Source organism: Marinobacter sp. (assembly GCF_040904845.1).
Classification (GTDB): Bacteria; Pseudomonadota; Gammaproteobacteria; order Pseudomonadales; family Oleiphilaceae; genus Marinobacter.
On record NZ_JBBDSR010000039.1, the window covers coordinates 1 to 43,178 of the forward strand.

Below are 43,178 nucleotides of genomic sequence, written 5' to 3' on the forward strand. Positions count from 1 at the left end.
CTGGGCGTCGCCGTCTACGCCCACGTCTTTGCGCATGATGTCTTGAATGGATTTGATGGTAGTGCCGATTGCCATAATCTTGGGTGTCCTGGGCTTTAAGAGAGGGTTTTCAGCGATGAATCAGGTGATTCAGATTGAAAGTTTGAGAGTGCGCCAGTTTACGAGGTTTGCCGGTAAAGCGCGTCCTCAAGATCCTTCACGGCTTCGGTGTAGCCGGGTTTTCCGCCAAATGCCTGGAGCAACTCCATTGGGGCTCCAATTTGGCTGAAGGGCGCGAGGGTCAGCACCTTAACATCCTCGATGGTTTCGATGCCGGAGTCCGTGTATTTGTCCAGCAGGGCATCCAGAACCTGGCGGCTGGCACCTTCATATTTGCTGAAGTAGTTGTTCTTGCGTACCTGGGCCGCGCGCTCTTTTCGACTGAGAGGGGGCTGGTCGTAAACGATATGGCAGATGACGTCGAAGGGGTCGGCTTCCGCTCCCAGCTTTTTGCTGACTTCCTTGATGAGGTCTTCCCAAAAAATTCCGCTTTCGCCTAACTCGTCGATAATGGCCTGTTTGCGGTCAGTCTCGTTCCAGCGGCGCAGGAACTCATCCAGAGACGCGAATTGCTCCTTCACCTTTTTACGGGTGTAGTCCTTGAGGCTTTCGGTGATGAGCTTGCCGTCGGCACCAAGGTACTGAACGCGCTCTGCGATGACGGTTACTTCTACATCGCCGACAACGTACTTGGTTCTGCCTCCACCCTTTCTGCCCCCTTCGCCGGGGCCACCGGTATTCCAGTCAGGGTCGTCGGTTTCCCATTTCTCTCCGGGTTCAAATTCGTACCCCTCTGGTTGCTCACTGCACCCGTGTTCCGGGCCGTCAGTGTCCGTTTCATCCAGTTCATCATCGGGGTTGATAGGGTCGTCGCCTTTAGGCTGGTAGACCTTTACCGGGTCGCCATCGAATTTAGGATCGGCGAACAGTTCCGTGGCTTTCTTAAAATCTAGAATGGTGAACCAGTGCTTGTTGTAATCGTCATTGATACGCGTTCCACGGCCGATAATCTGCTTGAACTCGGTCATGGACTGGATGCGCTGGTCGAGCACGATGAGCTTGCAGGTCTGGGCATCCACGCCGGTGGTCATCAGTTTGCTGGTGGTGGCAATCACCGGATAGCGTTCTTCCGGGTTGATGAAGTTGTCTAACTCGGCTTTGCCCTCTTTCTCGTCGCCGGTAATGCGCATCACGTATTTGCGGTTTTCCTGCACCCGCTTCGGGTTCAGATTCACTAGGGCCTGGCGCATGCGTTCGGCGTGGTCGATGTCTTCGCAGAACACGATGGTCTTCTGAAACGGGTCGCTGTTCTCTAGAAACTCTGTGACTTTGGCGGCGACGACTTCCGTGCGTTTTTCCAGTACCAAAGTGCGGTCGAAGTCTTTCTGGTTGTAAATGCGGTCGTCAATCAGTTCACCGTGCTTGTCGGTCTGGCCCTTGTCCGGGCGCCAACCTTGCAGGTCTCGGTCCAGGTCCACACGGACCACTTTGTAGGGGGCGAGAAAGCCGTCTTCGATGCCTTGCTTCAGGGAGTAGGTGTAAACGGGCTCGCCGAAGTAGTCGATGTTGGAGACTTCTTTGGTTTCCTTTGGCGTCGCCGTCAGGCCCACGTGAGTGGCGGCTGAGAAGTATTCCAGGATGGATCGCCACGCTGAGTCTACGGCTGCGCTGCCACGGTGGCACTCGTCTATCACAATCAGGTCAAAGAAGTCGGGGGAGAACTGTTTGTAGATGTTCTGTTCTTCTTCGTTGCCGGTGACGGCCTGGTATAGGGAAAGATAAATCTCGTAGGACTTGTCCACTGTTCGGTTACTGACCTTCGTCATGGCCTGACCGAAGGGCTTGAAGTCGTTGTTCTTGGTCTGGTCTACGAGGATATTGCGGTCGGCCAGAAACAGGATGCGTTTCTTCTGCTTGGCTTTCCACAGCCGCCAGATAATCTGAAAGGCGGTGAAGGTTTTGCCGGTGCCTGTTGCCATGACGAGAAGAATGCGGTTCTGGCCACGTGCTATGGCTTCTACTGTGCGATTGATGGCGACCGTCTGGTAATAGCGAGGTGTGCGGCCGCTGCCATCGTCGTAGTAGGGTTGTTCCACAGTTTGGCGCGCTTCCGGCGGGCTCAAGCCTTTGTATTGGCAGTAGAGATCCCAGAGGTATTCCGGCGAAGGGAACTCCTCTAGCGTGAGGCTGGTCTCCGTGGCTCCGCTCAGACCGGTGCGATCGTGGAACAAAAAGCCGTCACCGTTGCTGCTGAATACGAAGGGGGCGTCAAGAGCATCGCTGTAAGAAAGGGCTTGCTGCATGCCAGCACCAAGGCTGTGGTTGTTGTCCTTGGCTTCAATAATGGCGATTGGCATGTTCTTCTTGTAGCTGAGAACGTAGTCTGCCCGACGGCGCTTACCCCGGGTGTGGAGGCGGCCCCGCACGATGATGCGACCGGCGGTGAAAGACACCTCTTCACGTACTTGTCTGTGAATATCCCAGCCCGCCTGTTCCAGGGCCGGGTTGATAAATTTTGTGCAGACGTCCCGCTCTGTGAGCGTTTTCTTGTCCATGCGCTCGCCGCCGTTACTTCAATTTTGCAACTTTATGAGTTGGAATGGTTTTGTGGATTCAGGGTAGCTGAAATTGTCTGGTTGCAGAAGGTTTGCCCGGCAGGGGCCGTTTTTGGATTGGTGTTGGCGTGGTAGTGGTACCCCCGGCAGGACTCGAACCTGCTACCTTCCCCTTAGGAGGGGGACGCTCTATCCAGATGAGCTACGGAGGCTGATCGTCAGAAGGGCGGTATGATAGCGGGCTCGGTGATGTGTCTCAAGGGTTGTACGGTTTTAGGAGGCGACTATGGTAGATGTTCGATTGAAGCGTGCTTACGATAAGGCGGACCGAGTGTGGCTACGAGGCAATTACCAACCTGAGTCGAAACCGGGGATACCATAGGATTTGAAGACGGCTATAGAGAACCCGTGCCAGCCACTGCAGCTGAGCTTGATTGTGCCGGTGTGGCAAGAGGCTGCGACCATAGGCACCACCCTGGCGCATCTGCAGCCGCTCAGGGACGCGGGCCATGAGGTGATCGTGGTGGACGGTGGCAGTGATGACGGCACGGTCGGGCTGGCGAAAGGTGGCTGTGACCGGGTTATTCACTCCGGCCGTGGCCGGGCCCTGCAGATGAATGCAGGCGCTCAGGTGGCCAGCGGCAATGTCCTGCTGTTTTTACACGCCGATACGCGGCTGCCGGCTTCCGCCCTGGGGGCGCTGGTGCAATTCCAGGCCAGCCGCCAGGCCTGGGGGCGGTTTGATGTGCGGCTGAGTGGCCGGCGCTCGCTGTTCCGGGTGATTGCCTGGTTCATGAATCGGCGCTCACGGTTGACGGGCATTGCCACCGGTGATCAGGCGATGTTTGTTCGCCGGTTGGTGTTTGAGGCACTGCGGGGTTTTGAGCCTGTGCCTTTGATGGAAGACGTTGAATTCTCGTCCCGCCTGAAGCTGGTGTCTCGTCCGTTCTGCATTGCTGATCCTGTGGTGACCAACAGTCGGCGCTGGGAACAGCAGGGCGCCTGGCGTACTATTCTGCTGATGTGGCGGCTGCGCTGGCGTTATTGGCGCGGCGAGTCGCCGGAATCTCTTGTGACCGCTTACCGATCGGATGTTCGTAATGGCCGAAAGTCCTAACAGCCCTGACGTTTCTGCGCTGATTATGCAATTCTCAAAATGGCCCGAGGAGGGCAGGGTGAAAACCCGGTTGATGCCTGAATTGGGCGCTCGGGGGGCGATGGAAGCCCATATCCGCCTGAGTCTTCAGGTATTGGACAATCTGCTCGCCAGCGGTTTTCCGGTACAACTCTGGTGGGACCGGGCGCTGGAACCCGTACCGGAAGCGGCGGCGCGTATTGTGTCTCAGCTCCTGGCTGCCGGCGTTATGACAGGCATCCAGCAGGGGGAAACCCTGGGGCAGCGAATGGAGGCGGCGCTGGACGAGGCGCTACAAAGCTACGATAAAGCAGTGGTGGTGGGCAGTGACTGCCCGTCGGTCGATCCGGAGTATGTGAGGCAGGCGGTGGCCGCGCTGGATACCAGTGATGTGGTGCTTGGGCCATCCAATGACGGTGGTTATGTGCTTATCGGAGCGCGCAGAACGCTGCCCGGCATGCTGAACAACGTGGACTGGGGCACGGAACGTGTCCTGCACCAGACCTGTCATCGCCTTGCCGGGCACGGGCTGTCGGTCACCCAGTTGGAGCCTCGCTGGGATGTGGACGAACCGGCTGACTGGCAGCGGTTTCTTCATCAGGCGAATCGGTGATGACCCGCAACGCACGCTGCCGCTCCAGGACGGCGCTGCGATAGATCTCCACAAGTTGCGCCCGGGTGACGCCTTTCACGGCGTCAACCATCCGTTCACGCGAGTCAAACCCGGTGGCCTCCCGGTCGATTTCACGCCAGAACCGTTCGGAGACTTCGCCGAGTTTCCGGTCCTGCTCCAGCAATTTGCTGATCACCGCCTGTTTTTCTCGCTCCAGCTCGTCGTCGCTGAGACTGCCAAGATGCTCTTCGAAGGTGTCTGAGAATTCCTCAACCGCCTGGTTTATCTCGTCCGCGGATGCCTCCGGTGACTGTACAACCAGGCCCAGGGCCGGCGTTTCCAGCATCTCGAAGGGTGTGGCATACACGATGTAGCCGAGTTGACGGTTGGTGCGGAGTTCTTCGTAGAATGGGCTGCTGATGATCTGGCCCAGTAACCGGAATGCGGCCCGCTCGGGAAAGCTGGTGTTTTCGCCCTGCAGGTAGAGGGTGTAGCCGGTGTCCGGATGGTTTACCGCCATGGGTACAATGGTTTCGCCATCGTTCAGGGATTTGACGGTGCTCCGGGGCACCTCGGTAATCTCGGCACCTTGTAGCACCACCGCGCGGATCTGCTGGGCGATGTTCAGCGCCGCCGCCTCACTCAGGTTGCCATGGGCCAGCATGACCGGGTCGGTTTGTGAAAACAGTTCTTCCGCGAACCGCTGCAGTTCGTCGAGGGTCACTTCCCTGGCGGCTTTCAGTCGCTGGTCGGCATCCCACGCGCCCTCTATCAGAGTGGTCTGGACTTTTTCTGACGTTTGCTGGACGGGGCGTTCCTTGGCTTTGTTCTGCAGGCTGTCGATCATCCGTTGGCGTGCGATATCGAACCGCTTCCGGGTCAGGTCCGGGTCGGAAACCTGACTGAGGATGCGGGTCATCAGCCGGTGCTGTTTATCGCTGTAGCCGCCGACGCGAATGGTAATGCCCCGTAGGTGGGAATAAACGCTGTAGTCGAGCCCGGCCAGTTGCGCCGGGTAGGCCCAGGCGTTCAGGTTGGTGTTGACGGCGTCCACAAGCAGCTCGGTCAGCACTTTGCCCCGGGCCGAGGCCTGGGCGAGCGGTGTTCGTACACTGACATATACATTGGCTTTTGGCGTGCCGAACTGGGTATCTCTGGCGTACCAGATCGGCAGCCCGCCTTGATCGCCCAGCAGTATGGGTTTATCCATGGTGTGGCCGTCAACCATGCCGAGATTTTCCGGCACGAACGGGTTGGGTTCCGGCAACCGTAGCTGGCCAGCCAGACCATCCACCTTGCGTGCGGACAGGTCAGATGTCTCCAGCGGTTTGAGCTCCCAGGCGGCCTGGTACCATTGTGTCAGGCTCGGGGTTTCGATCTCCGGCTGGGGGGCGACCACGGTGACCAGCAGGTTGTCCGGCGTTAGTCGCGACAGAATGTCTTTATAGTGGGCCGGCTCGTAGTCTTCCAGCATCCAGGGAGCCTGAAGTATGTCCGCTGGTTCGTAGTGGCGAAGTTGGTTGGAAAGCCGCATCACCTCATGCACGGGCTCCCTGCGTTCGCGGAAGCGAAAATCCATCTGTGCGAGGTTTTTCATTTCGGTAAAACGTTCTTTGGAGATGCCGTTGTCCCGGATTTTATCGATGTAGGTGAAGACCAGCGCGAGAATATCGCCCCGGCGCTCCAATCCTTCCGGCGTCAATGACATCGACAGTTCCAGACTGGCTTCGGTGCCGGTGTCCATGCCACTGCCTGCGGACAGGCTTTCCACCAGCCCAGCCTGTTTCAACACTTCGTACAGGCTGCCTGGCCCTTCGTGGCCCAGCAGGTTGGCAATGTAGCTGGCGGGTTTGCTGCGGTAGTTTGCCCGTTGAGACGGTATGGGGAAACTCATGGTCAGGCTGCGGATATCCTTGAGGGCGTCCACGGTGACCTTGGCGGGTAGGGTTTCCGGGCTGATCAGCGGTTCAGAATGCACTTTCGGTTCAAGGTCGCGGTCTTCTATGGCGTCAAAACGGCCGCGAACCATGCGCTCGAGTGCGTCCAGTGACTGAGGGCCGTAGACCGAAAGGCTCATCAGGTCTGATGAATAATGGTCTTCCCAGAAGTTGATCAGGTCATGCCGTAGCGGGCGCTCGTCGGTGTTTTCCAGCGTGGTGAGGTTGCCGACGGCAAACTGATGAAAGGCATGATCTGGGTTGCTGATGGCCTTTTTGACCGAGTAGACCCTGCGGCCGTCTTCTTTTTGCTTGGCGCTGAATTCGGAGTGCACGGCGCGGCGCTCCCGGTCGACCAGGTCGGGGGTGAACAGCGGCGCGGAAAACTGTTGCGCAAAGCGATCCAGGGCGTCATCAAGATGGTCAGCCTGAATGTCGAAAAAGTAGTTGGTGTCCTGAAAGGCGGTGAACGCGTTGTGACTGCCGCCGTGGCTTTTGATGAATTGCTGGTATTCGCCGGGGTCCGGGTATTGCTCGGTACCCAGAAACAGCATGTGTTCGAGAAAATGTGAAAGCCCTTCCCGGTTTGCGGGGTCGTCGCCGCTGCCTACCGCAACGTTCATGGACGCCGCCGCTTTGTCTGATCCAGGCGATGAAACCAGCAACACCCGCAAGCCGTTGTCCAGGTCGAGATACCGGTAGCTGTTTTTATCGTTGGGGCTTTTAACCGGCTCTGTGGCGGCCTGTGCGGTGCTCCCCACTAGCAGGAAAAGGAACAGGGCCAGAGAGCGAATCAACCCCTGGGACCGAATACCGGAACGGATGGTGCCTGATTGCATGCTGTCGATCACTCCAAAGATCAGTGGATCATTGCGTTTCGTGTGCTTGCGGGTTGCTGGTCCAGAGTTTTACGGGCGAGGGAGGCTGATGTCTCTGCATCCAGTTGCCCGCTGGCAATCTTTTCGAGGACGGTTCCCATCACGGTGACCGACTGGCGATAGTCCGCGAACTCAGCCTGGAACGCATCGTCGATGGCCTGGTACACCGCCTGGATTTTGTCCTCCCGGGAGCCCGAATCATCGGCGGTGTCGTTAATGGCTTTCAGGCAGGCGCGGGCGATGGCGATGTAGCGGTCAGCGTTGGCGTCGTCTTTTTTCATGAACGAATGTCCCGGGTGAAATGAATGGGTGGCATGGTAGAGAACTGAGGGCGAATTATGTCATTGCTATAGGGTGGTTTCATTTCTTTCTGGTAATAAAGCCAATTTCCGGGCAGTGGCCTAAGCTTGTGCTAGGCTCAAAATCAATGTGTCGGCGTGATCGATGGGTTCTGGATTATCGGCCCGCGTCACACGGCGAATCTAGAGTAAATGCTCTATTAAAAACAAAGACTTAAAGAGTAAATGCTCTAAAAAAGTTCGATACATGAAGGTTGCAATTAAGTACAATGCCGGCGTTTCCGAACAAGTATAAGACTTTAGTCGTACTCGGCTTCGGGCGTTAGGGACAGACAACAATTAAGCAACAGGCAAGGTGGACTACCAATGAACTACTTTCTGACGGGTGGTACCGGTTTTATCGGCCGATTTCTCGTGGAGAAACTCCTCGCACGCGGCGGCACGGTGCATGTGCTGGTGCGCGAGCAATCCCAGGATAAGCTGGAGGCGTTGAGAGAGCGCTGGGGTGCTGACGAATCACGGGTTAAAGCGGTGATTGGCGACCTGACCAGCCCCAACCTGGGCATCGACGCTAAAACCATGAAGGCCCTGAAAGGCAATATTGATCATTTTTTCCATCTGGCCGCTGTGTACGATATGGGGGCCGATGAGGCTGCCCAGCAGGCGACCAATATTGACGGCACCCGCAGTGCCGTCAACGCCGCGGAAGCGATGAGCGCCGTCTGTTTCCACCACGTATCCTCTATTGCGGCGGCCGGACTGTTCAAGGGTACCTTCCGCGAGGACATGTTCGAGGAAGCGGAAAAGTTGGACCATCCCTACCTGCTGACCAAGCACGAATCCGAAAAAGTGGTTCGGGAAAGCTGCAAGGTTCCGTTTCGCATCTACCGCCCGGGGATGGTGATTGGCCATTCCAAAACCGGTGAAATGGATAAGGTCGACGGCCCCTACTATTTCTTCAAGATGATTCAGAAAATTCGCCAGGCGTTGCCCCAGTGGGTGCCGACCATTGGTATCGAGGGTGGCCGCCTGAATGTGGTGCCGGTGGATTTCGTGGTCAATGCCATGGACCACATTGCTCATCTGGAGGGTGAAGACGGCAACTGCTTCCACCTGGTGGATTCCGATCCCTACAAAGTCGGTGAAATTCTCAATATCTTCTGTGAGGCCGGCCATGCGCCCCGTATGGGTATGCGCATTGATTCCCGCATGTTCGGGTTTGTGCCGCCGTTCATTCGCCAGAGCCTGAAGAATCTGCCGCCGGTGAAGCGCCTGACCAAAGCGCTGCTGGACGATATGGGCATCCCACCGTCGGTGCTGTCGTTTATCAATTACCCGACGCGTTTCGATGCGAGGGAAACCGAGCGCGTGCTGAAAGGTACGGATATTGCGGTGCCGCGCCTGGATAGCTATGCCACGGTGATCTGGGATTTCTGGGAGCGTAACCTGGACCCCGACCTGTTCAAGGACCGCACCCTGCGTGGCACGGTTGAGGGCAAGGTGTGTGTGATCACTGGGGGCACTTCCGGCATCGGTCTGGCAACGGCAGAGAAGCTGGCGGATGCAGGGGCCATTCTGGTGATCGGCGCGCGCAAGAAAGAGCGCCTGATGGAAGTTGCTGCCGAACTGGAAGCCCGGGGTGGCAGCGTGCACGCCTATCAGTGCGATTTTGCCGATATGGACGATTGCGACCGGTTCGTGAAAACCGTACTGGACAACCACGGCCACGTAGACGTTCTGGTCAATAACGCCGGCCGCTCCATTCGCCGCTCGCTGGCGCTGTCGTTCGACCGCTTCCACGATTTCGAGCGCACCATGCAGCTGAACTATTTTGGCTCGGTTCGCCTGATCATGGGCTTTGCCCCGACCATGCTGGAGCGCCATCGCGGCCATGTGGTGAACATTTCTTCCATTGGGGTGCTGACCAACGCACCGCGTTTCTCAGCGTATGTGGCGTCCAAGTCGGCGCTTGATGCGTTCAGCCGATGCGCGGCGGCGGAGTGGTCGGATCGTAACGTGACCTTCACCACCATCAATATGCCGCTGGTGAAGACGCCGATGATTGCGCCTACTAAAATCTACGATTCCGTGCCGACACTGTCGCCGGATGAGGCGGCGGAAATGGTGGCTGATGCCATTGTGTATCGTCCCAAGCGCATCGCTACGCGTCTGGGTATCTTCGCCCAGGTGCTTCAGGCACTGGCACCGAAGGCCGGTGAAATCATCATGAACACCGGCTACCGGATGTTCCCGGATTCGCCGTCAGCGGCGGGTAGCAAATCCGGCGAGAGGCCGAAAGTGTCGTCCGAGCAGGTGGCCTTTGCGGCGATCATGCGGGGTATTTACTGGTAAGTTTGTTCTGCAGTGATGTACAAAAAACGCCTCCCTCGGGAGGCGTTTTTTATGGTCAGTCGTTGTTAGGGTCGCTGACCAGAGGCGGCGGGAAGCCGCCCAGTTCTTTCCAACGGTTGACGATGCCACAGAACAGATCGGCGGTTTTCTCAGCGTCGTACGCGGCTGAGTGCGCTTCTTTGTTGTTGAAGGGAATGCCCGCCAGTTTGCAGGCCTGCGCCAATACGGTGTGACCGTAAGCCAGGCCCGCCAGAGTGGCGGTGTCGAAGGTGGAAAACGGGTGAAACGGGTTGCGCTTGATGTCCGAGCGCAGGGCAGCGGCGAACACAAAGTTGTGGTCGAAAGTGGCATTGTGGCCGACCAGTACCGCCCGTTTGCAGTCGTGGGCTTTGACCGACTTGCGGATCGGGGTAAAAATCTCGCTCAGCCCCTCGCGCTCCGGCACCGCCTCACGGTCGAGGCTCCAGGGATCAATGCCGGTGAAGTCGAGTGCTGACTGCTCCAGATTGGCACCCTCGAACGGGTCGATCTGCTGCACGTGGGTCTCAGTGCGACGCAGCCAGCCGTCCTCGTCGATGGTCAGTAGCACCGCAGCCACTTCCAGCAAGGCATCTTTTTCCGGATTGAAACCACCGGTTTCCACATCGACTACCACAGGCAGAAACCCGCGAAATCGACGGGCCATGGGGTGCAGTTCTCTGTTGTCGTCAGTCACTCAAACTCCTCGGGGTCGGGCCAGGGTATAGTTTACCTGATTCAGGCACTCGCCAGTTGCCAGTTCACGGTTTCGCCGGCGCGTAGCGGAACAATGGTGCCGTCGGCCAGCGGAAGCTCCGCCGGCATGGTCCATGGCTCGCGGATCAGGGTAATGGTGTCCGTGTTGCGGGGCAGGCCGTAGAAGTCCGCCCCGTGGAAGCTGGCGAACGCTTCAAGCTTGTCCAGTGCGCCAAGCTCTTCGAAAATATCGGCGTAATGGCCGATGGCACCGAACGCCGAGTAGCAACCGGCGCAGCCGCACGCGGCTTCTTTTTTGTCCCGGGCGTGGGGTGCGGAATCGGTACCCAGGAAAAAGCGCCTGTCACCGCTGACCACGGCCTCCTGCAGCGCCAACTGGTGACGGTTGCGCTTGAGGATCGGCAGGCAATACAGGTGTGGTCGGATACCACCCACCAGCATGTGGTTACGGTTGTACATCAGGTGCTGGGGGGTCAGGGTCGCGGCCAGATTGCCGCCATCATGGGCGCGGACAAACTCTGCGGAATCGGCGGTGGTGATGTGTTCCAGGACCACTTTCAGTGCAGGGAACGCCTCCAGAGTGGGTGCCAGTACCCGTTCCAGGAATACTTTTTCGCGGTCGAAGATGTCGATGTCGGCGTCGGTTACTTCGCCGTGGACCAGCAGCAGCATGCCACTCTCAGCCATGGCTTCGAGCACGGGATAGATGTTGCGGATGTCCGTTACCCCGGAGGCGGAATTGGTTGTCGCGCCCGCAGGGTACAGCTTGGCCGCCACTACGCCATCGGCTTTCGCTTCGTGGATGTCCGCTGCGGTGGTGGATTCGGTCAGATACAGCGTCATCAGTGGTTCGAATGCCAGGCCGCCGGCCGCCTTCACAATGCGCTGGCGATAGCCGCGGGCATCGGCTGCGTTAATCACCGGCGGTGCCAGGTTGGGCATGATGATGGCACGGCCAAAACAACGGGCAGTGGTGGGCACCACGTCATCAAGCACGGCACCGTCCCGTACATGCAGGTGCCAGTCGTCGGGGCGGGTGATGGTAAGCGTGTCGGTCATTCGCGGTATTCCGGGCAGTCTGGGGCCAGTCAGGCGCTGAAAAAAGGTGGCGGTATTATACCAGATGCTGTTTATGAATGTTTCTGGCCGGGGCTAAAGAAAGCTGAGGTACCGCCGTTAACCGGTCAGTAACCCAGATACTGACGGATAAATGGTATGGCCAAAAAATCAGCCTTGTCCCCGCGCGCAGCGGCCCCGTTCGGCCTGTTGCTGCTGGCTGCCAGCGGTTTCGCCCAGTCCTCCAGTTTTGGTGCCGGTATTGAAAACAGCCAGTGGTACGTGTCTGAGTCGGTTTTTGAATGCGCGCTGATCCACAACGTGCCGGGGTATGGCCGTGCTATTTTCCGCCATAAGGCAGGCGAGCAGTTGTCTTTCATTCTTGAATCCGACACCGCTTTGATGCGGCCAGGCCGGGGCAGTGTTGTGGTGGAAGCACCGCCGTGGCGGCCCGGCGCGGCTCCGCGAAAAGTGGGTACGGTGGAGGTTGGCGAAGGCCGACGGCCGGTGGCTATGGGTTCTGCGCAGGCCATGAAGATTGCCCAGGGCCTGCTGGACGGGATGATGCCGACAGTCACCCGGGAATCTTGGTACGACCGCCGCCCCGTGCGGGTTCGGGTGTCCAACATCAATTTTACCAGGCAGTTCGATAGCTATCGGCTGTGTACCGCCAGCCTGTTGCCGGTTAACTACGATCAGATCAAGCGCTCGCGCGTGCCTTTCCGCTCCGGTAGCACCAGCCTTTCGGGCGCTGACAGGGTCATGTTGGATAAAATCGTGACCTACGTGCAGGCGGATTCCACCATCGAACGTATTTTCGTGGACGGTCATACCGACCGGGCCGGCAGTCGTATTGAAAACCGCGCGCTGTCAGAGGAACGGGCAAATGCCGTGGCAGAGTACCTGGCCGATCAGGGGGTGCCTCAGGACTTGATGACAGTTCGTGCGCATGCGGACCAGTATCCAGTTTCCAACCGCCCCGCTGATAATCGCCGTACCACTATCCGGTTACAGCGAGAAGGAGAGCTACCGGACTTGCAGCAGGCCAATGGCTACAAAGCCGACTTTTCCGGTTAGCGAACGCCGCTTAGCACCTCCAGGTGGGTGTTGACGCTTTCTGCCAGCGCCCGCAGGTGGTAACCCCCCTCGAGTGTTGAGATGACCCGGTCGTTGGCATGATCACGGGCAACGCTGGCGATCATCTCTGTTAGCCAGCGGTAGTCCTCCATCTCGAGATTCAACTCCGCCATCGGGTCCAGCCGATGACCGTCAAAACCGGCTGAAATCAGCACCACCTGCGGCCGGAAATCCTGCAGTTTCTTTAGCCAACCCGCTTCCACGGCTTTGCGATAAGCCAGCGCCGAGCAGTTGGATTCGATCGGAATATTAACGATGTTCTCCGGTTGGCGATGCACATGGGAGTGTGGGTAAAACGGGTGCTGGAAACTGGAACACATCAATACGCGTTCGTCACCCCCGACGATGTCCGCTGTACCGTTGCCCTGATGGACATCAAAGTCGATGATGGCGACCCGTTCCAGGTGATGGAAATTCAATGCCCGCATCGCCGCCAGAGCGATGTTGTTGTAAAAGCAGAACCCCATGGACTTGCTGCGCTCGGCGTGGTGGCCCGGAGGGCGAGCGCACACGAAGGCATTGGTAACCTGGCTGCTGAGCACCATATCAACGGCTTCTATATTGCCACCGGCGGCCAGCCGAGCGGCGCGCAGGGTGTCCGGCATCATCGCGGTATCCGGGTCAGTGAATACGCGGCCACGGGTTGGCTGCATCAAATCCAGCTGGTGCAGGTATTTCTCCGGGTGCACCGTCAGCAACTGGTCCCGGGTGATTTCGCCCGGCCGGACCCAATCCAGTGCGTCCCCAACGCCGGTATCCGCCAGGTGACTGACGATGGCGGCGATGCGCTCCGGCGATTCCGGGTGCTCCGGCCCCATGTTGTGTTTCAGGCAGTCATCATGAGAAAAAAAAGCTGTGGTCATACAAATCCTGACTACGGTCGTTCCGCTTGCGCGGGTTCTGCGTGGGCTCTGCTTGTATTTTCATCAATGTTATCAGGGATACTACGTGGGTGCCGTGTTTCTTTGGTCTTATGGTGGCGATAGGCATTTTACATCACTGGCCAAGCGCCTAAGATAGAAACATTCCCGTCGGCGACTGAAATAAACAAGGAGCTTTCGCTTGAGCACCCGGTATCTGGAAAGCCTGTTCAATCCATCCTCTATCGTGGTGGTCGGTGCCTCGGAACGCGCGGACAACCTGGGTGGCATGGTGCTTCGTAATCTGCTGGGCGGCGGTTATCCGGGGCGGCTTCTGGTCATCAACCAGAACGATTATGACAACGTGCACGGCGTGGCCTGCGTTCGCAAAGTGTCGAGAATGGAGTTCAGCCCGGATCTGGCGATTATCTGTACGCCACCGGATACCGTGCCCAAGATGATACGCCGCCTGGGCGAAGCCGGTGTGCGCACAGCCATTGTGATGACCGGTGGCATGTCACGCTCCCACAGCAAAACCGGCCAGCCGCTGATGTACTCGGTTCGGGACGCGGCGCGGGAAACCGGCATTCGGGTGCTGGGCCCGAACACCATTGGCCTGATGGTTCCCGCCAGAAGCCTGAACGCCACATACGCCCACATGGGTGCGATTCCCGGCAAGGTGGCCTTTATTGGCCAGTCCGGCACCATTGCCAGTTCGGTGATTGACTGGGCGTTTGCACGGGGCGTGGGTTTCTCGTATTTCCTGACGCTGGGTGACGGCATGGACATCGATCATGATGACCTGATCGATTATCTGGCCCAGGATAGCCAGACCCGGGCGATTCTCCTGCACATTGAGAACGTTCCGAACCCCCGGCGCTTTATGTCTGCCGTGCGGGTGGCGTCGCGCACCAAACCTGTGATCGCCGTAAAGAGCGGCCGGGTACCTGAATCAGAATGGTTCGCCCACGAATTGCCCGCCGGGCTAAAGCGTAGTGACCCGATCTATGACGCGATGCTTCAGCGTGCCGGCGTATTGCGGGTGGACGGGCTGGGCCAGATGTTCGATGCACTGGAGACCCTGACCCGCATGCGGCCATTGCGCCGCGAAACCCTGGCGATCATGGCCAACGGGGTTGGCCCCGGGGTGCTGGCGGTGGATCGGCTGGCGGATCTGGGCGGCGAACTGGCCCCGCTGTCGGACCACACCATTGAAGCCCTGGCGGAACACCTGCCGCATTACTGGACCCGTAAAAACCCCATTGACCTTAACTACGATGCCTCGCCAGAGCTGTACGCCGAGGCCATCAAAATTCTGGCCCGTGACCCGGAGGTGGCGAACGTACTGGTGATGTACGCGCCAAGCCTGACCGAGGACAGCCTGCAGATTGCCGATTCGGTGATCCAGGCGTCCAAGGGCACGCGCTTGAATGTCTTTACCTGCTGGTTAGGGCAGAGCACGGTGATGGACGCTCGCGAGGAATTCTATAGGGCCGGCCTGCCATCCTTCTTCAGCCCTGAGAAAGCGGTGATGGCGTTCATGCAGCACGTTCGCCATCAGCGTGTTCAGCGGCTGCTGACGGAAACCCCGGAATCTTTCACGGACCATTTTGACGACCGCACCCACACCCGGCGGGTGGTGATGGGCGCGATGCGCAGTGGGCGCATGCACCTGTCAAACCGGGAGGCCAGGGATGTTATTCGCGATTACGGCATCAATACCATTGAGACCATTTACTGTGACGACGTGGAAGAGGTACTTGAGGCCTACTCAGTGGAGCGTCGCCCGGTGGATATCACACTGGTTCACGAGCATGCCTGCTATCCGTTCAGGGAGCTGAGCACGGGCCAGCGTCGATTCAAGGGAGCCATGCAGAAGCTCAACAGCGAGACGGCCATTATCGATTGTTGTCGGGTATTGATGGAAGAATACCAGCATCACTTTCCCGGGAGCGGATTTCTGGGATTTGCGGTGCAGCGCGCGTACCAGCATGTCGGTGGCATTGAATTCAGCGTTGGCATCACCCGGGACCGGTTGTTCGGGCCATTGGTGGTGTGTGGGGCCGCCGGAGCGGAGATCAGTGTGACTACGGACCGCCAGATTGCCCTGCCGCCGCTGAACATGGTGCTGGCGCGGGAGCTGCTGCGTCGCACCTACATGTACAAGCTGCTGAAAGAGAACAGCCTGAAACCCGAAGAGGACATCCGCGCGGTTTCCGAGACTCTGGTGACGCTGTCTCAGATCGTCATCGATATCCCGGAAATTCGCGGGCTGGAAATATCGCCGTTGCTGTTCAATGAAGAGGGTGCGGTTGCGGTCAATGTCGCGGTTGATCTGGATGACAAGCCGGGCCGGCCGATTATCCAGCCCTATCCGAAAGAGCTGGAGGAGTGGATGGTGCTGCCGAAATCCGGCCGCCGGGTGGTCTTGCGCGCAGTGCTGGCGGAAGATGAGCCCTCCCACCGTGCCTTCCATGAGCTTCAGTCACCGGAATCCATTCGCTATCGGTTCTTCCAGTATCGCAAGCACTTCTCCCGGGAAGACGTGGCGCAGATGGTGCAGATCGACTATGACCGGGAAATGGTGTTCATCGCCAATGCGCCCCGGGAAGATGGCGAGGGCGAGGAAACCCTGGGCACGGTGCGGGTGTGGACAGACGCCGACAATCTGCAGTGCGAATTCGCCGTCATGGTGCATGACAAGATGAAGGGTGAGGGTCTTGGCGTGGCGCTGATGCAGAAGATGATCGATTACTGCCGCGCGAAAGGCACGGTGGAAATGGTGGGCGATGTGTTGCCGGATAACCGGCCAATGCTGCAGTTGGCGGAACATCTGGGCTTTGAGATCAAGTACAACACCGAAGAAGAGGTGATGGACTTGCGCCTGGTGCTGAACGAGCCAGAGAAGGATTGGCAGCGGGAGCGCCTGCGCAAGGGCTCCCACTGACCCGGTTAACGATCAGGCGTCATCGATAATCGCGGAGCGGTCCTCGCCGCCGAGCGCATCCAGCAGGCCCGGAATCAGCCGTGCCAGTTCCAGTGTCATCAGCGCAAACGCCGCATCAAACCGTGCTGCGGCGTCGTCCGCGTCCACATCGTCCAGCTTTTCCTGCAGGGTCTCCCCGAATTTCAGCCGTTTGATGCCCAGCTCTTCGTCCAGCACGAACGAGAGATTGTCTTCCCAGGTCAGCGACAGTTTGGTGACCTGCATGCCGGCGTCGAGGTGATTGCGGATCTCGTCGGCTTTCAGGTCCAGCCCTTTGCAACGCACTACGCCGCCGTCCTCTGACGGGTCCTTCAGCTCGCACTCGGTGCCCAGTTCAATGGTGCCGGGCAGATCAATGCTTTCGTTGAGCCAGCCGGTGAAGGTAAACGCCGGTGCCTGTTCCACCGCCGGTGGTCTGACCGGAAGCGAGCCCAGGCTTTTGCGCAGGAACGACGCCAGATCTTCCGCTTGCTTGGAGGAGCCTGCATCCACCACCAATACGCCGTCTTTCGGTGACAGGTAGGCAAAGCTCCGGCGATTCTTGGAAAATGCCTGGGGCAGCATTTCCAGCATCACCTGTTCCTTCAGCTCGTCTTTTTCCTTGCGCTGGACCTTGCGGCTCTGCTCAATTTCGATGGCTTCCGCACGCTCCTCGACAATCTCCTTGACCACCGAGCCCGGCAGAATCTTGTCTTCCTTGCGCAGGGCGATCAGGTGGTAGCCATTGGTGCTGTGCACCAGCATGTCGCTGTGTTTGCCAAGCGGCGGAACCCAGCCCTGCCGCGTGGTTTCCTGCGGACCGCAGGGTTTGAATGCGTCGCCCTGCAGTTTTTCTTCCAGAGCTTCAGCGGAAATATCGAAGGGCTTGGTAAAACGGAATACGCGGGCATTGCGAAACCACATCAGGGTCGGTCCTTGTCAGAATTTCAAATCGGGGAAGGATGATACGGCCACCGGTCAGTGGCCGTAAAGTGCCGGTGCTTGCGTCACATCGCTTATCATCAGAGCTGCATGATTTCGACCAGTACGGTTTTGATGATGAAGCCGACAACGCCGGCACCCAGCACCGTGAACAGGGCAATGGTGCCAAACCGGCCAGCCTGGGATTTCTTGGCAAGATCCCAGACGATAATGCCCATCCAGACGATCAGGCCGGTCAAAAGCACCAGCATCGCCAGTTGGGAAAATACAGCTTCGTTCATGCCACACTCCGGAGGTTTTCGAGATTACTGCTCGTCTCGCAGGAAAAGCCAGTTATCGCGGTCGGACTGCTCTTCGCAGAAGTAGTAGCCGTCCAGATTGAAGCCTTTCAGGTCATCGACCTGGGTAATGCCGTTTTCGATGGCGTAACGACACATCAGCCCCCGCGCTTTTTTGGCGTAGAAACTGATCATTTTGTACTGGCCGTTCTTCCAGTCCTTGAACTGGGGGGTGATCAGGCGGCCCGACAGTTCTTTCTTGCGCACACTCTTGAAGTACTCATTGGAGGCCAGGTTCACGAGTGCGCCATCACCGGCGTCCAGCAGCCGATTCAGTTCCTTCGTAATCCGGTCACCCCAGAAGGCGTACAGGTCCTTGCCACGGGTATTTTCAAACTTTGTGCCCATCTCCAGCCGATAAGGCTGCATCAGATCCAGTGGTTTGAGAACGCCGTAAAGGCCGGACAACATGCGCAGGTGGTTCTGCGCGAATTCGAACTCTTTTTCGCTGAAACTGCCGGCATTCAGGCCGGTGTACACATCGCCCTTGAAGGCCAGGATGGCCTGGCGGGCATTGTCCGGGGTGAATGGCGTGTGCCATTGCTGAAACCGGTCGGCGTTGAGCTGCCCCAGCTTATCGCTGATGCTCATCAGGTTGCTGATCTGGTGCGGCTCCAGCGTTTTGAGCTGATCCACCAGCTCGCAGGCATCGTCCAGAAATTCTGGCTGGCTGTAGGTCGCGGTTGCCAGCGGGCTGTCGTAGTCCAGGGTTTTGGCCGGGGAGATAACCATCAACATGTCAGGGTGTCCTCATTGCATAAAAGTGAGTAACTGATCCCGGGTAAACGGCCAGTCCAGCTCGGCTCCGGTATCGTCGCGGCGCAACACCGGGATACGCGTGCCGTAACGTTCCACCAGCGCTTCGGACTGCGCAATGTCCACCACATCCACCGGAATGGGTGCCGGCATGGGGGTATTTACGAGCAGCGTTTCTGCCAGTTCACACAAGTGGCACTGGGAAGTGGTGTAAAACAGCAGCTCCATTATTTTGGCTGGGCGTCCAGTTGCTGGCCGGTGACGCCGGCACTGTCTTTACCCATCAGGTACAGATAGGCTGGCATCAGGTCCTCCGGCGTGGGGTTGTGTTGCGGGTTTTCGGCCGGATAGGCGTGAGCGCGCATGTTGGTGCGGGTCGCGCCCGGATTCAGGCTGTTCACCCGAATGTTGTGTCGTTCGTCGTCCAGCTCTTCGGCCAACAACTGGCTCAGGCCTTCCAGGGCAAACTTGGAGACCGCATAGGCACCCCAGTAAGGTTTGGCCTTACGACCCACACCGGAGGCGGTGAAAATCACTGAGGCATCGCCGGATTTTCGCAGCAACGGAATCATCACCCGGGAGAGCAGGAAAGGGGCCGTGGCGTTGACTTGCATAACCTGATTCCAGGTTTCCGGATCGTAGAGTTCCACTGGGCTGCGGCTGCCGAGAATGGCGGCGTTGTGCAGGATGCCGTCAATATGCCCAAAGTTGTCTTCGATGGTCATGGCCAGCTCTTCGTATTCCTTGACCGCTGCACCTTCAAGATTCATTGGCACAATCGCAGGCTTGGGGTGGCCCGCCGCCTCGATTTCGTCGTACAGGGATTCCAGTTTTGACACGGTCCGGCCGAGCAGTATCACGGTCGCGCCGTGGGCCGCATAGGTTTTGGCCGCAGTGCGCCCGATGCCACTGCCGGCACCCGTCACCATGATGATGCGGTCTTTCAGCAAATCAGCCGGGGCCTGGTAGTCATGCATAGCGTGTCTCCGTGTCGCGCAGTCCGGTGAGTCCAAGGTGTTGATTCGGTTTATTGTAACAGCTTTGCCAGATCCTTAACGGTGTCTGCAATCAGGTCGGCTTGCCACAGGTCAACGGTATGGGGTTCCTCAATGTAGCCGTAACGTACGGCAATGGTCTTCATGCCAGCGTTATTGCCGGCCTCGATATCGCGCTGATGATCGCCTACGTAGATACCCGTAGCGGCTGATGCGCCGATCTGTTCACAGGCCAGGTACAGGGCTTCCGGATGGGGCTTTCGATGGGTGACGTGGTCCGGGCAGATGACCGCCGAACAGCGTTCCGCAAGGCCCAGTGCAGCCACCAGAGGCTCGGCAAAACGCACCGGCTTATTGGTGACGATGCCCCAGGGGATTTTGCGAGCTTCCAGGTTCTGAAGAATACTGTCCATGCCTTCAAACAACCGGGTTTCAACAGCAACGCCCTGTTCGTACAGATCGAGAAAGGCGGAGTGTTTTGCCAGATAATCCGGGTGCTCCGGTTCCAGATCGAACCCCAGGCGGACCATCGCTCGGGCACCGTTGGATACAGACCGGCGGATGGTGGCAGGGGCGAGCGGCTGGAGGCCATGCTGGGACCGCAGCAGGTTCAGGCAGCGGATGAAATCCGGAGCGGTGTCAATCAGCGTGCCGTCCAGATCGAACAGCACGGTTGAGGGTTGCTGAGCCATTGAAGCCATTGAAACCATTAAAGCTCAGCGCCGTCGTGGTCGTCGATGGCGTACATCATGTAGTTAACGTCCACGTCGCGGCCCAGGCGATAGGCCTTGGTGATCGGGTTGTAGGTCATCCCGGTCAGGTCACGAATGTCCAACCCGGCGTGGCGAATATGGTCCGACATTTCCGAAGGACGGATAAATTTGCGCCATTCATGGGTGCCCTTGGGCAGCAGTCCCAGAACGTATTCCGCGCCGACAATGGCAAACAGGAAGGATTTGGGATTACGGTTGATGGTGGATACAAACAGGCGGCCGCCGGGCTTGAGCAACGCAGCGCAGGCTTTGATCACCGAGGCGGGGTCGGGCACGTGCTCGAGCATTTCCAGGCAGGTGACGACGTCGTACTGGCCGGCGTGATCCGCATCGCTGGCCAGCGCTTCGACGGTGATCTGGCGATAATCGACTTTGATGCCGCTTTCCAGCCCATGCAGGCGTGCCACCGACAGCGGCGCTTCGCCCATGTCGATGCCGGTCACGTGGGCACCGCGCCGTGCCATGCCCTCAGACAGCAAACCACCGCCGCAGCCGACATCAAGCACCCGCTTGCCCGCCAGGGGCGCGCGCTCGTCGATGTAGTTCAGGCGTAACGGGTTGATGTCGTGCAGTGGCCGGAATTCACTGGTTGGGTCCCACCAGCGGCTGGCCAGCGCCTCGAACTTGGCGATTTCGTTTTGATCCACGTTTTGATCTGAATGGTGGTTGCTCATAGAATTTCTGCTCTCAGGCTCTGTGTTTGCCGATGCGCTCTGCCCAGGACTGAACCCGGAGCATCAGGTCTGGCACGTCAATTCTCGTTAATCGGCCATCCTGTATCTGAGGTACGCCGTTGATCCAGCTATGACTTACCTGCCGCCCATGGTTGCTGTAGACAAGATGCGAGGCTGGATCATACACCGGTTGCAGGAAAGGATCGCTGAGATCCACCGCGATGAGGTCCGCCAGCTTGCCGGCTTCCAGGGTGCCCAGCTCGTGATCGCGCCCGAGCGCCCGGGCTCCGTTCAGTGTTGCCATGGTAATGGCCTGATGGGCACTCAGGGCGGCGGCGTCTCCGGCGACGACCTTGGCCATCATGGCCGCCGTGCTCAGTTCGCCGAACAGGTCCAGGTCGTTGTTGCTGGCGGCACCGTCAGTGCCAATGGCCACGTTAATGCCGGCGTCGGTCAATTGTTGAACCGGGCACAGACCGCTGGCGAGTTTGAGGTTGGACTCGGGGCAGTGAATGACGTGAGCACCGGATTCGCGCAGCAGGTCTATGTCGGAGCCATCGATCTGCGTCATGTGGACACACTGGGTGTTTGCGCCAAGTGCCCCGAGCCCGGCGAGCCGCGCGGTTGGCCGCTGGCCGGACTTCTCCAGCGCCTCGGCGACTTCGAACGCGGTTTCATGCAGGTGGATCTGAAGACGTGCACCCGTATCGGCAGACAGGGCGACCGCCCGTTCCATGGGGCCGTCAGAAACCGTGTAAGGGGCGTGGGGACCGATGGCCGGCATGATGTAGTCGTTGCCTTGCCACGCGCGGATAAAGCTTTCTCCCTTATGGAGGTACTCATCCGGGCCGGAGCCCCACGGGGTTGGGAAATCCAGCAGAGGGAAGCAGATCTGGGCGCGCATGCCAGCGTCGTGGGCCACCTGCGCCGCGATTTCCGGAAAGAAATACATATCCGAGAAGGTCGTGGTGCCGGTACGTAACATTTCAGCCATGGCCAGTTGGGTGCCATCGGCGATAAAGGATTCGCTGATAAAGGCACCTTCCGCCGGCCAGATGTGGTCGTTGAGCCAGGTCATCAGTGGCAGGTCGTCCGCCAGTCCCCGAAACAGCGACATCGCAGCGTGGCCATGCATATTGATCAGCCCCGGCAGCACTACGTGGTGATTCAGATCAATGGTTTCACGGGTACGGAATCGACTGTCCGCTTCGGGCTGGGGCACCACCGCTGCAATGCGGTCTCCCTGAAGGATGACCGCGTGGTGATGCAGCACGGTATTTTCGGGTGTTACCGGAATAAGCCAGCGGGCGTTGATCCGGATATCCGCTGCCGTGATGGTGTCTGCCGTCATTGACCCTGCCTTTGGGTGAGAATGGGGCGGCTGTCGCGATAACAGCACCCGAAGAATGTAGCTTGAAAGTATAACCACCCACCGCGGCGAGAACTACCCTGGAAACGGGGCTGAGATTCTCGAGGCAACGCGGTTATACTGGGCGGCCTGAGCTGCCCAGAATGAATGACCCGGAGTTTATCAATGCCCACGCAATCCAATGTTACCACCAGACCTGCCATCGGAACGGTTGCTATGCGCTGGCACGGCGACCGTCTGGAGTTGCTGGACCAGCGCCTCTTACCCGCCGAGGAGCACTGGATCACGGCGGAGGGGGCTGGTGCTGTGGCTCAGTGTATCCGCGATATGGTGGTGCGAGGAGCTCCAGCCATTGGCATCAGTGCCGCCTACGGCGTTGCCCTGGCTGCGCGGCACGCGGGTGGGGACTGGAAAACTGAAATAGGGCAGGCCATCCGTGAGTTGGCGGCATCGCGCCCGACCGCGGTGAACCTGTTCTGGGCGCTGCAGATCATGGAAAAGGAGTTTCACAGCTGCGAATCCCTGGGCGAGGCAACCCGTCGGCTGGCAGCGACAGCGGTGCAGATTCACGAGGAAGACCTCTCCGCCAATCTGACCATGGCCGATCACGCGATTGCGTTCATAGGCGCAGAGCGTCCGATTTCTGTGCTGACTCATTGCAACACCGGTGCCTTGGCTACGGGCGGTTATGGCACGGCGTTGGGCGTCATTCGCCGTCTTCATGAACACCAATTGCTCAACCGCGTGTACGCCGATGAAACCCGCCCCTGGCTTCAGGGCAGCCGCCTGACCGCCTGGGAGCTGAGCCGCGATGGCATTCCGGTAACGCTGAATGCCGATGGCGCAGCAGCAGCGATCCTGGCTCAAGGCGATGTGAAATGGGTTGTGGTGGGTGCCGACAGGATCACCGCCAACGGAGACGTCGCAAACAAAATCGGCACCTACAGCCTGGCGGTCCTCGCGCGTTATCACCGGGTTGGCTTTATGGTGGTCGCTCCGTCCAGCACCGTCGATATGTCTCTTGCCTGTGGTGAAGACATCCCCATCGAGGAGCGTGACGGCAGTGAAGTCCGGCAGATCAGGGGCGTACCGATTGCCCCGGAGGGGGTCGAAGTATTCAATCCGGTCTTCGATGTGACGCCAGCGAGCCTGATTGACGTGATCGTGACGGAGAAGGGCGTGGTCCACAATCCGAGTGTGGCTGACATGCGGTCGCTATTCGGCTGAGCCCGGGAATGAATCACCGCGCGCTCCACCCGCAGGCCCCGTCGAGCGCCCGGCGCTTTCAGCGCGCCTGAGCGGCCAGCTGCTCGGATTTAAGTATGGATGCCATCCGACGATCCAGCTCCAGCATGTCAGCCATGATGTCGCCGCCTTCGCGGATGATGAAATCAAGCTCCTCGTCGGTAGAGTCGATATCCGCCGCCTGGACATCCTGCCAGTCATCTAGTTCTTCCAGCGTTTCGAACGGTGCTTCGCCCCGAAGCTCCCGGCGCGCGTTAGAGATGGTCAGGCGTGTGCGCTCAATCTGTGACTGGTGCTCTTTGCGCTCTTCGTGATTCAGGCTTACTGCGTCCATGTCCCGCTGATCTTTGAGGAAATCAATTTCCTGCTGCAGCAGGCGGAATTCCGGGCTGGCGTCGAAACGTTCGTCATGGCGCTGACGGAGTTCGTCAATGATCCCGCTGAAGTCGAAATAACGGGCGTGGGGAACGGCCTCGATCTGATCCCAGGGCAGGGCGTTGTCCAGGGCGTCTTCACCGATGCGGGCCTTGTCGACCCTTGATGGAATATCGATGTCTGGGATCACGCCCTTGTGCTGCGTTGAGCCGCCAGAGACGCGGTAAAACTTGGACTGGGTGATCTTGAGTTGGCCGTGATTCAATGGGCGCACGGCCTGAACAGTACCTTTGCCGAAGGTCTGTGACCCCACTACAAGGCCACGGCCGTAGTCCTGAATTGCACCGGCAAAGATTTCCGAGGCTGAAGCGCTCATGCGATTGACCAGAACAACGAGCGGGCCGTCGTAAGCGACTGAGGGGTCCTCATCATTCAGGACCTGGACATCGTTGTTGGAATTGCGGATCTGTACCGTCGGACCCTGTTCGATGAACAGCCCCACCAAATCGTTGGCTTCATGCAGTGCGCCGCCGCCATTGTTTCGCAGGTCCATGACAACGCCGTCGATGCCTTCTTCTTTCAGCTCCTCAATGAGGTTTCGCACGTCGCGGGTGGTGCTTTTGTAATTGGGGTCGCCTTCCTGCATCGCCTTGAAATCGGCATAGAACGTGGGAATGTTCACCACGCCGATGCGGTAAGACTGCTCGCCCCGCTCAAACTCGATGATGTCCTTGCTGGCGCTCTGCTCTTCCAGCTTGACCTTGTCACGCTTGATGGCGATGGTTTTGGTGACGGTTTCATCGGTGGAACTGGCTGGAATGACTTCCAGAGTGACGGTGGATTCACGCGGGCCGCGTATCAGGTCGACCACTTCGTCGAGCCGCCAGCCGATGACGTTGACCGGTTTTTCTTCATCGTCTTGGGAGACCGACACAATTCGGTCGGCCGGCCCAAGTTGACCCTGCTTTGCCGCCGGACCGCCCGGCACCAGGCGAACGACTTTGGTGTATTCGTTATCCGCCTGCAACACCGCACCGATGCCTTCCAGGGACAGGCTCATGTTGATGTTGAAGTTTTCTGACGTGCGCGGCGAGAAATAGGAAGTGTGCGGGTCCCACATGCCGGCAAAGGCGTTCATGTAGGCCTGGAATGCGTCTTCACTGCGCGCCTGATACGCGCGGTTGAGCTGGCCTTCGTAGCGCTGGCGCAGGCTATCCTCGATGGCTTCGTCATCACTGTCATTGAGACGCTGGGCCAGCACCGCATTCTTGACCCGCTTGACCCAGAGTTGGTCGAGCGCTTTGCGGTCTGGCTCCCACTCTGCTTCGGAGCGGTCCAGGCGAATGGTTTCATCGGAGTCGAACTCCAGTTTGTCGACCCCCTCATTGATGATATCCAGCGCGAAATTCAGGCGTTCGATAATGCGCTGCTGAACCACGTTGTAGATGTCAAAGCCGGGCTGAAGCTGCCCGGTTTTAAGGGCCGACCCGAGCCCCATCCGAATGGCAGAAAATTTTTGCAGGTCTTCCTGGGTCAGGTAGATGCGTTGCCCATCGAGGTAATCCAGGTAGGCATCGAATACGTCACCGGAAAGGTCATCATTAATGCCGAGGTCACGAAAATGGGTGAACTGGAGCTGCCGGGCAATAAGAATATTGGCGCGGGCCTGATCCACCGTTGGTGCCACTGGCTCGTAGCCTGCGTCGCGGTCGATAGCGGCTGGCGCTGATACGGACAGCGCCAGCAGTACGCTAAGTGCTATCCCTTTGCTCAGGGGGCCGTTGGGCAGGGTTCTGGTGATCAAACGTTCCGCGATGCTCATAGACTGTCTACCTGACGGTATGTGGCGATTGTAGGTGGTTTGGGCGCGCTAACTGCACAGTGACAAGGGTATGTGACAGATACGTCTGGCTGCAATCGCCGGATTGGCTCGTGGATTTATTGTAGGCAAGCGACCTTGTGGTTGCCATAGGCGTGACGTATCGGTTCGTGACAATCTGTCCATGATGAGGTCAGGTTCGTAACCGGGAAAGGCGGGAAAACCCCCGCAAGGCACGGTGCCCTGCGGGGTATGAAGGTTTATGCGAACGGGGTGTTACTTTCGGCCTTCTCCAGCAGCAGCGCTGGCGGTGCGAAGCGTTCACCGTATTGCTCGGCCAAGGCTTTGGCCCGCTCCGCAAATGCCCGCACGCCATACTGATTGACGAACTGCACAGCGCCGCCGGTCCACGGGGCGTATCCGATACCAAAGATGCTGCCGATGTTGGCGTCCTCCACGGTTTTCAGTACGCCTTCTTCCAGACAGCGTAGGGTTTCGATGGCCTGGATGAACAGAATGCGGTCCTTCAGATCCTGAAGTTTTACGTTCCTGGCTTTGTCGGCGTCCACATACAGAGTGTTCAGCTCGGTCCACAGGTGCTTCTTGCCGTTGGCCGGGTATTCGTAAAAACCTGCGCCTGCGGCTTTGCCCTTACGGTTGTGGGTGTCGACCATCTGATCAATGACCGCTTCTGCCGGATGGGGCTGCCAGGTGCCACCGGCCGCTTCCGTGTCTTTCCGGCTCTGCGCACGGATGTGCTGCATCAGCGTCAGGCTGACTTCATCGGAAATCGCCAGTGGTCCGACGGGCATGCCAGCCAGGATACCTGCGTTTTCAATGCTGGATGGGTGAACCCCTTCGCCGAGCATGGAGATGCCCTCGTTGACAAAGGTGCCGAACACCCGGGACGTGAAGAACCCGCGGCTGTCATTGACGACAATCGGGATCTTACCAATCTGCTGGACGTAATCGAACGCTCTTGCCAGGGTCGCATCGGACGTTTTTTCACCGATGATGATTTCCACCAACTGCATCTTGTCGACCGGCGAGAAGAAGTGCAGACCGATGAAATTATCCGGCCTGGCGGATGCCTCGGCCAACTGCGTGATGGGAATGGTGGACGTGTTGGAGGCAAAAATACCGTTGTTGACCAGTTTGGGCTCGGCTTCCTGAGTGACCTTGGCTTTCAGGTCGCTGTCTTCAAAGACGGCTTCGATCACCAGGTCGCAACCTTCCAGATCATCCGCGGAAGCGGTCGCTTTGATACGGCCCAGCACCTCGGCTTTTTGCTCTTCGGTCATGCGCTTGCGGCTGACCTTTTTGGCGAGCAGGTTTTCCGAGTAGCTTTTGCCTTTCTCCGCGTTTTCCAGGGAGACATCCTTGAGTACCACGTCAACGCCCCGGGAGGCGGTGGAATATGCGATGCCGGCACCCATCATGCCGGCACCGAGCACGCCCACTTTGCGGAAGGTTTCTTTTTCAATTCCCTCCGGGCGGCTGCCACCGGCGTTGATGGCGTTCAACTGGAACCAGAAGGTGCCGGTCATGTTCTTGGCCACCTGGCCAATGACCAGCTCGGCGAAATAACGGGTCTCTATCAGGCTGCCGTTGTCGAAATCGACCTGGGCCCCTTCCACGGCGGCGGACAGAATCCGCTCCGGAGCCGGGTAGCAGCCCTTGGTCTTCTGCCGGAGCATCGCGGGTGCGATGGCCAGTTTCTGGGCCATGGCAGGGTGATGGGGCGCGCCTCCAGGCAGCTTGAAGCCTTTCTGGTCCCACGGCTGCTGGCAGGTTGGGTTGGCGTCAATAAAGGCCCGGGCCTTGTCCATCATGTCTTCGGCGGAGGAGGCCAGATCATCGACAAGGCCAGCCTTCAGACCGGCCTTGGGGTTGACCTTCTTGCCTTCCATCAAAAACGGAAAAGCCGCTTCCAGGCCGATCATTCGTGGCAGGCGCTGTGTGCCGCCACCGCCCGGCAGCAAGCCGAGAGTGACCTCGGGAAGCCCCAGTTGAATTTTGTCGTCGTCGAGAACCACCCGGTGATGGCAGGCCAGAGCAATTTCTAGCCCGCCGCCCAGGGCAGAGCCGTTGATGGCTGCGACCACCGGCTTGCCACAGGTCTCCAGTGCCCGCATCTCGGCTTTCAGGCCGTTCACCATGTCCTCGAAGGCCTGGGCATCGTCACGGGTGACTTTGTGCAGTTCTTTCAGGTCGCCACCGGCAAAGAAGGTTTTCTTGGCGGAGGTAACGATAATGCCACGGATTTTCTCGAGGTCTTGCTTCACCCGGGCCACGGTAGCGGTCAGGCCCTCGCGGAAGTCCGCGTTCATGGTGTTGGCGGACTGGCCCGGCATATCAATGGTGAGTGTCAGAATCTGGTCTGAACCCAGGTCGTAATGGATGGCGCTCATAATTCGGTTCTCCTGTCAGAAAAAGTGGTCGGGCTCAGACGCGTTCGATGATGGTGGCAATGCCCATGCCGCCGCCCACACACAGGGTGGCAAGACCGTAGCGCAGTTCGCGGCGCTCCAGTTCGTCGAGCAGGGTGCCCAGAATCATCGCTCCGGTGGCTCCCAGCGGATGACCCATGGCGATGGCACCGCCGTTGACGTTCACTTTTTCATCCGGAACCGACAGCTCTTTCTGGAAGCGCATAACTACAGAGGCAAACGCTTCGTTCACTTCAAACAGGTCGATCTGATCGACCGTCATGCCGGCCTTTTCCAGTGCTTTGCGGGTGGCCGGAGCCGGGCCCGTCAGCATGATGGTGGGGTCGGTGCTGGTCACCGCAGTGGCCACAATGCGCGCCCTTGGCTTGAGGCCCAGGGCTTTGCCTTTGGCTTCGCTGCCGATCAGCATCGCGGTTGCGCCATCGACAATGCCAGAGGAGTTGCCGGCATGGTGGACGTGATTAATCTTTTCAACGTAATGGTATTTTTCCCGTGCTACACCATCAAAGCCCATTTCACCCATCATCTGGAAGGACGGCTTGAGCCCGGCGAGGGATTCAACGGTGGTGCTGGCGCGGACCTGTTCGTCGCGGTCCAGAATGACCACGCCGTTCTGATCGGTCACGGGAATGATGGATTTGACGAAGTGCCCCTTATCCCAGGCATCGGCCGCTTTCTGCTGGGATTTCACGGCGAAACCGTCGACATCTTCGCGGCTGAAACCTTCGAGTGTGGCGATCAGGTCGGCACCGATGCCCTGTGGCATGAAGCCGGTGTGCAGATTGGTGGCGGGATCCGTGGCCCAGGCACCGCCGTCCGAACCCATGGGCACGCGAGACATGCCTTCGACGCCGCCGGCGACGACCATGTCTTCCCAGCCTGAACGTACTTTCATGGCGGCCAGGTTGACCGCTTCCAGGCCGGATGCACAGAAGCGGTTCAGGGTAACGCCGGCCACTTTCTCATCCCAGTCCGCGGCCAGGGCGGCGGTTTTAGCAATGTCTGCCCCCTGGTCACCCACGGCCGTCACGCACCCCATCACGATGTCGTCCACTTGGGCGGTGTCCAGGCGGTTCCTCTCCTGCAGTGCGTTGAGAACGGTGGTCAGCAGCGTGATGGGTTTGACGCTGTGGAGTGAGCCATCTTTCTTGCCGCGCCCCCGGGGGGTGCGTACTGCGTCGAAGATATACGCTTCGGTGCTCATTGCTGTTCCTCTGGTGGTTATTGTGTCAGGGAGAATGTTCCATGCCATAACCATAGCGGGTTGCGAGCCCGGTGCGTAATGACGCCGGGTGCCAATCCCATTGGCGAAAGTGCTCATCCGGGTGGTTGCGGCCCTGACAAGGGCGCGTGAGGAGTCATCAGTCCAGCATGGTCTCGAGCGCCCGGTTCAGGCGCTCCGCAAGCTGGTCGTTGACCGCATCCGCTGGCTGGCGGACACACCAACTGGCGACCAGCGCTTCCAGTTGCCGGCTTTTGTTCTGGTCATCACCGTTTGTATTACCCATGCCCTGGGTCAGCCGTTGGACCTGAATTTCCATTCTGCGTCCCTGATCCGTTTCCGGTGAGGCAGTTCCGGTCAGAATCTCAGCCCGGATAACCAGTTCGTCGGCTTCCATGGCGTCGACTTCACCGGCGAGCGCCTGCCAGTTAACGGGCAGTGACGCTTGCTCCATATCGTTGGCCACCCTGGCGGTGACCAGATCTTGCCAGGCCTGAACCTGGTTACGAATTCTGAGGCCATCAATAAGCGCTGCCAGCCGGCGTTTCTCTTGAGTCAGGCGCTCCCGAACCGCCGTTGAAACGGGTTCTTTGGAGGCGGCTTGCAGCTGCGCCATGGCACCTTCGAGCGTGGTCTGATCGGCGTTCGGTTGTAGCGCTTCGCACTCGGACAAGACCGTTTCGACCCGTGCGTCGGCTTCCTGGGAAGCCTGCTGTTGCTCGATTTTATGAGCGTCGCGGCGGGCAAAAATGTCATCACAGGCTTGTCGAAACGCCTGCCACAACTTTCGGTCTTCCCGGTGACGGGTAATACCGATGTGCGTCCACTCGGTCTGCAGCGCTTTGGCCTGATCCATGGCTTCGCTCAGGGGTTCGTGGCTAACCAGTTCCCACGCACGGTCCACAATGCCCTGTTTCAGTGCCTCGTTTTTGTGACGTTCGACATTCAGTCGCTCCTCCAATTGCTTCAGCAAATCGTCAAAGCGCTTCTGAACGCCGCGGTTGTCACGAAACTCGATGGGCCAGGCGGCTTTCCACTCCTGGCGCGCTGTCTGGTGGATGCGTTCGGCGGATTTCCAGTCGATCTGTGCCCAGTCGGCGTTCTCGATAAAAACAGCCAATTCATCGCAAATGACTTTGCGGGTCTCAAGGTTGGCCTGTTTGAGGCCTGATTTGGCCGAAAAATAGGCTTTGCAAGGCTCATAGGCTTGATCGGAGGCCGCCTTGAAACGGGTCCAGAGCGTTCGGTCAGACGAGCCGCCCAGGCCACGCCATTCGTTTTGCAGCTCACGGATACGCTCGGATTTGGCTTCCGGGTCCATGGGTTGGGCGGCGAGGTATTCCATTTGTTCGCACAGCGCGATCTGCTTTGGCTCGGTGGCAAACCCCTGCCAGTCTGCCAGTTCCCGAAGTTGACCGCCGAGCAGCTGGAGGCGGGCCTGGAGCGGTTTGCCGTGCCGGTGGTTCAGCGCTTTGAACTGCTGCTGGGCCTGCTTGAACAGCTGTCGGGACTCCTTGAGCTGCTGGGCTTCAAGCGCTTCGTTCAGTTTTTCCAGGGTGCTTTGCAATGTCTCAGCGAGCTTTTTCTGTTCAGCATCGTCTTTTTTTGCGGCGGGTGCGGCTTTTGGTTCACCGGCGAGCCGGGTGAGGGCGTCGAGCGATGTTGGGCGTGACACGTCCGCTGGCCAGTCAATGATGCCGATCAGTTCTTTGGCTTGCTGCTGTCGGTCACCCGACTCATTACTACCCTGGTTCGTTTCCAGGGCGCTGATCTGTTCCCGATACTGGCCAAGGCGCTTCAATGCGGATATGTAAACCCGCAGCGGTTGCATGACGCTTTCGAAGCGCTTCTGTTCCTGCTTGTCGACTGTGGTGTCACGGGTTGCCTCCAGCCAGCGGTTCTCCTGGGTTTTCTGCATCGCGTCCAGTGAGGACAGCGACGGCAACTCGTCCGCGCTTTTAAGCCTGAGTTCATCCAGCGTGCTTTGTAATAGCTCAAGGGTTTCCGCGCGCTGCTTTTGCTGCTCTTGTTGGCGGGCCTGGTCATCGACTTTGGCCTGAAGCTGCACGACGCGCTCACGACAGCGATGTGCGGCTTCCAGAAAGGTGCTCGTCTGTTCGGTAGAAGCATCGTTTTCCACCAGAGCCCACTGTTTCATCAGGGCATCGAGACGTGCCTCGTAGAGGTTGGTGTCGTCAGTTTTGGCCTGGTCTGCCGCGTGGGTCACCAGCACCTGAATACGTTCCCGGGTACGCAGCGCTTGCTCTTCGATTTCACGAAGCTGCTGTAACGCCTGCTTCGCAATCTGATACACGGTCTTGTCGCGGCCTTTGGTGTCCTTTTGGACCCGTTGAAGGCTGGATTTTTCAGAAATCCGGCGTGCTGCGTCGCTGCGGATATCGGCCGTCAGACCTTCGATTGCCAGAGATTCGAGTTGGTCGTCGGTGGGCGCACTGGCCAGTTGTCGCTGCTGCGCTGCGCGTTGCTCATCCCGGGCATCGGTGACCGAAGTATCAACCGGCTTTGGTGCCACTGGTTTGCTGCTTCCAGCCGTGGCCCCGGATTTGCCGGTGGGTTTGCCTTTTCTGAACAGTTTCTGGATGAATGCAGCCATGAGGTATCCTCGAATGTTGAAGCCAGTTCCCGGTGTGGGCCAAAGTGTGCCAGCACCGACCATCGGCGGCCCGCGATGCGGGTACCGGAGCAGTCCAGCGATCAGGCGGCGGGGGTTCCGGAGGGTGCCGCAGTCGCTGTGTGGGGGCTAGTCTAGCGTTTTGTTTGCGTTTGCGGGAAGGGTCACAATGCCAAAACAGGAAAATACGGGTGATCAGCAGTACAAAGCACGTTCCGTTGCGTTAAGGCTGCTGGCAAGACGCGAGCACAGCCGCGTGGAGTTGGGCCTCAAATTGCGCCAGCGGCAGATTGAGGGCGACATTATTGAGCAAGTGCTGGATGAGTACGAAGCCGAAGGCTGGCTTGACGACCGCCGCTTCGCAGACGTTTACGCCCGTCAGCGGATGGATCTTGGCTACGGTCCGATCAGGATTGATGCTGAGCTTCAGCAGCGGGGCGTTTCCTCGCTTCCTGATTGCGTCAGTGACATGGCGGATCATGAGTGGGCAGAGCAGGCGGTCCGGCTACGTTGTAAGCGCTTCGGTGGTACGGATATCCGCGATGACTGGGATGAAAAGGCCCGCCAGGCCCGGTACCTGACACGCCGGGGCTTCAGTGCTGCCCACGTAGAGCGGGCGCTGGATTACGTGGAACCCGAAGAGGGGTGACGCCCGTGAGCCCCCCGTCAGAGCGTGGGCGGTATCATCCCGAGCTCATGGGGTAGCATGGCGCGCATGCCTTCGTCTGGGTCGGGTTCATTGGTCGGGGTGGGATCTTCAGCGCCTTCCAGTTCGACAAACCACGGCTCCTTGGGCGACTGGCGTTCTTTCTCGGGTTCCAGCATCCACGCCAATACGTCGTAGTAGCGACGAATGTTCTGCACGTAAATCACGGGTTCATGGCCACGGGCGTATCCGTAGCGGGTTTTTGAGTACCATTCCTTTTGTGCAAGCAGGGGCAGGAACTCCTTGACGTCCATCCAGCGGTCAGGGTTTTTTCCACCACTCTCGGTGAGCCGGCGAGCATCCTCCAGGTGGCCGTAGCCGACGTTGTAGGACGCGAGCGCGAACCAGGTGCGGTCGGGCTCGGGAATGCGCTCCGGAATCTGGCGGTGAACCAGGGTGAAATACTTGGCACCGCCCTGAATGCTCTCTTCGGCGTCGAGCCGATTGCTGATGCCTATCTGTCCGGCGGTGCTCCGCGTCAGCATCATCAGCCCCCGAACGCCCGTTGGTGAAACCGCGTTGGGGCGCCAGTGCGACTCCTGATACCCGATCGCAGCGAGTAAACGCCAGTCCAGGCCATATTCCGTCGCATAGTTGCGAAACAGTGCTTCGTACTTGGGCAGGCGGTTGTTGGCATGGTGAACAAAGGTTCGGGCACCGACATAATTGAGCCGGTCAAGGTGGCCGTAGAAGCGTTCGGACAGTTGTGCCAGTGTGCCACTGGCTGAGAGTTCGTCGAGGAATTCCCTGGCAGCGTTGGAGAGCGAGTTGTCCTGCTCGGCCGGAAACAGCCAGGAGAGCTGCTCAGGCTCACCCAAAGAGAATGCCTGCTTCACTTTCGGGTAATAGACCTGGTTGAGGTCAAGCTCGTTGGATGACACCACCGCCACTGGAAATTCCCCCGATTGCACCCGCGCCAGAATGCCAGCGGCGTCAAGGGCAGAGTGGACCTGCCAGTTGAGATCGCGATGTAGCTCCTGATGTTGTAGCAGTACGGGCTCGTGATTGCTGTCTGCCACCATATGCAGAGTTGTGTCTGTAAGATCATCGGGCGTTATAGGGCGCTCGACGTCGCCGTGATAGATGACTACGGATTCAGCCAGAATGCCGGTTGGAACCGCGTGGAATTGGTTGGCCAGATCCTCCCGATTAGACAGCCCTGCAAGCCCGATGTGGGCGTAGTTGCGGTCGAGTACCGAGAGAATTTCGGTGTTGTTTTCCGCTACTCTCACCCTGAGTTTAACGCCAAGGTGATCGGCGAACCGTCGGGCCAGTTCGTAGTCGTAACCGGTGATGCCGTTGCGACCCTCGAAATAGATAGACGGTGCGGTACGGGTAATAATGTGTAGAACGCCTTCGGAGCGCACTTCCTGCAGGGTGGTTGGGCGGGAGCATCCACTGGACAGGATTATGATTGCTAAGGGCAAAAGCCAGCACGATAGGCGGCTGGCCGAATACTGGCTTGGCTTTGACAAATTCCCGATCTCCCTTGATACAACTGCAGGATACTGACGGTACGATGCGCTCGTGGTTATCCGGTGGCGTCCGTTGCCATAAAACAATGATCTCTGGTCGGATACGGCCGGTCAATTAAAGTGATCAATCTGTGTGCAAAATAATGTTAATTGTACATGGCGGTAATCACGTTCCGGGCGCTGTATCCCTTCGGCGCTTTCAAGTATCATGGCGGCCTTTCAGATGGCCGGGTACCTGCTGCCGGTTTTGACAGGTGCTCTTGCCTTCCCAGTTTCGCACGATACAGGTTTCTATCATGCTTGAACTCCGCGGCGCTCCGGCGCTCTCGCCTTTCCGCTCCAGCAAATTGCACAGCCGTATCAGGGACGTTGTGCCTGAAGTTGAGCACGTGTATGCCGAGTTCATGCATTTTACCGATCTGGAGTTCGATCTGTCGGAATCGGAGCAGGCGATTCTGGACCGTTTGCTGACCTACGGGCCCAGTGTACAGGTTGAAGAGCCCGAAGGGGTGCTCTTCCTGGTGGTGCCACGGCCCGGCACCTTGTCACCGTGGTCCAGCAAGGCCACCGATATTGCCCGTAACTGTGGCCTGCGGCAGGTTCGCCGGATTGAGCGGGGCATCGCTTACTATGTACGCGCGAACCGCAAACTGACCCTCGGCCAGCGGGAAAACATTGCTGCCTTGCTGCATGATCGCATGACGGAGAAAGTGTTTCATGAGATGGGCGGTGCGGAGCTGCTGTTCAGTCAGGAAGAACCTCGCACGTTGCAGCGGGTGCCGGTGCTTGCCGGAGGCCGTAGGGCCTTGGTGGAGGCCAACCAGTCGCTTGGGCTGGCGTTGGCCGATGATGAAATCGATTACCTGGTAAAGTCGTTCACGGATCTGAAACGTGACCCAACGGACGTCGAGTTGATGATGTTTGCGCAGGCCAACTCCGAGCATTGTCGCCACAAGATTTTTAATGCCTCGTGGGACATAGATGGCGAAGGTCAGGAAAAGTCGCTGTTCGCGATGATCCGAAACACCTATGAAATGAACAGTGAAGGCGTGCTGTCCGCCTACAAGGACAACGCCTCGGTGATTCGTGGCAGCCGAGGTGGTCGCTTTTTCCCGGACCCCGAGACCGGGGTCTATGGCTACCACGAAGAAGACATCCACATTCTCATGAAGGTGGAAACCCACAATCATCCCACCGCAATTGCACCGGCTGCCGGCGCTGCGACGGGGTCCGGTGGTGAAATCCGGGACGAAGGGGCCACCGGTCGTGGCTCCAAGCCTAAAGCGGGCCTGAGCGGTTTTTCCGTGTCCAACCTCAACCTGCCCGGTGATCCTCAGCCCTGGGAAATCGGTTACGGCAAGCCCGACCGGATTGCCTCTGCCCTGGATATCATGATTGATGGGCCGGTTGGCGGTGCCGCGTTTAACAACGAATTTGGCCGGCCCAATCTGACGGGCTATTTCCGCACCTTTGAAGAACGTGTGCCAGGTGCCGCCGGTGAGGAAGTGCGCGGCTACCATAAGCCTATCATGATCGCCGGCGGGCTGGGTAACATTCGCGCAGAGCACGTTGAAAAAGGCCACATCCCGGTGGGGGCTAAGCTGATTGTGCTTGGCGGACCGTCGATGCTGATTGGTCTTGGCGGCGGTGCGGCCTCGTCGATGGACTCTGGCAGCAGTCATGAAAATCTGGACTTTGCCTCTGTTCAGCGTGACAACCCGGAAATGGAACGTCGTTGCCAGGAAGTGATAGACCGTTGCTGGCAGATGGGTGACAGAAACCCCATCGCGTTCATCCATGACGTGGGTGCCGGCGGGCTGTCTAATGCCATGCCGGAACTGGTTAAAGACGGCGGCCGGGGCGGCAAGTTCGAATTGCGGGACATCCCCAGCGATGAGCCCGGCATGTCGCCGTTGGAGATCTGGTGTAACGAATCCCAGGAACGGTATGTAATGGCAGTTGCCGCCGAGAATCTGGAACAGTTTGATGCCCTGTGCCGCCGTGAACGTTGCCCGTACGCCGTCATTGGTGAGGCCACCGAATCGCATCATCTCGAACTGGGGGATTCGTACTTTGACGATAAGCCGGTTGATATCCCCATGGACGTACTGTTCGGTAAGCCGCCACGGATGCACCGCAGTGTGTCCCGTTCGTCGTTCACCAAACCGATTTTTGATTCGACCAAGGTAGATTTAAACGAAGCAGTTCGCAGGGTTCTGCGATTGCCGGCCGTTGGTTCAAAAAGTTTCCTGATCACCATTGGCGACCGTACGATTACCGGCCTGGTTGCCCGGGATCAGATGGTTGGCCCCTGGCAGGTACCCGTGGCCGATGTGGCAGTAACGGCCAGCTCCTTTGACGTTCGTACCGGTGAAGCGATGGCGATGGGCGAGCGCACCCCGGTCGCGGTGATCGATGCGCCGGCATCCGGCCGCATGGCCGTGGGCGAGGTCATCACCAATCTGGCAGCGGCATCTATTGCTAAGCTGTCGGATATCCGGTTGTCTGCCAACTGGATGGCGGCAGCGGGTCACCCCGGTGAGGACGAAAACCTCTACGAAACTGTGCGTGCCGTGGGCATGGAGCTGTGTCCGGAACTGGGAATTACCATCCCGGTCGGAAAAGATTCCATGTCGATGAAAACGGTCTGGGAGGAGGATAATGGTGAGCAGAAAAGCGTCACATCCCCTCTGTCACTCATTATCAGTGGCTTTGCGCCGGTAACCGATGTGGCGCGCACATTGACGCCTCAGTTAGCGACCAATTCTGGTGAAACCGATCTTGTCCTGATTGATCTGGCTGCGGGCCAGAATCGGCTGGGTGGTTCAGCGCTCGCTCAGGTGTATCGTCATGTGGGTGCCGCTGCGCCGGACCTGGACGACCCGGAAGACATCAAAGCTTTCTTTGCGGTCATCCAGGGCCTCAACACTGACGGTAAATTGTTGGCCTATCACGACCGCTCGGATGGCGGCCTGTTTGTGACTTTGGCCGAGATGAGTTTTGCGGGTCATACGGGCATCGACATAAAGCTGGACGGCCTCGCAGAGGATTCGTCCCAGTTTGCCCGCGAGCTTTTCAACGAAGAGCTGGGTGCCGTTATTCAGGTGCGTCGTGATGATACCGACTTTGTGCTTCAGCAATTTTCCGCTGCGGGGCTGGGCGATCACATTTCGGTGATTGGCACACTGAGGGATGATGATCGGGTTCGTCTGAATTTCAGTGGCGAATCGGTGGTGGATGAAGCACGAGCCGACCTTCAGCGAATGTGGGCCGAGACCAGTTTCCGTATCCAGGCCCTTCGCGACAACGCGGAATGTGCGGAAGAGGAGTTTGACAACCTGCTGGATGCCGGTGACCCCGGGTTGAATGTCGATCTCAGTTTCGATATCAATGAAGACATCGCTGCCCCGTTCATCAATACCGGAGCTCGACCAAAATTGGCTGTTCTGCGTGAGCAGGGGGTTAATGGGCAGGTTGAGATGGCCGCCGCATTCGACCGCGCGGGGTTTGACTCCGTTGACGTCCACATGAGCGATCTGCTTTCGGGACGGGTCTCCCTTGACGGCTTTAGCAGCCTGGTGGCCTGTGGCGGCTTCTCCTATGGTGATGTGCTGGGAGCGGGAGAAGGCTGGGCCAAGTCCATTCTGTTCCATGACCGGGTGAGGGATCAGTTCGCTGCGTTCTTTAACCGTCAGGACACACTGGCCCTCGGCGTCTGTAATGGCTGCCAGATGCTGTCCAGCCTCCATGAACTGATTCCCGGCAGTGAGGGCTGGCCTCGCTTTGTCCGCAATCAGTCAGAGCAGTTTGAGGCACGGCTGGTGATGGCAGAAGTGATGCCTTCGCCGTCCGCCTTTATGGACGGCATGGCCGGATCGAAAATGCCCATTGCGGTGGCGCATGGAGAAGGGCGCGCTGAGTTCGTTGGTGATGACTCCGCTGCGGCTCTGGCGGAAAGCGAGTTGATTGCCCTGAGGTATGTCGACAACCGGGGCCAGGCAACGGCTCGTTACCCATACAATCCCAACGGATCAGAAAACGGAATAACCGGCCTGACGACGCGTGATGGCCGGGTCACCATTATGATGCCTCACCCGGAGCGTGTTTTCCGCGCGGTTCAGCATTCCTGGCATCCGTCTGACTGGCAGGAAGATGGGCCTTGGATACGAATGTTTCGTAACGCCCGCCGCTGGTTTGGTTGATCATAGTGCCTGCCAAGGCCGGCCAAAGAGGTTGCGAATACGCAATGCTCTTTGGCCGGCTTTTTTGTATCCTCAAGCCTCAAGATTGTGCATATATCAAGGGATATTTTTCTTTAATGTGATGTTTTTTCCCTTGACTCAATGTGTTTATGCACACTGTTTGGGCTTAACTGGATGATCAGTGATCAAATAGATGATTTTTGATTCAACTTTTTCCATTTATGAATAACTAATTGATTATTAAGGATTTAATTGATTAGGTGAATTTGTCGCCAATTTAACGAAAGTGCAGTAAATACAGGGCGTGGGGGCGCATTCACAAAAACTTTCCCCAGAGTTATCCACAGAATCTGTGGGTAAGTAGGTAAGTTCTTCATCTGTACAAAAAATACTCGGTTCTGAAGGTGCCTGGCATCAATAAGGAAGGTTGTTTATGTACAAAATCTGTTATTTCGTTCCGGAGACCCACCTGGAGAAAACCAAGTCGGCTCTGTTTTACGCTGGCGCGGGCCGTATCGGTGATTATGATTGCTGCGCATGGCAGTGCCTGGGGCAGGGTCAGTTTCGTCCTCTGGAAGGAAGTCAGCCATTTCTGGGGCAGCAGGGAGCTGTCGAAGTCGTTAAGGAGTACAAGGTAGAGTTGGTTTGTGCAGATGAGCGGATACGGCAAGCGCTTGAAGTATTCAAAGCGGCGCACCCCTATGAAGAACCCGCCTACGAAGTTTATCGAATGGAAGCGATGTAGGCTCCGTTATTTCCGGGCAGGCATGGGGTAGCGGATATCGGTCACGTGGACCTGAAACGCCTCGCTCTTCAGATCTTCAAGGTAGAGCTCGAGGGTTTTCCGTACGGTGGGAAATGACAGCTCATCCCAGGGAATGTCGTTCAGGTCAAATAGCTGAGTCTCCAGGGATTCGTCGCCAGCTCCGAACTGGCCATCGGTCAGGGTGGCGCGATAAAACATATGAACCTGATTGATATGGGGTACGTCGATGATGCTGTATAGGCCCTCAATATTGACTTCCGCCAAGGCCTCTTCCCGGGTTTCTCGGGCAGCGGCTTCGATGGTGGTTTCGGCGTTCTCCATAAATCCGGCGGGTAGGGTCCAGTAGCCGTACCTGGGTTCGATGGCGCGCCGGCACAGCAGAATGCGGCCGTCCCAGATGGGAACGGTGCCCGCGACTATGCGGGGATTCTGATAATGTATGGTGTCGCAGCTCAAACATACGTATCGGTGGCGGTTGTCACCCTGGGGAATTTTTTGCTCAACAGGATGGCCGCAGGTGCTGCAGTATTTCATTGATTTCACCGTATACTTGTAAAATGTGGTAGCCAAGTTTAACGATCTGAGCCGCCGCTGTCTCATTCAAAACGTTACTCGCATTTGGAGCAGGGTTTGCACAATCTCCTGAAAGAACGCCTCTCGGGTTATGCACCGCGTCAATTGGCCCTGGATTACCCTGAGGCTGGTATTCTCGTGCCGATAACGGACAATCATCGTCATCCGGAGATGGTGTTCACGCTGAGGTCCTCGAATCTGAATACCCATCGCGGCCAGGTGTCATTTCCTGGCGGAAAGCGAGACGTGACGGATGTATCCCTGGCGGCAACGGCGCTTCGCGAAACCCATGAAGAAATCGGCTTGCCACCGGATCAGGTTCAGATAGTGGCCCCCCTCAGCCAAGTCATGTCCCGTTATGGAATACTGGTAACGCCCTACGTTGGAGTGATCCCCGGTGATCACCCCCTGGAGGCGAACCCGGAAGAGATCGAGAGTATTTTCAGGGTGCCTCTGGAGTTTTTTCTGGAGGACCGCAGGGAAAGAACCGACGCGCTCGACTTCCTGAATCACACCTTTTATGTTCCCTGTTATCGCTGGGAACGGTATCAGATCTGGGGGCTTTCAGCGGTTGTCCTGGTCGATTTTCTGAATGCCGTGTACGACGCCGGCATTGATCTGCTGGAACCCCCATCTTCCAACTCTTTACGTACAGGAGTCTGACATGTTTTATGCGCTGGGCGAGCGTAAACCAGAGCTTCAGGGTAAGGGGCAGTTTGTGGCTGCCAATGCCAGTGTTATCGGTAGCGTTCGGTTACTCGAGAAAGCGAGTGTCTGGTTCAACGTCGTTATTCGTGGCGACAATGAATGCATTACCGTAGGGGCGGAGTCCAACGTGCAGGATGGTGCGGTTCTGCATACAGACCCCGGTATTCCTTTAACGCTTGGCCGTGGCGTGACGGTGGGTCATCAGGCAATGTTGCATGGCTGCGACATTGGCGATTATTCATTGGTGGGGATCAACGCGGTCATCCTTAATGGTGCGAAAATTGGCAAACACTGCCTGATTGGAGCCAATACGCTTATCCCAGAAGGGATGGAAGTGCCGGACGGGTCCATGGTGGTAGGGTCGCCTGGCAAAATCAAACGAGAGCTTAATGAGAACCAGAAAAAAATGTTGGAACTGAGTGCCGCGCATTATGTTCATAACGCAGAGCGGTACCTCAGCCAGCTGACGCCCGTTGAGCTTTGATCATGAAAGTTGCCGATAAAGTCAGGTCACCTTGCGTCAGCATCTGCGCACTGGATGCCGGCGATGTGTGCATCGGATGCCACCGAACGGGTGATGAAATTATACGGTGGAGCCGAATGACCAACGACGAACGCCGCGACGTGTTGGTGCAGGTTGCCAGACGCGAGGCAAAAGCCGCGCTTTAAATGCCATAGTCACAGGAATACAAATCATGTCTGAAACCCTCCGTATCGGCACGCCGCTGAAAGCCGGCGCATTTAAAGTGCTGTTCTGCGGCTCTGGGGAGCTCGGAAAAGAAGTTGTTATCGAGTTGCAGCGACTGGGTGTGGAGGTGATTGCTATCGATCGTTATGCCAACGCCCCGGCGATGCAGGTGGCTCATCGAAGTCACGTAGTGGACATGCTGGACGGCGCTGCACTTAGGGCTGTTGTTGAAAAGGAACGGCCCAACCTGATTGTTCCGGAAATCGAGGCCATCGCAACGCCAGAGTTAGTGGCTCTGGAGCAGGAGGGCTATAAGGTGATCCCCACTGCGCGTGCCGTGAACCTGACCATGAACAGGGAAGGCATTCGTCGCTTGGCCGCCGAGGAGTTAGGCTTGCCTACCTCGCCATACCATTTTGCTGAAACCCGTGAAGACTACCTTGCTGCGGTGCAGGCGATTGGGTTTCCACTCGTGGTCAAGCCGGTTATGAGTTCGTCCGGTAAAGGGCAGAGTACCGTCCGGGCAGAGAGCGATGTGCAGGCGGCCTGGGAATATGCACAGGCTGGCGGGCGAGCTGGCGCGGGGCGGGTCATTATTGAAGGCTTCGTCGATTTTGATTACGAAATCACTCTTTTGACGGTCCGCCACCGTGATGGCATCGCTTTCTGCGAACCCATTGGCCACCGTCAGGAAGACGGCGATTATCGTGAGTCCTGGCAGCCCCAGGCAATGAGCACCCGTGCATTGGCCCGGTCTCGGGAGATTGCGGAAGCCATTGCCGGAAATCTTGGAGGTTATGGTGTCTATGGTGTGGAATTGTTTATCAAGGGCGACGCGGTGTGGTTTTCCGAAGTCTCGCCCCGGCCGCACGATACCGGTCTGGTGACTCTGATCTCACAGGACTTGTCTGAGTTTGCGCTCCATGCTCGCGCGATTTTAGGGTTGCCGATACCGGCGATCCGTCAGTTGGGACCTTCAGCATCGGCCGTTATCCTTCCTGAAGGTGAGTCTGGGGCTGTCTCTTATTCTGGGCTTGAAGAGGCCTTGAGCGACATGGATACACAATTGCGTCTTTTTGGTAAGCCCGAGTTGAAAGGGCGTCGCAGAATGGGCGTGGCGCTTGCCCGTGGAGAGTCCATTAGCGACAGCAGGAAAAAGGCCAGTCGCTCTGCAGCTGCTATACGTACAGAGCTTTGAGGTGGCAAGGCGCTGATTGTCTAAAAAGTTTCGACAGAACCGTTGACAGCCCCGCTGTTGTCTGTAGAATGCGCATCTCCTTCGAGGGGCAGGCCAATTAGTCGGCTCCGGATTCGAGGGGCAACTGTTTGAAAGTGTTGAAGAAAGCGAGTTTCAGGATTCTTCAGATAAACGGTTGACAAGGTGGCGGAACGATGTAGAATACGCCTCCTTGATTGAGCAACAGCTCAAGCGCTCTTTAAAAAGTTAACCAAGTAATTCGTGTGGGCGCTGGCCGAGGTATTTCGGATATGAAATATCAGGACAGTGACTCGTCGAAATTGAGTTTTGTCTTGAGCAAGAATAGAGGATCTTCGGATTCTTGTATGATTTAAACTGAAGAGTTTGATCATGGCTCAGATTGAACGCTGGCGGCAGGCTTAACACATGCAAGTCGAGCGGTAACAGGGGGAGCTTGCTCCCCGCTGACGAGCGGCGGACGGGTGAGTAAAGCTTAGGAATCTACCCAGTAGCGGGGGATAGCCCGGGGAAACCCGGATTAATACCGCATACGCCCTTCGGGGGAAAGCAGGGGATCTTCGGACCTTGCGCTATTGGATGAGCCTAAGTCGGATTAGCTAGTTGGTGGGGTAAAGGCCTACCAAGGCGACGATCCGTAGCTGGTTTGAGAGGATGATCAGCCACACTGGGACTGAGACACGGCCCAGACTC

General features: G+C 58.0%; 33 protein-coding genes, 1 tRNA gene and 1 rRNA gene. 14 read left to right on the top strand and 21 right to left on the bottom strand.

The annotated features are described in order from the left end of the window. Window positions 1-158: 158 nt before the first annotated feature. Both hsdR and WD429_RS04230 read right to left on the bottom strand, forming a co-directional pair. On the bottom strand, window positions 159-2,594 hold the full coding sequence (gene hsdR / locus WD429_RS04225) for an EcoAI/FtnUII family type I restriction enzme subunit R (protein WP_368420925.1): 2,436 nt from the start codon (window positions 2,592-2,594) through the stop codon (window positions 159-161). 135 nt (window positions 2,595-2,729) lie between these two features. Next, window positions 2,730-2,806 (bottom strand) — tRNA-Arg (locus tag WD429_RS04230). 173 nt (window positions 2,807-2,979) lie between these two features. On the opposite strand from WD429_RS04230, the gene WD429_RS04235 reads away from it, so the two are divergent. Both WD429_RS04235 and WD429_RS04240 read left to right on the top strand, forming a co-directional pair. Further along, window positions 2,980-3,711 carry a TIGR04283 family arsenosugar biosynthesis glycosyltransferase gene (locus tag WD429_RS04235; RefSeq protein ID WP_368420926.1) on the top strand — a complete coding sequence of 244 codons (732 nt, stop codon included), beginning with the start codon at window positions 2,980-2,982 and terminating at the stop codon, window positions 3,709-3,711. Further along, window positions 3,695-4,342 carry a TIGR04282 family arsenosugar biosynthesis glycosyltransferase gene (locus tag WD429_RS04240; protein ID WP_368420927.1) on the top strand — a complete coding sequence of 216 codons (648 nt, stop codon included), beginning with the start codon at window positions 3,695-3,697 and terminating at the stop codon, window positions 4,340-4,342. Before WD429_RS04235 ends, WD429_RS04240 begins: the two co-directional genes overlap by 17 nt. Here WD429_RS04240 and WD429_RS04245 read toward each other — a convergent pair. Further along, the gene (locus tag WD429_RS04245; RefSeq protein ID WP_368420928.1) at window positions 4,266-7,118 is read right to left on the bottom strand and encodes an insulinase family protein; all 2,853 of its coding nucleotides are present in this window, start codon (window positions 7,116-7,118) and stop codon (window positions 4,266-4,268) included. The genes WD429_RS04240 and WD429_RS04245 overlap by 77 nt on opposite strands. Before the next feature lie 20 nt (window positions 7,119-7,138). After that, window positions 7,139-7,438 carry a hypothetical protein gene (locus tag WD429_RS04250; RefSeq protein ID WP_368420929.1) on the bottom strand — a complete coding sequence of 100 codons (300 nt, stop codon included), beginning with the start codon at window positions 7,436-7,438 and terminating at the stop codon, window positions 7,139-7,141. 384 nt (window positions 7,439-7,822) lie between these two features. Between WD429_RS04250 and WD429_RS04255 the strand changes: the two genes are divergently transcribed. Then, on the top strand, window positions 7,823-9,808 hold the full coding sequence (locus tag WD429_RS04255) for an SDR family oxidoreductase (protein WP_368420930.1): 1,986 nt from the start codon (window positions 7,823-7,825) through the stop codon (window positions 9,806-9,808). A 55-nt stretch (window positions 9,809-9,863) separates the two neighbouring features. On the opposite strand, the gene rnt is transcribed toward WD429_RS04255, so the two are convergent. After that, window positions 9,864-10,523 carry a ribonuclease T gene (gene rnt / locus WD429_RS04260; RefSeq protein WP_368420931.1) on the bottom strand — a complete coding sequence of 220 codons (660 nt, stop codon included), beginning with the start codon at window positions 10,521-10,523 and terminating at the stop codon, window positions 9,864-9,866. A 41-nt stretch (window positions 10,524-10,564) separates the two neighbouring features. After that, a complete protein-coding gene (gene pyrC / locus WD429_RS04265) occupies window positions 10,565-11,602 on the bottom strand; it encodes a dihydroorotase (RefSeq protein WP_368420932.1) in 1,038 nt (345 codons plus the stop codon). A 156-nt stretch (window positions 11,603-11,758) separates the two neighbouring features. Between pyrC and WD429_RS04270 the strand changes: the two genes are divergently transcribed. Continuing rightward, the gene (locus tag WD429_RS04270; protein WP_368420933.1) at window positions 11,759-12,676 is read left to right on the top strand and encodes an OmpA family protein; all 918 of its coding nucleotides are present in this window, start codon (window positions 11,759-11,761) and stop codon (window positions 12,674-12,676) included. Here WD429_RS04270 and WD429_RS04275 read toward each other — a convergent pair. Continuing rightward, on the bottom strand, window positions 12,673-13,599 hold the full coding sequence (locus WD429_RS04275; RefSeq protein ID WP_368420934.1) for a histone deacetylase family protein: 927 nt from the start codon (window positions 13,597-13,599) through the stop codon (window positions 12,673-12,675). The two genes, WD429_RS04270 and WD429_RS04275, sit on opposite strands and share 4 nt — an antisense overlap. Window positions 13,600-13,798: 199 nt before the next feature. Here WD429_RS04275 and WD429_RS04280 point away from each other — a divergent pair, with 199 nt between their 5' ends. Beyond that, window positions 13,799-16,543 carry a bifunctional acetate--CoA ligase family protein/GNAT family N-acetyltransferase gene (locus tag WD429_RS04280; RefSeq protein WP_368420935.1) on the top strand — a complete coding sequence of 915 codons (2,745 nt, stop codon included), beginning with the start codon at window positions 13,799-13,801 and terminating at the stop codon, window positions 16,541-16,543. A gap of 12 nt (window positions 16,544-16,555) precedes the next feature. On the opposite strand, the gene rdgC is transcribed toward WD429_RS04280, so the two are convergent. From rdgC to WD429_RS04320, 8 genes are all read right to left on the bottom strand, one after another. Continuing rightward, window positions 16,556-17,485 carry a recombination-associated protein RdgC gene (rdgC, locus tag WD429_RS04285; protein WP_368420936.1) on the bottom strand — a complete coding sequence of 310 codons (930 nt, stop codon included), beginning with the start codon at window positions 17,483-17,485 and terminating at the stop codon, window positions 16,556-16,558. Between the two features lie 98 nt (window positions 17,486-17,583). Beyond that, window positions 17,584-17,784, bottom strand: coding sequence for a DUF2788 domain-containing protein (locus tag WD429_RS04290; RefSeq protein ID WP_368420937.1), 201 nt, complete (start codon window positions 17,782-17,784; stop codon window positions 17,584-17,586). Window positions 17,785-17,808: 24 nt separating this feature from the next. Continuing rightward, window positions 17,809-18,579, bottom strand: a complete 771-nt coding sequence (yaaA, locus tag WD429_RS04295) for a peroxide stress protein YaaA (RefSeq protein WP_368420938.1) — start codon at window positions 18,577-18,579, stop codon at window positions 17,809-17,811. Window positions 18,580-18,591: 12 nt separating this feature from the next. After that, the gene (locus WD429_RS04300) at window positions 18,592-18,825 is read right to left on the bottom strand and encodes a glutaredoxin family protein (RefSeq protein WP_368420939.1); all 234 of its coding nucleotides are present in this window, start codon (window positions 18,823-18,825) and stop codon (window positions 18,592-18,594) included. Then, window positions 18,825-19,574: a YciK family oxidoreductase gene (locus WD429_RS04305; protein ID WP_368420940.1), complete on the bottom strand. Its 750-nt coding sequence runs from the start codon at window positions 19,572-19,574 to the stop codon at window positions 18,825-18,827. Before WD429_RS04305 ends, WD429_RS04300 begins: the two co-directional genes overlap by 1 nt. A 50-nt stretch (window positions 19,575-19,624) precedes the next feature. Beyond that, the gene (locus tag WD429_RS04310) at window positions 19,625-20,284 is read right to left on the bottom strand and encodes an HAD-IA family hydrolase (protein ID WP_368420941.1); all 660 of its coding nucleotides are present in this window, start codon (window positions 20,282-20,284) and stop codon (window positions 19,625-19,627) included. A gap of 17 nt (window positions 20,285-20,301) precedes the next feature. Then, window positions 20,302-21,039 (bottom strand): bifunctional 2-polyprenyl-6-hydroxyphenol methylase/3-demethylubiquinol 3-O-methyltransferase UbiG, encoded by a 738-nt coding sequence (ubiG, locus tag WD429_RS04315; protein ID WP_368420942.1) that lies wholly within the window; start codon window positions 21,037-21,039, stop codon window positions 20,302-20,304. Between the two features lie 13 nt (window positions 21,040-21,052). Beyond that, window positions 21,053-22,390 (bottom strand): TRZ/ATZ family hydrolase, encoded by a 1,338-nt coding sequence (locus WD429_RS04320; RefSeq protein ID WP_368420943.1) that lies wholly within the window; start codon window positions 22,388-22,390, stop codon window positions 21,053-21,055. Window positions 22,391-22,624: 234 nt separating this feature from the next. Between WD429_RS04320 and mtnA the strand changes: the two genes are divergently transcribed. Next, window positions 22,625-23,635 (top strand): S-methyl-5-thioribose-1-phosphate isomerase, encoded by a 1,011-nt coding sequence (mtnA, locus tag WD429_RS04325; RefSeq protein WP_368420957.1) that lies wholly within the window; start codon window positions 22,625-22,627, stop codon window positions 23,633-23,635. Between the two features lie 58 nt (window positions 23,636-23,693). Here mtnA and WD429_RS04330 read toward each other — a convergent pair whose 3' ends face one another. The 4 genes from WD429_RS04330 to WD429_RS04345 form a co-directional block, all read right to left on the bottom strand. Further along, window positions 23,694-25,850 carry a carboxy terminal-processing peptidase gene (locus tag WD429_RS04330; protein WP_368420944.1) on the bottom strand — a complete coding sequence of 719 codons (2,157 nt, stop codon included), beginning with the start codon at window positions 25,848-25,850 and terminating at the stop codon, window positions 23,694-23,696. Window positions 25,851-26,107: 257 nt separating this feature from the next. Further along, window positions 26,108-28,258, bottom strand: a complete 2,151-nt coding sequence (locus WD429_RS04335) for a 3-hydroxyacyl-CoA dehydrogenase NAD-binding domain-containing protein (RefSeq protein WP_368420945.1) — start codon at window positions 28,256-28,258, stop codon at window positions 26,108-26,110. 34 nt (window positions 28,259-28,292) lie between these two features. After that, window positions 28,293-29,501, bottom strand: a complete 1,209-nt coding sequence (locus WD429_RS04340) for an acetyl-CoA C-acetyltransferase (RefSeq protein ID WP_368420946.1) — start codon at window positions 29,499-29,501, stop codon at window positions 28,293-28,295. 157 nt (window positions 29,502-29,658) lie between these two features. Further along, the gene (locus WD429_RS04345; protein ID WP_368420947.1) at window positions 29,659-32,133 is read right to left on the bottom strand and encodes a DUF349 domain-containing protein; all 2,475 of its coding nucleotides are present in this window, start codon (window positions 32,131-32,133) and stop codon (window positions 29,659-29,661) included. Window positions 32,134-32,320: 187 nt separating this feature from the next. Between WD429_RS04345 and WD429_RS04350 the strand changes: the two genes are divergently transcribed. After that, window positions 32,321-32,800, top strand: a complete 480-nt coding sequence (locus WD429_RS04350; protein ID WP_368420948.1) for a regulatory protein RecX — start codon at window positions 32,321-32,323, stop codon at window positions 32,798-32,800. A 17-nt stretch (window positions 32,801-32,817) separates the two neighbouring features. Here WD429_RS04350 and mltF read toward each other — a convergent pair whose 3' ends face one another. Beyond that, window positions 32,818-34,284 (bottom strand): membrane-bound lytic murein transglycosylase MltF, encoded by a 1,467-nt coding sequence (gene mltF, locus WD429_RS04355; protein WP_368420949.1) that lies wholly within the window; start codon window positions 34,282-34,284, stop codon window positions 32,818-32,820. A 344-nt stretch (window positions 34,285-34,628) separates the two neighbouring features. On the opposite strand from mltF, the gene purL reads away from it, so the two are divergent. Together purL and WD429_RS04365 are read left to right on the top strand one after the other, a co-directional pair. Beyond that, entirely contained in the window at window positions 34,629-38,534 is a 3,906-nt protein-coding gene (gene purL, locus WD429_RS04360; RefSeq protein WP_368420950.1) for a phosphoribosylformylglycinamidine synthase, read from the top strand. Between the two features lie 433 nt (window positions 38,535-38,967). Next, window positions 38,968-39,279: an NGG1p interacting factor NIF3 gene (locus tag WD429_RS04365; RefSeq protein ID WP_368420951.1), complete on the top strand. Its 312-nt coding sequence runs from the start codon at window positions 38,968-38,970 to the stop codon at window positions 39,277-39,279. Between the two features lie 6 nt (window positions 39,280-39,285). On the opposite strand, the gene WD429_RS04370 is transcribed toward WD429_RS04365, so the two are convergent. Further along, the gene (locus WD429_RS04370; protein ID WP_368420952.1) at window positions 39,286-39,834 is read right to left on the bottom strand and encodes an NUDIX hydrolase; all 549 of its coding nucleotides are present in this window, start codon (window positions 39,832-39,834) and stop codon (window positions 39,286-39,288) included. Window positions 39,835-39,930: 96 nt separating this feature from the next. Between WD429_RS04370 and WD429_RS04375 the strand changes: the two genes are divergently transcribed. The 5 genes from WD429_RS04375 to WD429_RS04395 all read left to right on the top strand — a co-directional run. Beyond that, entirely contained in the window at window positions 39,931-40,536 is a 606-nt protein-coding gene (locus WD429_RS04375; protein WP_368420953.1) for a CoA pyrophosphatase, read from the top strand. 1 nt (window position 40,537) lies between these two features. Next, window positions 40,538-41,065, top strand: coding sequence for a gamma carbonic anhydrase family protein (locus WD429_RS04380; protein WP_368420954.1), 528 nt, complete (start codon window positions 40,538-40,540; stop codon window positions 41,063-41,065). A gap of 2 nt (window positions 41,066-41,067) precedes the next feature. After that, the gene (locus tag WD429_RS04385) at window positions 41,068-41,250 is read left to right on the top strand and encodes a DUF1289 domain-containing protein (protein ID WP_368420955.1); all 183 of its coding nucleotides are present in this window, start codon (window positions 41,068-41,070) and stop codon (window positions 41,248-41,250) included. Between the two features lie 26 nt (window positions 41,251-41,276). Further along, window positions 41,277-42,467, top strand: a complete 1,191-nt coding sequence (gene purT / locus WD429_RS04390; protein ID WP_368420956.1) for a formate-dependent phosphoribosylglycinamide formyltransferase — start codon at window positions 41,277-41,279, stop codon at window positions 42,465-42,467. A 372-nt stretch (window positions 42,468-42,839) separates the two neighbouring features. Beyond that, window positions 42,840-43,178 (top strand): 16S ribosomal RNA (locus tag WD429_RS04395); the annotation flags it as partial.

Coding starts and splice junctions, on each gene's coding strand:
- mtnA (WP_368420957.1), top strand. CDS start 22,625: ATGCGCTGGCACGGCGACCGTCTGGAGTTGCTGGACCAGCGCCTCTTA.
- WD429_RS04250 (WP_368420929.1), bottom strand. CDS start 7,438: ATGAAAAAAGACGACGCCAACGCTGACCGCTACATCGCCATCGCCCGC.
- WD429_RS04340 (WP_368420946.1), bottom strand. CDS start 29,501: ATGAGCACCGAAGCGTATATCTTCGACGCAGTACGCACCCCCCGGGGG.
- WD429_RS04380 (WP_368420954.1), top strand. CDS start 40,538: ATGTTTTATGCGCTGGGCGAGCGTAAACCAGAGCTTCAGGGTAAGGGG.
- ubiG (WP_368420942.1), bottom strand. CDS start 21,039: ATGAGCAACCACCATTCAGATCAAAACGTGGATCAAAACGAAATCGCC.
- WD429_RS04330 (WP_368420944.1), bottom strand. CDS start 25,850: ATGAGCATCGCGGAACGTTTGATCACCAGAACCCTGCCCAACGGCCCC.
- hsdR (WP_368420925.1), bottom strand. CDS start 2,594: ATGGACAAGAAAACGCTCACAGAGCGGGACGTCTGCACAAAATTTATC.
- WD429_RS04350 (WP_368420948.1), top strand. CDS start 32,321: ATGCCAAAACAGGAAAATACGGGTGATCAGCAGTACAAAGCACGTTCC.
- WD429_RS04240 (WP_368420927.1), top strand. CDS start 3,695: ATGGCCGAAAGTCCTAACAGCCCTGACGTTTCTGCGCTGATTATGCAA.
- WD429_RS04300 (WP_368420939.1), bottom strand. CDS start 18,825: ATGGAGCTGCTGTTTTACACCACTTCCCAGTGCCACTTGTGTGAACTG.
- WD429_RS04345 (WP_368420947.1), bottom strand. CDS start 32,133: ATGGCTGCATTCATCCAGAAACTGTTCAGAAAAGGCAAACCCACCGGC.
- WD429_RS04290 (WP_368420937.1), bottom strand. CDS start 17,784: ATGAACGAAGCTGTATTTTCCCAACTGGCGATGCTGGTGCTTTTGACC.
- WD429_RS04365 (WP_368420951.1), top strand. CDS start 38,968: ATGTACAAAATCTGTTATTTCGTTCCGGAGACCCACCTGGAGAAAACC.
- yaaA (WP_368420938.1), bottom strand. CDS start 18,579: ATGTTGATGGTTATCTCCCCGGCCAAAACCCTGGACTACGACAGCCCG.
- WD429_RS04255 (WP_368420930.1), top strand. CDS start 7,823: ATGAACTACTTTCTGACGGGTGGTACCGGTTTTATCGGCCGATTTCTC.
- pyrC (WP_368420932.1), bottom strand. CDS start 11,602: ATGACCGACACGCTTACCATCACCCGCCCCGACGACTGGCACCTGCAT.
- WD429_RS04370 (WP_368420952.1), bottom strand. CDS start 39,834: ATGAAATACTGCAGCACCTGCGGCCATCCTGTTGAGCAAAAAATTCCC.
- WD429_RS04305 (WP_368420940.1), bottom strand. CDS start 19,574: ATGCATGACTACCAGGCCCCGGCTGATTTGCTGAAAGACCGCATCATC.
- rdgC (WP_368420936.1), bottom strand. CDS start 17,485: ATGTGGTTTCGCAATGCCCGCGTATTCCGTTTTACCAAGCCCTTCGAT.
- WD429_RS04270 (WP_368420933.1), top strand. CDS start 11,759: ATGGCCAAAAAATCAGCCTTGTCCCCGCGCGCAGCGGCCCCGTTCGGC.
- WD429_RS04385 (WP_368420955.1), top strand. CDS start 41,068: ATGAAAGTTGCCGATAAAGTCAGGTCACCTTGCGTCAGCATCTGCGCA.
- WD429_RS04320 (WP_368420943.1), bottom strand. CDS start 22,390: ATGACGGCAGACACCATCACGGCAGCGGATATCCGGATCAACGCCCGC.
- purL (WP_368420950.1), top strand. CDS start 34,629: ATGCTTGAACTCCGCGGCGCTCCGGCGCTCTCGCCTTTCCGCTCCAGC.
- WD429_RS04335 (WP_368420945.1), bottom strand. CDS start 28,258: ATGAGCGCCATCCATTACGACCTGGGTTCAGACCAGATTCTGACACTC.
- WD429_RS04310 (WP_368420941.1), bottom strand. CDS start 20,284: ATGGCTCAGCAACCCTCAACCGTGCTGTTCGATCTGGACGGCACGCTG.
- WD429_RS04245 (WP_368420928.1), bottom strand. CDS start 7,118: ATGCAATCAGGCACCATCCGTTCCGGTATTCGGTCCCAGGGGTTGATT.
- WD429_RS04275 (WP_368420934.1), bottom strand. CDS start 13,599: ATGACCACAGCTTTTTTTTCTCATGATGACTGCCTGAAACACAACATG.
- purT (WP_368420956.1), top strand. CDS start 41,277: ATGTCTGAAACCCTCCGTATCGGCACGCCGCTGAAAGCCGGCGCATTT.